We start from the raw sequence: 57671 nt of genomic DNA on the forward strand, positions 1-57671 counted from the left end.
GGCTTTTTGTTAGTACCCAGTTAAAGTTCATTAGATTGTCTAAGTAATTAGATGACCACTTTGTCGGGGTAACCGTCCATGCGCCTTCTAAGCCGCTGGTAATGGTATCTGCGCCAACACCGGTACCGCATTTGTTTTTCCAGCCTAGGCCTTGGTTTTCAATACTTGCCGCCGCTGGCTCTGCGCCAACACATTTGTTAGGTTTTTTCGCGCCATGAGCTTTACCTAAAGTATGGCCACCGGCAAGTAATGCCACTATTTCTTCATCATTCATTGCCATACGGCCAAATGACATTCTGATATCTTTAGCAGCTAACAGCGGATCAGGGTTACCGTGTGGACCTTCCGGATTAACATAAATCAAGCCCATTTCTACTGCTGCCAATGGGCCTTTTAGTTTACCCTTTTTATCTCGACGTTCATCAGTAAGCATGGCTGTTTCAGGTCCCCAGTAAACTAAATCAGGTTCCCAGTCATCGGTTCTACCACCAGCAAAACCAAAGGTTTTAAAGCTCATAGATTCAAGGGCAACATTGCCTGAAAGTACCATTAAATCAGCCCAAGAAAGTTGACGGCCGTACTTTTGTTTAACCGGCCATAATAAACGACGGGCTTTGTCTAAATTGGCATTATCTGGCCAGCTGTTCAGCGGGTCGAATCGTTGTTGTCCGCCAGATGCACCACCACGGCCATCATGCACACGATAAACACCAGCACTGTGCCAAGCCATGCGTATCATCAATGGACCATAATGTCCCCAATCGGCTGGCCACCAAGATTTTGAATCGGTAAGTGTGGTTTGAATGTCTTTTTTAAGATGAACTAAATCAAGGCTGGCAAACTCTTTGGCATAATTAAATTGCTCGCCGTAAGGGTTGGATTCAGCGCCATGTTGACGCAGTGGCATTAGGTTTAGTTGTTCAGGCCACCAAAATTGATTGGTTTTTGCTTCGTTGCTTGCTAACACCGTTGCTGGTAATAGCATTGATGAGAGCGCAACAGAAATTGCCGCAGCAATAGGCAGTGTTTTTTTTAACATGGGAGTTCCTCTTTTGCCAAATTAGTGATAATTAATTTAGTGAATAATTACTAATAAAGTAGTGATAAATAAATTTATATAAATCATAGAGAAAGCCGCAGTATTTGAATATTTGATTAACTTGAAGATAAGCTTCTATTTTTCTAATGGTCAAACAGGTGACTAATTTGGTATTTCTGATTAAAATCATCTTCATGTTCTATAAAAGCTGATATTAAATTATCATTAAGTCATCAAAATATGATCTCATTAAAACAACTGCACTATGCATTAGCCATAGAAAAGACCTTACACTTTAAAAAGGCGGCAGAGGCATGCAATGTCTCACAATCGGCTTTAAGTACCGCCATTTCTGAATTTGAGAAACAATTAGGTATTACTGTATTTGAACGCAATAATAAGCAGGTATTAGTCACCAATAAGGGGCAATTGATATTAAATAAAGCTAAAAAGGTGAAGTTGGAATTAGACGAGCTATTACAAATAGCGCAAAGCGATAAACAGCCATTTTCTAGCCCGATGACTTTGGGAGTGATCCCGACCATTGGTCCTTATCTGTTACCTAAAGTTTTACCGGAAGTTAGAAAACAGTATCCGAGTTTTAAATTAAAAATCATTGAAGACCAATCACATGTGTTAGTTGAAAAGGTCAGAACAGGTGAGATTGATGCCGCTATATTGGCTTTGCCTTACCCCATTGATGGTTTAATGAGTTTTGAATTTTGGCAAGAGGATTTTTATTGGGTTTGTCATAAAGATGAATGCCCAGATAAAGTTCAGGAAATTAGCAGTGATGAGCTAGAAATTGATAAGTTGATGTTGTTAAAGGATGGTCATTGTCTAAAAGAACACGCCTTAGCTGCGTGTGACTTGCGAAATAAAAAGCAAGACACCGATTTTGATTCCGCCAGCTTACATACCTTAATTCAAATGGTTGCCGGAAAGCTTGGTACTACACTCGTGCCACAAATGGCCTTAGACCAACTAACCTATAACGAATCAGAAATTAGGGCTATTCACCTAAATGAACCCGGCCCTCATAGAACCATTGCTTTAGTGATTAGGCCCAATTATGTCAGAACCGATGAGTTAACTATGCTGCAAGATATTTTCACTGCGCAATTAACCAATAAATGTAGCTTGGCATAAGTTTGTTTTACTTAGGCTTAGTTCTGCTTAGTTTGGTTTAGCTAGCTCTAGCTTATTTTTTAACTTACTGTGGATTTAGTGATTTAGTGATTTAGTGATTTAGTTTTATAGAAGAATATGTTCGATATTGTTAAATTTACTGAATCACGCTGGTGGTGCACAATAGTTTCATCTTAAATAAACAAGGTGAAGAAAAATGAACAATATAATCAGTAATTTAATAAACTCAGTAATTAACCCGGTAATTAATACTTTAAAAGTAATGTTCAAGTTAACTAGTGCTAAAAAAGCAGAACTTAGTTGTAACTACTCAAATAACTATTATGGCGATCAATATTGCCAGACAAAGTCAATATGAAGATTAGCGGGTCTGCTTTAAGTAACAAAACAGACCGCTAAAACTAGCTTTAAGCGTCAATCAGCAAGCAGAAAATAGCAAACACCTAGCCACATCGTTAATCAATTCCCCTTGATAGATATTTCTTCGGTGAACAGCCCAGTTGTTTCTTAAACCCTGTGATAAAAGCAGAGGTTGATTCATAACCCAATTCAAAAGCAATATTGGTAAGCTGAGTACCGGTATTCAGCATTTCTAATGATTTCAATATTTTTAGTTTTTGCTTCCAGCGACTAAAACCCATACCGTAATACTTGTTAAATAATCGGTTTAAGGTCCGGCTTGATGCGCCCACTTTAGCCGCCCATTGCTCAATGGTTAATTTGTTGGCTGGATCATGGTTGAGCTCATCTATGATGGGCAGCAACCTTTTGTCCTTGATGGTTGGCATAAATAATTCATTACTCGGCGCTATGGCTAATCTATCGATTAATACCCGCGTCAATCGACTAGTTTGCTCGGTTTCTTGGTAATGTTCAGGCCAGCTTGCCACTTCTAATAACAGTGATTTTAATAGCGGATCTACCGTTAAGGTTCGTACTGAATTACCTAGCTCTTCACTCCAAGCAGGGTCTATATACAAGCTACGGTTACTGACACTGTTTTTACAAAAATGTTGATGCTGGGTTTTAGCCGGTAACCACAAAGCTTGCTCTGGTGGGATGACAAAGACACCGGTACTGGTTTCAATATGCATCACACCTCGACAAGAATAAGACAACTGTGACCATGGGTGAGAATGGCTGACTATTTGTGTCATGGCCTTAAATTCACCAGAGGTTGATACTATTGGTCGAGGCAGTGCTGGATATAGTCTACTTGGGCTTTCCAGATGCCACTTTGATTTTGTCTGTTTAGATAAACTTAATGTCATAATTAACCTATGTGGTCACTTGAACTTGATCATATACTGGCCATTCTAGATAAACAAGTTATGTATTTAGCTCATCAGCTATTTAGGCTTTAATAAATTTTCGGGAATAGTATGGATACCAAGGCAACGGAAAATAAACTTAATTCGACAGGGAATAGTGAGACTAAAGGTTGGCAAACACCTTTTGTTTTTCTTGTGGTTGCCAGCATAGTTATGTCAGTAACCTTTGCCGCATGGTTGGCAATGCTCAATAATTTTGCCATTGAGCAAGCCGCATTCACTGGTGCTGAAATAGGCGTTTTACAATCACTAAGAGAAATCCCCGGGTTTTTGGCTTTTACTGCGGTATTTGTTTTATTGGTCTTAGCTGAGCAAACTTTTGCCTTGGTTTCACTGTGTATTTTATCAATAGGTGTTGCTATAACGGGATTTTTTCCCAGTATTTACGGGCTTTATGCTACGACAGTATTGATGTCTATCGGTTTTCATTATTATGAAACTGTAAATACTTCATTAAGTTTACAATGGTTTGATAAAGAAGAAACAGCCGTAAAATTAGGCCAACTGATGTCGATTAAATCGGCGTCCTCATTAGTTTGTTATGCCTTAATTTGGCTAGGTTTTAGCTTTTTTTCGACTAGTTATCAATTGCTGTATCTGTTTTTTGGCTTAACAGGTTTAATACTGACCCTGTGGCTGGCTTATGTTATGCCAAAATTTACCATAGCCCACAGTCAGCATAAAAAAATAATCTTACGAAAGCGTTACAGTTTATATTATTTACTGACCTTTTTAGCGGGCGCGCGTCGACAAATATTTGTCGTTTTTGCCGGTTTCTTGATGGTAGAAAAATTTGGTTACAGCGTTCAGCAAATCACCTTGCTCTATATGATTAATCATGTGATTAACTTTTTCTTAGCGCCTAAAATTGGTGCTTGGATAGCCAAAGTAGGCGAGAAAAGGGCACTAACTCTAGAATATATTGGCTTAGTTATTGTATTTATTGGTTATGCGTTAGTGGAGTCGGCAGATATTGCCGCAGTGCTTTATGTTATTGACCATTTGTTTTTTGCTATGGCGATAGCCTTAAAGACCTATTTTCAAAAAATAGCAGACCCTAAAGATATTGCTTCAAATTCAGCGGTAAGTTTTAGCATTAATCATATTGCCGCAGTGGTAATTCCTGCCAGTTTTGGTTTGATATGGCTGTATGATCATTCACTTGTTTTTTATGCAGGTGCAGCCATTGCTCTGGCTTCCTTGGTTGCTAGTCAATTTATTAACCTAGAGCATAATAAAAATCAGCGTGTTGTGGCTTAGCTCGTTTACATGACAGAGCTAGTTTGCATGGCACAGCAGCATAAGCAGGTTTTGTTGAGAATTTTTTGCAACGAATACTGCCTACTTTTAAGGGCGTACCATTAATAAAAGCAGGCGCCTTGATCATTAATAGCTCAGGTGTCCTGATTCACGTATCTTCACGTTTCTTTAAATAACTTGGGTATAAACATGATTAGAAATTTTATAACCTGTGAAAAAATAACCGATAAAAATAGCCATGGTGGCGAAGGTGTCATCGAAATTCAAAAAATGTTCAAGCGTGAAGATTTTAGCGGCGCTTGGGATTTTGCCTTGCGGGTAATCATGCCGCCCAACTCATCAATGGGACTGCATCAACATGGTGACGATGAAGAGATGTATATCATCCTTAGTGGCGAAGGGCTTATGACCATTGAAGGCAAAGAGCAGAGGGTGGCAAAAGGCGATATGATTTTAAATCAGCCCTTTGGTAACCATGGCTTATTAAATGATAGTAATAAAAATATTGAATTACTCATTATACAAGCGAGTAACAAAGGCTAAACAAGCATTAGCTAATAGCCGAGTATGGCTATGATTGGCTATGATTTGAGTGTCGATATTCTAACTTTCCGATAGGAAGCATGCATAAGTAAGAGTGAAATTTTCGATAAAAGGTCATACCAGTAAAGTGGTTTAGGGTATAATCTTTATACTTAAAGCCAGCGAAGCTATTCGCTGGTATAATTGATAAATAAACAACTCATTTTAGGTTAGTAGATAAGTAGTAGCTATGGCTGAAGTACGTACAAGAATTTCATTAAAAGTTGGCTCTAACAGTGACATTCCAGCAGAAATGCTGTCATTTAATGGCTTAATTACTGATAAAGAGCATGTTGCCTTGATTTTTGCTCAGGCCGATAAGTCACAAAAAGTGCCTCTGGTTAGAATTCACTCTGAATGTTTAACTGGCGATGTCTTCCATTCTTCTCGCTGTGATTGTGGTGAGCAACTTGATGAAGCTATTGAACTGATGGCAACAGAAGGTGGTGTAATACTTTATCTACGCCAAGAAGGACGTGGTATTGGTTTGTATAATAAGATTGATGCCTATAAGCTGCAATCTGAAGGAATGAATACTTACCAAGCGAATAACCATTTAGGTTTTGGTGATGATCTCAGAGATTTTACTGAAGCTGGGCAGATGCTTGAAGCGTTAAATATCAACACGCTAAAGTTAATGACCAATAACCCGATAAAAGCAAAAGCATTGATTGATTATGGCCTGACGGTTGAAAAGGAAGTCAACACCTCTACACATCTTAAAGACGGTAATGAAGATTACCTTAAAGCTAAAGTAGACAAAGCAGGTCATAAGCTTACCTTTGATTAAAACTAGTTAATTAACAATGTTCAATTAACAATGTTCAATTAACAATGTTCAATTAACAATGTTCAATTAACAATGTTCAATTAACAATGTTTAGTTAATTATCTTAAGTGCCGTTAGCCAACAAATCATTTGCTAACGGCACTCTGGTTTACACTTTCATCGTTTACTTGTGCCACTTGTTTTACTTAGCAATAATGTTTTTTACAAGCCTCGTTGCCATTCCTGCCTTAAATTAGCATCACTGGGTTGCTTTAACGCTTGCCTTACTTGGCTCAGCAGTGCTGCTTTATCATTACCTAATACGCCTTTGAGCACTAAGTAATTTGACGCATGGTCAGATCTGAAAATAGTTTTTTCTAACTCAAGCTCTGATAACAGTATTTCCATTTCAGAAAATAACTCTTGCTGGGTTAATTGCCGATAAGGTTTTAATGATGCTTGGGTAAACCTCTCAGCAAAGCGTTGTTCACCTAACGGAAAAGACACCACCAGTGTCGATAAATAATTAGGTTGTGCTTCATTCATCAATTTAGCTGAATTAATAGCATGTTGACGAGACAATTCAGGGCCGCCAAGACCATTTAAAATCATCACTGAGCTTTTCATGCCCGCTTGTTTTATTTTAGTCAGTGCTATTAATGAACTCTGGTAGGTTTCGCCTTTTTCAATTAACGCCAGTACCTCATCGTCACCACTTTCACAACCAATATACATAAGCTTAAGGCCCAGACTTTGTAACTCGGCCAGCTGCTCTACCGTCTTATTGGTCAAATTCCTCGGCAAGCAATAACTAGAAACTCTACCTACTTGTGGTAAATGCAACTTTATTAACTCGAGAATTTCTTTTAAGCGCTTAAATGGCAACATCATGGCGTCACCATCAGCAAGAAATACTCGTCTGGTGGTTATGCCTGACTTGGCAACCTGAATAATTTCTGCTTCAATTTGCTCAATTTTCTTTGGTTTGAATTTTTTATTTTCGCTGGTATACATATCGCAGAAGGTGCATTTATTATATGAGCAACCATTAGTGACTTGCAATATCAGGCTTTTCCATTCACTCGGTGGACGAAAAACGGGTTCAACATAATTAAGAGGGTACATAATATTTTCTATTTAACTAGGACCTCGTCAGTTTATACCAAGTAGATTTAAACTGTCGCGTTAAAATGAAGCCGCTTTAATTAGCACTAGATTCACTATTGGCAAGCTGGATTATAACTTGCCAATGATCCACGAGTAGCTACTTTTAAAAGTAGCTACTCGTGTCTGGGTTAGTGTAAATCTTAGCATCCTGGGTGGAAAACCGATCTTTGTCAGAGCCGTTCTCCCTGTCGCTAAATAGGCGGTTAACTTTGTAATCGCAATTGCATGGAATATTTCCTTTTAACTGTTTTCATACCGCAGAGCAGGCGTAGAATATTTACCCGTCGAATCACTTCATAACCAATCAAACACCCCATAATTGTCATTGAAAGCAACAATATTGCTTCTAATAGTGGATTTAACAGCAAGGGTTTTAACCACCAGGCGAAAACAATGATTAAGGTCTGGTGCAAAATGTACCAGGGTAAAATGGCGTTAGTTGCATAACTTAGCTTTGGACTTGGGCGGTTAAGGTAGAAACCGGCGAAGCCGACCACACAAAATAGCCATGCCCAATGGTTTATTGATAAAATTATGCCATAGAATAGTTTAACTAGTAGGTTAGTCTCGAACTGACTAGCTAGAGCCGTAAAGCTATCATGTCGGTCTGTAATGATAAAACCGTAAGCTAAAATCGCTACTACCAGTAAAGTTAGTCGCTTCTCAATGACAAATCTCCACCAATGTTTCTGTAAGACAAAGAAATAACCTAGGGTGAAAACTAACAAGTATTTTCCGTGATTATACCAATCGTTAATTAATGCATTGGTGGGTGGGTAGTCTTGTCGAAGCATTAACCAAACAAAAGTTAAGGCTAAAACAGCCATCGATAAAGCTAATGTTGCTGGTATCTTCTTAAGTAATTTACTATTAGCCAAGCTGTTAAGTGGTGCTTTTAATAGGATAAAGATAAGGCTATATACCCATAAATAAGGTAAAAACCATAAGTGATTCCAAGTGAGTAAACCTATTATGGTGTGGTGATCGCGCAGTAACTCGGTATTGGGATTAATATAGCTAGACCAAAAGTTTAAATAGCCTGGCTTTATTAAGCTTTGACTCAGTGCTTCGTAGTAAATTTGGGGCACAACAATAACAAACATACCAAATAATAACGGGATTAATAACCGTGTCGTTCGTGATTTAGCCAAGTGCCAAGAGGAATATCGAGGTGGTACTAACGCCAAGGCAATGCCGCCAATAAAAAATAGCAGCGACATACGCCACGGATTAGTTAATATCATAATATCTTGTAATATGGTTGATGTTTCTTCGCTTTTTATATGCCAGCCCCAGTCGGTTACATAGTACATGCCAACGTGGTATAAAATTAAAACACCAAATGCCAACGTTCTCAACCAGTCAATATCATAGTGTCGTTCATTATTATTGTAAGTCATGTCTTTATCCATTAAGATTTTACCAAACAGTTTGACAAATACCTTCTTGTTGAAAAACACCTAAGTGCTTATGATGACTGGCTTTAGGGATAAACGGTGGAATAGTGGGATAAATGAATAGCGCTCAATTTAAACAAATCGAAAAAAATAAAACCCTCTACGGCTATCTTGCTGTCAGTGTCTATTTTTTTATCAATAGTATTATTAACGCTTCTACTGTTTGGATGGAACACAGTCGCCATGGTGAGTCGAGTATTTCGTTATGGGAACCCTTTACTTGGGAGTTCAGTAGTGCATTAGCTACCTTGTGCATATTTCCGGCAATAGTTTGGCTTTTTAAACGTTATCCTCCACGCCTTATAGAGATAAAAAAGCAACTGCTGATTCATTTAATTGGCTCAATACTCTTCTCCTTAGCGCACGTTTTTATCATGGTTGCCATTCGTGAGGGCGTGTATTTTATCAATAGTGGCAACTATGATTTCGGCTCGATATCTAGAGAGCTTTGGTATGAATATCGAAAAGATGCCAGGGCTTATCTGTTATTTTTCTTTATCTTTCATATGGTGCAGTACATCTATAGTCGTCTTAAAGGTGAAGCAAGTCCTATTGCTGAAGATGAAGAGCAAGCTGATAAAAATGAAGAAAATAAAATCCCCAAACATTTTTTGGTGAAAAAATTGGATAAAGAATTCTTAGTTAAAGTTTCAGATATTGAGTGGCTTGAGTCCTGTGGTAACTATGTGAATTTGCACAGTAAGGGGCGAATATACCCATTGAGGTCGACCTTGGCTAACATAGTAACTCGAATAGAAAGCTTGGGGTTTAGCCGTATTCATCGAAGTCATGCTATTAATCATAATGAGATTGAAAGTATCAGCTACCTGCCAAGCGGTGATGGTGAGATTTCTTTTAAATCAGGCACTAAGTTAAAGTTATCACGTAGTTATAAAGAGGCGTTTAAAAAGGTATTCAGTTAGCATTAACTGAAGCGACCTTTAGCAGTGTCGCTCTAGATAGTCGCAAAGAGGTTAAGATAGGAATCACCTGCTAAATATGTGTTAGCAGGCACTTAAATAAAATAATATTCAATTTTAAGAATCATTGACGAAATGAATAGATGGCAACTTTTCCTTTAGCTCCAGCGGCTAAAAATAAGCCTTGGTTACTTGCTAAAGTATAAAAGCCTTGGTCATTTTTTTCTGCCGAAGTATTAGCTAATATGCGCCAATTTTTCCCCCCATCAAAGGAAATATCATTACTGCTTTTTCCGGTAGCAATGCATATTAATTCTTCACATTGCATCGCCGTTCTTAAGCCGTGTTGGCCGGTATCAACAGTACGCCATTGTTCTTGGTCAAAAGTGGCCATGTTGGCGTACTTGCTCGATCTCTGTTTATAATCACCGCCGATAATAAAAACCTGCTGTAAATGATTAGTCGCTAAGCTATATCCGCCCGCGGTTGACGTTTCGTTATATAAGGGCACACTGTGTCGTTGCCATGTTTCACCAAAGTCATTACTGGTATAAATAGAGGCAGATTCACCACCGGTGGCAAACCATGCCTTACCTTGCTCACCAACAATGATGCTATTACCACTTGCGGCAAATGCTGATTCATTAACAAGTATTTTTGGAATGTTTTGTGCTTGAATACGTCGCCAGGTTTTACCGCCGTCAGTGGTTTTTTTAATAACGTAATAACCATCAACAGGGTCGCCCATAAGCAAGCCGTTATTTTTATCCCAAAAAGCGATGGAATCAAAAAAACCTAGTTCATCTTGGTTTTCATATAAAAGCGACCAACTATCGCCACCATTAATCGTTTTATAAAGTACTGAGTCTTTGCCACTGCCAATGCCCATTACAATAGCCGTATTAGCATCAAATAATTCAATATCTCGAAAGTCAGTGGCGAGCTCAATGGCTAATGATTTATCCTGCCATGTTTTACCGCCGTTCTGACTGACAAACACCGCATTATTACTGCCGGTGACCCAAAGAGAGTTACCAATGACTGCACTACCTCGTAATGAAGGCGTAGTGGGTAAAGTGGTATATTGCCACTGTGGTAATTTGTTTATGTTTTCAGCAAAACTTACAGGTGCGGTGAGTATTATTGTGCAGGTAAATGCGAATACCAAGCACCTTAGTGGTAGTAACAATAACTTATTTATTTTGTTGAACATAGTTAAGTCCATTTTTTATATCTTGGTGATTTTTGGTTGTTTTGTTACGCGCTCTTTGGTGACTTGGTCGAGTTTAATCATATAGGAGTTTCGACCTATGCCATTAAATTCTTCATCGGCAAAAATGATGGTGTTTTCGTCAAAAAAAGTCACTGCTTCTTTTTGGGTAACTATACCTAAATCAATTTTATAGGCATCACCAGAGAAAAAGTCATCGCCTTGCCAATTTTCAAATAACCATAAGCGCTCTGAGTCTAATAACACTAACTTAGTTCTATTTGGGCTTAATGCGGCGGAGGTTATCCAACAGAGTTTTTCATAGGTGGTACAGGTATTAAAGTTACTAACAAAGTCGGCTTGATAATTATCGGCATGATCGCCAATTTTATATAGGTTAGTATCACCATCAAAAGGCTCAGTACGATTTTTCGAAAACAGATATAAATGTTTTTTGTAAAAAACAAAGGCTTCTAAATCAAAGTTTTTCTCTGAGGCTTTTGGTGGGTAATTTAACTGCTTAGGGAAAGTGAATTTAATTATTTCAGCTTGAGTTTCGGTACCTTTTATATCGATGGGGTTTTCAATTTTATAAATGGTTAACCATTTACGAATATTGTCATTATTACCAAAATCACCAATGAAAAAGTGGCCAAAATCATCTTGGGTCATATCCTCCCAGTCCAGGTTTCTTGCATTGGTTATGGTGATTGTCTTAACTACTTTACCATCGCTTTGTATTTGATGGACCTGTGCTGAATTACCGCCATCATTAATGGCCCAAAAATTACCGGCCTTATCAACTTCAATGCCAGAGATCTCTTTAAGTTTACTATCTAAAGTGACTAATTTACTGCTGTAAAGCTGATGAGTTGCCATTAGGGTAAGGGCTAACACGAGTAAAACACTGATAAGAGCTATTGCGTAAACCGATTTTTTAATCATTAATTGTCCAAGTAGGGTAAACACTATTGCCAAGGTTATTGAATACCAGCAATACATTGGCATCAATTTTTAGTTAAATTCACCCTATCTATTTACTTTGCCGATTTAGATTTGCGATTTAATTTCCCGATAAAATAGCACAGATAGTCTAATTTACGTGCAATTATTTTATGTTTGCTATTGGATAGGCTGTAGATATAGCTATAACGGACCTGGTATTTATTAACTACCAGGTCCGTTGAACTGTATTTATGTACTCGAAGTAATACCCGGTGTTACAGGCAAAGTTATTTTGAACACTCAATCATTTTTTTTGTTGAACTGCTCTATTAACTTTATTCTTTTTTCTGTTTTAGGATGTGTTGAGAAAAAGTCATTTATCGCACTTTCTCTGCTGCCTGCACTTTGTTTAAGGTAATACTGTTCTAAATTTCTCATGGCATCAATAAAGCTTTGTAAAGGTATATTATGATTGCTTAACTGGGTTAGCGCATAGCTATCTGCTTCTATTTCAAATTCGCGAGAGTAAGCCAAATCTAGCAGTAAAGTAGGAAGTCCTGTTAGTAGGTCAAACGTTTCCACGTCACCCGTGATAAATACCACCATGATAGTCAACATAGCATCTTGAATCATGCGCTGAGTCATATGTTTGTGTGATAAGTGACCTAACTCATGAAACAGTACTGCAAGTAGTTCATCATCAGATTGGGTTAAATTGACAAAGTCATCAGTAAAAACAATAACACCATTAGGGAGGGCTAAAGCATTCGCTTTCATGCCGGCTCTAAATACTAACTTAGGTTGTAAGCTTTTATAGCTTAATAAGTAAGGTGCCACTAAAGCTGTTATTTCTTGTTGCCTTTGAGCAGATAACTCAGAGGCATCAAAAACAGTTCTATCTAAAATATCTAAACTTGAGATGAGTTGCTGTGAGGTAAATTGTGGCGCATGGTGAGCCATGACTTTTGCTGTGCTGGGTATGCCATAGATAATCAAACCATATAAAAAAATGATGGTGGCAATTGTTGATAGGCAGATTAGTTTTAAATTATTCTCTAATCGGTATAACCAAGTATTTTGCTTAGATGAGTATTTTTTTTGCCAGCTGATTATTTTGTCTATTTCATCGTGGTTATCACAGACAAAAAGCTGCGCATCATCAAATGAAATTTCTCTTGGCGTATTACCTAAACGAGTTTCCACTTTATAATGTTGCTGTTCAAATGATAATATCTCTCGCTGTGTGGCTAAGTGAATACGAGTGATTTTATGGTCGCTGTTAACCTCTAAACGCGCGATGTGGCGTTTAGAGGTTTTACCATCTAGGTAGATTCCGTCTATAAACATTAATACCAAATCCATTAAGTTAGTTCCCACTCAGAGCTTGCCAGCGTTTTGAGAACAAATAGAATTTTTTTGCATATAGTCACCCTATATGAAAGAAATTCTTTGCGGTTATCGAATCGTTGGAAAGCTCCCAAAGGGCGAGTTTAAAAGGCTTACATGCTACGTTATTGATTTTGATAAGGGAGTAACCATTATCTACAATGAATGCCTTGCCTCTAAGCCTTTTAACTCTCGCTGAGTGTGAAGAAACTTATTGGAATTGGTATAAGTATTGTCTTTAGGCAAAATCAAATACTTGGCCAAACTCTTCGCCTAAGGCGCTGATATTTTCTTTTTCAGCGGCAATAAAGTTATCTAAGTCGCCATTTGCGTGCATTGTTAAGCAAGAACAAATGTACTTTGTCATACGAACTTTTGCTGCTGGCAGGTATAAACCAAGCGTAATAATGGTTAAAAACAAGTTGATTAGAATCACTTTTGTTTGGCCTGTTATGGTTAATTTGGCTTCAAATTTGTGTTCCACTAAGTTTAAACTTGCATAAAATAGATTGGTAAATGATACCAGTGCATAAACAATTAAAGCGAAATACATGATGCCGAACAGCACTGGAGATATTATGGCAAAAACAGGTACAAAATAAGTAATTAATGCAATTGGTACACCGACAACTACGGCAATGCCTAATGCGGTTAAAAATATCATGCCGTAATCTTTATATGTAGCGTTAAAGTCAAAGTTACTGGTGCCGTAAGCGCTATTGCGAACAAAATATTCGTTGGCTTTTAGTATGGCAAGTGGGTACAAAATACCTAAGGTAAGAATACCCAATATTGGCCAAATATAGATGACCATAAAGGCTTGTCCATATGAGCCTTTAAAGCGAAATTGAATGTTTTTGTATGAGGACATTCTATTGTTAAAGGCGACAGATTGATTAATGAAATATGGAATAGCAATAAGAAGGGCGATAGCAAGAATGCCGGAAATTATTGGCAAGAATATTGATGCGACGTAGTAGGCAATAAACGCAGCTAAAGCAATAAGTCGGCCTTTTAATATAGTAAGTGGGTCAGCTAGATAACGAAAATTATCATTGTCTAAGTATAAGTTTGAATAAAAATAGCGATTATTTCTTACCGTAGCCCATGCAGAATAAATGCCTAAGGTAACAATGGTTAATAGAATATTTACAATCCAAATTTTAAAGTACTCAATACCGTCACCACGAAATTCAAAACCAATTTTTCTGTGAGACTGCGTGGGGGTGTTGGTATTACTTACAGGAGGGGTATCTGCGCTATGCGTCATTATATTATCCTTAATTAATGATTATTATTATGTCAACAGACATCCATGATGTGGAATGTTACTGTCTGTTTTTTCTGCTGTTTATTAACAGTGATGAATGATAAACAAGTTTCAACTTTGATACAAGCAAGATGTTAATGGGGAAAATTAATAGAGGTAAATGGTTAGAGGGGAGACTTCTTGTTAGTCGAGTTATTCAATGAAGTAGTGAAACTATTTAGCGTTATAATTATTTGAAAAATACTTACCAGCAAACTTAATTTTCGCTTAGCATTGAACATAAGCTTAAAATTAAATTCGCTGGTAATAAAAGTATGAGCTACTTGACTCTATTACTATTGGTGGAAATATGTAGTTACTTCGCTAACTCAATCAGCACAGCAGTATACATTTTTAGGTTTAAGACAAATTGCTCCATGGTAATAAACTCATGCTCTGAATGGCCGGTGTACTCTGTTCCTGGCATTGAAGGACCAAAGCTGACCGCATTAGGGAAAAGTCTTGAATTAGTACCGCCACCAATAGAGACAGGTTTAGCATCAGCTATGCCAGTGTAAAATGAAAACACCTCAAGTAGCGTGTCAATTTGCGGCGCATGGTTTTGTACAAATGGCTCGTTAATTTCACTGCTTACGTCGAGCAGAGTTACTTGATTTTTTTGTTGCCACTGCAGTAACGCTACCTTGATTTCATGCTCTAGTTGCTTGGTCGTTTTACCGTTAGGTCTGCGGATGTTGATATTTAACGCCAACCCTTTTACTGTTTCTTTAAGTACCGTAGCTTGTACCGTCATTGGTCCCATAAAATCATCGCTAAAGGCGATATTACCAAATTTATTACCGTACAAACCTGTGCCTAGTTGGTCATTAATAAAATTAACCAAGGCGCCACTGGTATTGTTTGGCCAGTGATTTACGGCTAATAAATTAGCTAGGTGAGTAATGGCATTTACGCCATCTTTAGGTTTAGAAGAATGGGCTGATTTACCTAAGGCAGTTATGCTTAATTGTTTACCTTGCCATTGGTAGCTATAGCTCATGCCTGTGTGGGAATTAGCGACTTGCTTTATTTGCTCTAAAAGTTTTAGATTTGCATTCTCTATTGTTACATGAGCATCTTCAGGAATTTGGCTACCAAAGAAACCACCGGTAAATTCACTGATATAGGTCTTATCTGATAAAGCCTTTGATGAAAATTTCGAGTTAGGGTTTTCTGTAGGAAATGTCAGGCTTATGGTGCCATAGCCTTTTTCGGCGGTTACTACTGGGTATTCAGCATCAAGGGTGATGTTAACTTGTGGTAGTGAGTGCTGCTTGATATGTTGGCGTAAAGGTTCCCAATCAGACTCTTCAGCCATGTAAACATATAATTCGATACGTTTATTAAGCTTGATTTTCAAATCTTTGATGGACTTCATCGCATAAAGGGCATTACTAATTGGGCCCTTATCATCTTCTGTGCCTCTACCGATAAGTTTCCCTGGCTCCGATTTTTGATCAAGTAGCAACGGTGATTGTGCCCATTTACTGGCGTTAAAGGGTTGGATATCACCATGAGTGATCATACCGACACGTTGCTCGCTATCACCTAAACCAATAACCACCACATAGCCATAATCGGTATAGTCTAAACCTAGTTGATTAGCTTGTTTGGCAAGCTCGGCTTTAAATTTTTGGTGAACGGGGTTTTCAGTTGAAGCTAAACCCTCGATAGCTACGGTATTAAATGTCATTAATTGACGTAAACTTTCGGTCATTTCATCTTGGTAAGTTGCTTCAGCATATTGTGCCGCCTTATTAGCGATATCACTGACACTAGCAAGCACTTGCAAGGGCAGTAATAAAGCACAAGAGAACAGTAGAGAGGTTAAGGGTTTTGATTTTTGCACGAGCATACTCCTGTCGTTTGGCTTAGTTATTTTTTTAAAATTTTTCATTGTTAGCAGAAAACCTTACTGGAAATAGATATTATGATTATTTTTGGTAAATGGCTTTTGATAACCCTAGCTTATTTGAAATATTAGCAAGTAGTTGATTGAAAGTACTAACAGAGTTAGATATATTTTCGTAATGGTTTTCTGTTGTTACTGTTATTTTTACTACTTCGGTCGATTTTTTATTGGATTTTACGGTTGTTGGTACGTTCATTTTACTATCTCCTTATATTGCTTAAAGGTATTGTGCCTATAATAAGTTAGCTGAACCAACAATAAAAAGTTAACCAGACAATAAGCTGAGCTTATGGGTGTGCTTGGGGTTTATTGCTAATGTTACTCATTAAGCTATTACGGTCATTACTATATTTATTACTAACAGGGGAGTTAAGATGGATAAAAGGTTAAAACAGCTAAATAACTTACGAAGTTTTGAAAGTGCCGCTCGTCATCAAAGTTATAGTAAAGCAGCAAAGGAGTTATTCGTTACCCAAGCTGCTGTCAGCCAGCAAATGAGACAGTTAGAAGCCGCTATGGGCAGTCGGTTATTTGTCCGCAATGGCAGAAAGATGCTGTTAACGGAAAGTGGTGAAAAGCTTTATACAGCCACTCATAAGGCATTTGATACCTTGTTAAAAGGCTTTAATAGCATTCAAACAGAAGAGGTTGCTGGCACCTTAACCATCACATCTACGCAAGCCTTTACCTCTTTATGGCTTATGCCTAGGCTGTATAAATTTTCTATTAAACATCCTGAAATCAAAATAAAAGTTGTTGCCTCAAACAGTATCGAAGATCTCCGTCAAGGCCATATAGACCTAGCAATCCGTTTTTTAACCACAAGTGAAGTTGATACTAGTGATGATATGGTTTATGAATTTATCGCAGAAGATCATGTCTATCCGGCTTGTTCACCCCAATTAGTAACTGAGTATGGCTTCAAAGAGCCAAAAGATATTTTAAACTGTTGGTTGGTAAGTTTGGAGAATCAGGGGAGTATAAACTGGCCCACTTGGTTTAAAAAAGCGGGCGTTGAAAATTATCAATGCCATAAAAAATGGACCGAAGTTAGTACTGGAGATATGGCGTTAAGTGCAGTATTGAGCGGACATGGTTTTACTTTGGCGTCACAAGCGCTATTTTCTCAATACGTTAATACCGGTCAGTTGGTTATTCCGTTTAATATCAAACACCCAATATCATTCAAACGCTATTTTGTTTTTGATCCTAACTCGGCTAAAAAATCCCGTCTTGGAGTCTTTATCGCTTGGCTAAAAGAAGAAACTCAACTTGATGAGAAAAGTACCTTAGACGCTATAGGTCATGCGAGTTTATAGTTGATATATGTATAAAGGTTATAACTCCCAGCTATTAAATAAGGCGCTATGAAAGCGCCTTATTTAATACATCAGTTACAGTAATTATTACAGTAACTATTTCTATAATCATTTTTGTAAAAATGACTTTAATTATTTATACGACTATCTAGCCGGGAAATATGTTGCCGCGCCAGGGCCAACTGGCATACCTAAGACAAATACCCAGACAAAAAACAATATAGTCCAACCAAGTAGGAATACCATGGAATATGGCAGCATAGTCGCAATAAGTGTGCCTATACCTAAGTCCTTTTTGTACTTCACTGCTACTGCGAGAATTAAGCCAAAGTAACTCATCATCGGGGTAATAAGGTTAGTGACTGAATCTCCGATACGATAAGCCGTTTGGATAACTTCTGGCGAATATCCCATCAACATTATCATAGGCACAAAAATAGGTGCTGTTACTGCCCATTGCGCAGAAGCACTGCCTAGCATTAAATTAATAAAGCCACACATTAAAATAAATAGGATAAATAATTCCGGGCCAGTTAAACCTAAAGATTGCAATAGAGTGGCACCTTTTACCGCCATTACCGTGCCTAAGTTAGTCCACTTAAAGAAGGCGACAAACTGAGCGGCAAAGAAAACTAAAACAATATACATACCCATGGTATTCATACTGGCAGACATGGCGTTGATGACATCACGATCTGTTTTCATGGTACCGGCAACACGTCCATAGACATAGCCAGGAATAGCAAAAGTAATAAAGATGAAAGCCACTATGCCTTTAAGAAAAGGCGAGCCTTTTATTTCACCGGTTACAGGATGTAATAAAATCCCGCCAAATGCTGGAATGACTGTTAATGCTAATACGCAACAAACTAGCGCAAAAGTAATACCAGCAGCCTTAAGTGCTTTTATTTCTAGTGGTGTAATTTTTTCTATTTTTTGTGCGGCAAGATCAATAGACGCTTCGTTGGCATCATATTTCCCCAACCTAGGCTCGACAATTTTTTCAGTGACTATGGCACCTAATATGGCAATTAAAAAGGTGCTGACAAACATAAAGTAATAGTTAGCTTCAGGACCAACAACATAAGTAGGATCAATCATTTGTGCTGCTGGCGTGGTAATACCTGCGAGTAAGGGATCGATAGTGCCCAATAATAAATTGGCACTGTAGCCACCAGAAACACCGGCAAAAGCCGCGGCAAGACCTGCCAGAGGATGACGACCTAAAGAATGAAATATCATAGCGGCGAGTGGGATTAACACCACATATCCTAACTCTGATGCAGTATTAGATATTATACCAGCAAATACTACTGTCACTGTTACCATACGCGGCGAAGCATCCATTACCAAGGCGCGCATCGCCGTTGATAATAAACCGGAACGCTCTGCAACTGCTACGCCTAATAGCGCGACTAATACTGTGCCCAGCGGGGCAAAGCCAGTAAAGTTAGTAACTAAACCGCCAACAATGCGTTGTAAGCCTTCAGCGTTAACTAAAGACACCACCTCAATTATGCCATCAACCTCTCTACCTGGCGCACCAATAGGGCGAGGGTCGGCGACACTCAATTCAAAAAAGCCAGCAATGCCGCTAATAGCAATAACCGCTAAACAAAAGCCGGCAAACAAAGTGATAGGGTGAGGTAATAAATTACCTAACCATTCAACTCCGGCCAAAAATCGATTGAACAGGCCAGATTTCTCAGGTTCCTGCGAATATGAAGCAAGGTTTTCAGTTGACATATAACTTCCCAGTGAGTGTGCTTTAATCAAAAAATTATCAGAGTCTAACTTTATAGAGGTAATTAAACTGTGTCTTTTGGTAACCGAAAGGGGCTATGGGCGAGTAAAAGGTATCGATTAAAAAAGCATCGCTTTAGTGTGGGGCTATATTATGTTCGTCGATCTCTTATTTAAAGGCCTACTGTTCTCTCTAAAAAGACATTAAGATTTTTAATTCTTTAGTTCCGAAAAGTGGACTTAGTGAACTAAAAACTGTGTAGTAGCTTTACCCTAACAACTAAACATTATCGGTATACGATAAGCCCATAATAAGATTACGGGACAATCCCCAAATCCCGACATCACAAATGAGTTCGTTATTTGTACAATTAATCTAATTATCAATATCATTAAACCGCCAACTCAGCTATAATGCGCGACTTGAAAAATCCATGAAACATATTTAGTCCGGAGTATAGGCTTATCATCACTACAAGTAATATCACCATGCAATTTGGCGCAGAGCCGTTGTTTGAAAACATCTCGGCTAAATTTGGCAACGGTCACCGTTATGGTTTGATTGGCGCAAATGGCTGTGGCAAGTCTACATTTATGAAGATACTTAGTGGTGAGCTAACACCAAGCTCAGGCAATGTCTCGGTTAGTACTGGTAACAAAGTAAGTACTTTGGGCCAAGATCAATTCGCCTTTGAAGCGTTCAATGTTATTGATACTGTGATCATGGGTGATATGCCGTTATGGAAAGTTAAGCAAGAACGTGACGCTATTTACGCCCAAGAAGAAATGAGCGAAGCCGATGGCATGCGCGCGGGTGAATTAGAAAGTGAATTTGCTGAAATGGACGGTTACACCGCAGAAAGTCGCGCCGGTGAAATCTTATTAGAAGCTGGCATTGAAGAGTCTTTTCATTTCGGTACTATGCAGCAAGTTGCACCAGGTTGGAAGTTACGTGTATTACTAGCACAAGCGCTTTTTGCTAACCCTGATATTTTGTTACTTGATGAGCCTACCAACAACTTGGATATTCATACCATCAGTTGGTTAGAAGCTGAGTTAAACAAACGTAAATGCACCATGATCATCATTTCTCATGATAGACATTTCCTTAATTCAGTTTGTACTCATATGGCTGATATTGATTACGGTGAATTACGCATTTATCCGGGTAACTATGAATTCTTCCTAGAGCAATCGGGTTTATTACGTGAACAGTTATTATCAGGTAATGTTAAAAAAGCGGAAGAAATTGCCGAACTACAAGATTTTGTTAACCGTTTTGGTGCAAATGCCTCGAAGGCAAAACAAGCGAGTTCTCGCGCTAAGAAAATGGATAAAATTAAACTTGATGATGTTAAGTCGTCGAGTCGTATCACGCCTAAAATTGCTTTTGCACCGGGTAAAAAAATGCACCGTCAAGCATTAGAGCTTGAAAACCTAGGTCACGGTTTTGATGGCGAAATGTTATTTGAAAAAGGTGATTTATTACTTAAAGCGGGCGATAAATTAGCGATTATCGGCGAAAACGGCGTGGGTAAAACCACTTTGTTACGCTGTTTAATGAGTGAATTAGAGCAAACTGAAGGTGTGGTTAAGTGGTCTGAAAATGCAGCTGTGGGTTATTGCCCACAAGATAGCGGCTCATTTTTTGATAATGATTTAACATTAATGGATTGGATGTCACAATGGCGTAGACCTTGTCACAACGATTTAAGTGTTCGTGGCATGTTAGGTCGTATGTTATTTACCGACGATGATGCTAACAAAAAAGCGCGTAACTGTTCAGGTGGTGAAAAGAACCGCTTGTTATTTGGTCGCTTAATGATGGCTGATATCAACGTATTGATCATGGATGAGCCGACTAACCACATGGATATCGAAGCGATTGATGCCTTAAACAATGCCCTTAAAGAGTTTGAAGGCACACTAATTTTTGTTAGTCATGACCGTGAGTTTGTTTCAAGCTTAGCAACACGTATTATCGATATTAAAGATAAAACGCTAGTTAACTTCCAAGGTTCATTAGATGAATACCTTGCTAGTCAGTTAGAAGCAAAAAAAGTCGCATAACGCTTTTAAATGCTTGTCAGTTATCAAAATTAATTGATAAAGACAAAAAACCACTCAGATGAGTGGTTTTTTTATGATGGTTACTTATTAATACATTACGTAACACTATGTGTATATAGAAAGTATACATAGGTATATATCATGGACTATGAATTATGCTAATGCTATTTAGTTTTTAGCAATAAAGTGATAGCTGAAAAGAATAAAACTACCTGCTTTTAAGTTATCCGTCCATAAAAGGCAAAGCAGTGTAGAGCAGAAATAGTTATATGGGGTAACGCTATAAATGGCGCCGTGGTAAGTGCTGTAACACCTACCAAGGCTAAGCAGTCAATCGGTAATCGAATGAGGCTTATCAGTATGATAACCTCTTATTAACAAAATAGGAATATGCATGTTAATTCTCACAAGAAGAATAAATGAAACATTAATCATCGGTGATGATGTCAAGATAACTGTACTTAATATACAAGGTAATCAAGTACGTATAGGTATTGATGCACCTAAAAGCGTATCAGTACACAGAGAAGAAATATACAACAAGATTCAAGAAGAAAAGGGTGTTGTTGCTGATGTTACACCTGCTGTTGCTCCTAATGTTGCTCCTAATGTTGCGTGGATAGAGCCAGAGCAAGAAATAACATCAAACAGTAAGCCGGTAACAATAGTGATTAAGAAGTCTCGAAAGGTAGCTTAAGTAGCTGGATATTATTGGTCTTGGCTGCACAGTATCTTAAATTATCAAAAACATCAGCGGAGTAACCCTAATTAATAAGAAAGCAATTGAACTCTTTCTCGCAGATGGAAAGAATAAACGCACCGTAACCATCATTGAATCATTACTTAACGGTGAATCTGTGATTGATATAAGTAAGCGTCATAGCATCACGCGTAAGCCGGTTTATGACATCAGAGATAAGTATATTGGCGAGCTGAAGTAGTGAGTTGTCGAGGTACTTTTGGTCATGGCTTTAAGAGGCATTAACCTGAGTTAATGCCTTTTTTGATAGTACCTTCTGATAAAGCCTTTAATAAGCGCTAATAATTTTTTCCAAGCCCCCCGATTGAAGTAATTTATCTAGCTCACTTTCAAGATGCTGCTGTAGTTCTTTATTGAATTTAGGTGACATGGCTAAATGCAGATCATAATTTTCGATGACTTTAGAAAAGTTATGTAAATTATAATCTTTAGTGGCTAAGTCTTCTTTTTTTAGGTTGTACTTAATCCGAACATCCATTTCGACAAAACCCGCTTTATTTTTTAACCGATTAACTACTTTAAACGCTGATTTATAGTTTTTTACATTGATTGCTTTAATACGTTTTTCAGCGATATGTTCCTCTAAACCGGGGTAATTAAAACCATGTAATAAAATCACAGTTTTGCCAAACAAATCTTCGGCTGAATTAATATCAAAGTTTTGCTGTGTCGACGTTAGCAATGAATGTTGTACATTAAATACCGGTAGTTTTGATAGGTTAACCGACTGTACTCCGGGCCAGTTTGGTGAACCAAAGGTAATCCAGTTTTTAATATCGCCTTTCTCAAGCATGCTGATCATTCGATTAAAAGGTAAGGTGTGTATTTTCACCTCGTACTCAGGACCAGAAAATATTTCTTTAACAATGTCAGTAATAATACCCGTGTGGTGTTTTTTGTTTTGGTGATTTTGAAATGGCTGAGCTTGGTCTTGAATTACCATGTAATTTATTTCAGTGATGGCCTTGCTACTTGTAGATATTAGGATTAATAAAAATAACGCTATTTTGAGTGTATGCATTTCACAGCCCTGTGGTAAATTTTTAAGTCTTTTTAAACTTAGTTAGTGATTGACAAATTTGCAAAAAAACATCTTGTTAACTAGCCTAATATTATTCATATAAGTATTAAATTAGCTTTTAAGTAAAGGATGACAAGCTAACATGAAGTTTAAAAACTCAATCGCTAAGCAGCTACTGATCTGGATCATGCTATCCAGCTCAGTATTGACCCTTATTATCACTTCAATTCATTTACTTGTAGACTATAACAATGACATATCGGCGCTTGATGAACGTTTAATCCAAATAGAAACTAGCTATTTACCTGCAATTTCCAATGCACTCTGGGTAGAAGATGATGATCAAATAAGCGTACAAATAAAAGGCATTAAGAATTTACCGGATATAGTGTTAGTGCAATTAATTCGTGATGGTGACATTGTTATTGAGCAAGGCAAAGATAATACCGATTATTCTCGAATGGGGCGATGGCCGATAAGTTATTTGTATGAGGGAGAGCAAACTGTTTTAGGAGAGTTGCATGTAGTCAGTGATTTGTATCCTGTTTATCGTCGCTTAGCCGACAAAGTATTATTAACCTTAGTCACCCAAGGCACAAAAACCTTTATTATTTCTTTTGTTATTTTATCCATTGTTTATTTAATTATCGGTCGTCATCTAACTTTTTTGGCTAAGTCAATGGCCAAGAGTGCTAACTCAGTTAAAGATCATAAAAATATCAAGTTAAAAGGTCGGGGCGAAAAAATAGATGATGAGCTTAATTACCTCGTTAATTCATACAACGATATGTGTAATATATTAGATAGCTCTTTTCAAAAGCTAGAGATTGAAAAAGAAAAAGCCGAAGAAGCTAACCGCCTTAAAGGTGAGTTTTTAGCAAATATCAGTCATGAGGTTAAAACGCCGATGAATGGGGTCTATGGTATGACCATGCTATTGTTGAGAACCCCGCTTGACAAGAAACAATATGAATTTGCTAAAACAATTCAAAGAAGTGCTAATCATATGCTGGATTTGCTCAACAGTATTTTAGACTTCTCTAAAATAGAAGCAGGTAAACTAGATAAAGATGAGCACAACTTTGATTTAGAAGAATTTTTAAATGACATAATTACTTTATTTAAGCCCTTAGCTCAGGAAAAAAAACTAGACCTTGAACTAGTTATCGATACTAAGATAAATCACTACGTTATTGCGGACTCTACCAAGCTGAAACAGGTTTTAACAAACCTTATTAGTAATGCCATTAAGTTTACGCAAGCCGGGGTGGTAACCCTTAAGATTACTATAGAAAACTCAACCGAGAAGTTTTACCAAGTAGAGTTTTCGGTAAATGATACGGGCATGGGCATTAAGCAGGATAAACTGGATACAATTTTTGAGAAGTTTAGCCAAGCTGATAACTCTACCACGCGAGTTTATGGCGGTACCGGATTAGGGCTAGCGATTTCTAACCGTTTGGTCGATTTCATGGGCGGAAACCTACAGGTGAAAAGTCAAGCTATGCTAGGCAGCTGTTTTCATTTCTCATTGAAATTAATAAAAACCGAATCTACTGCTGAAGTTTCCGAATTTGATATGAGCTGCTTGTGTCATAAACGTGTATTGGTGATTGATGATCAACCCTTTAATACCAGACTGCTGTCAGAGCTATTAACATCATGGCAGATGAAGGTGGCGGTATTACACGACCCTCTGCTAGCACTGACTACCTTAAGAGAGTTCGATAAGAAAAATGAACATGTTGACTTGGTTTTTTTAGATAAGAATATGCCAGGGTTAAGCGGTTATGGGGTATTTAAATTAATTAAACAAGAATCGCTCAATAAAAACTTTAAAGTGATCATGACTTCTGCTTATGCCGATGAAGCCGATTTTAAGCAGTGTCATGAGCTGGGTATAGAAGCCTTGTTAGAAATACCTGTATCCCCTGAAAAAATCTATCAAACGGTTTTAAAAGTGATGCTTAGTAAAGAGCTACAAGAGCAGAGTAATAATTTAATAGCAATAGATGATCTGCTTAAAAAACAACAATTAGCCATATTGGTTGTTGATGATTCACAAATAAACCGTAAGGTGTGTTCAAATATGATGGCAAGCATTGCCACGAGCATATCAACCGCTATTGATGGTAAACAAGCTGTTGAACTTTGGCAACAAGAGCATTTTGATGTGGTTTTGATGGATTGTCATATGCCGGTAATGGATGGTATCTCGGCAACTAAAGAAATACGTCGGTTAGAAAAAGATAGCCAAAAGCATACGATTATTATTGCCATTACTGCAAGTGATGCCGAGTTAGAGCGCAGAAAATGTTTTGCTGCCGGCATGGATGGCTTTATTACGAAACCTTATGACCCCGAAGGTTTATGGCAAGCTATACATGAGTGTTTGCTTGATCAAGCAGAAGGTGAAGATAAAAAAACAGTTACGCATTAATATTAACTTATCTTTAGTGTTAGCCACTAACTTATGCAGCTGGCTAATTTATTTTGAATGCATGCTATAGATAATGCTAATTTTCTAAACACTGCTGAGTGTTTAGATTACTGATGCTTCAGAACTATTGCTTTAACTTTTCCTTGGGTAACTAAACGCTCAAAGCCAGCAGAAATTCTCTGCTTAAATTCCACACTTATGGACTTTTTGCTTAAGGCAAAATAGACAGGGTTTTTATGAAATATCAAAGCTGGAAACCAAACACCCGCAAATATTTCATCATTATTAATACCATGAATAACATTGCGCTTTGCTTCTAAAAAGCCACTTATCCTACCGCGTTTTAGCAACTTTAATTTGATCTCATTACTGGGAACATGAACAAATAATTCTTTGTATTTTTCATTATTAATAATGCGCTGTAATGCTTCGCCATAATAGGCATTGCGCTGTATGGCTATAGGTTTGTCTAGCCCTAGGATGTCATCAATTTTAGTTAAGTTATAATTTAAGCTTTTATAAGTAGCAAAGACGATTTCTTCATTACGAATGGGTCCGATAAAATAATAAAGCTGCTCTCTTTCATGAGTTTTAGATACGTTAATTAAGATATCGATTTCACCAGTAGCAAGCATCAATAAAGCTCTTGCCCAAGGAATTTCTAATATATTAAAATTACATTGCACTTCATTTAATAGTGCTTCAGTTAAGTCTATATCGATACCGAACCAGTCATTACTTGTGCTTTTAGTAGATTCAGGTGAGTAGTGCTGTAAGCGTATATCAAGCTGGCAGCTGTAAGCGCTAAATGTTATTAATGAAAGCAATATTAGTAACAACTTTGCCATGAGATTACTCACTTTGACCGCCTTTTTTGAGTATAGGTAGTTAAGGCGAAATGTTCTAACAAAGTGCATGCTCAAGCTTGTATTGAGATTGTTCTCTAGGGGGATAAGCGTTCAAATTAGGGGGATGTTCTCACTGCGAAGGGGTTGGTGTTTTTGCTTTTATTAGTAGATTATTTGCTGCCTAAGCCTAAGCCTAAGCCTAAGCCTAAGCCTAAACTTGATATTGCTTTAGTAGCCTAGCGACACTATTTTTAAATAAAGTATCAGAAGCCTTCATTGGCGCCGTATGTTGAGTAATTGCATGGCCTAAATATAAGCTATAAAGTTCATAAGCAATGGCCACGCTTTCAATTTCTGTGGTTAATTTGTTTTGTTCCGCACAACGCTGAACTCTATGGGTAAGGTAGCTGATCAATCTGTTTTGTTGTTCAATAGTAAAGGTTCTGACTTTTGATGCGGGTCTATTTTGAAATTCAACTACCGCCTTGATAAAAGGGCAGCTTACTTGGTGCTCTTTAAACATTTCACTGGTCCAGTCGGCCCAGTTTTCTATTAGGGTAACTAAATGTTCTAATGGATCTTCACGCCACGCAGGTTTGATCACTCGCTCTTTAAATAATGCTTCACCATATTGTAAAATGGCGATTTGCATATCTTCTTTATTTTCAAAGTGTGAAATAACACCTGTTCTTGATAAGTCACATAACTTAGAAACCGTACCTATAGTGATATCGGCAAGGCCATACTGGCTGCTATATATTATGCTTTGTTTGAGTATTGCTAAACGGGTACGTTCGCCTTTGTTCATTAAGAAGACAACATTTGAGTAATATTATTAATAACGTTAGTATCGCTTAAAATTCTTCTATGACCAAGACCTTCTGTTTCAATTAAGGTGTTTTTTTCTTGTTGCAAGAAAAGACTAACATCGGCAAAAGGCGCATACCTATCTTGACGATCATGAATAAAAGTAATGTCTAATGTTAATTTATCTCTGTTACTTTCTGTGGTTAATTGCTGCCATGTTTTTCCATGTTTATAACTGATAGTTTCGAGAACTCGCGACAATAGCTTTCTTGAAATACCCGCTTGCTCTACTTTCTCAAACATTAATTCAAAGAAATTTATCGGTGAAGAAATTAAGATGATTTTTTTATTCTCCAGTAAATAACTTGGCAGGTTTAATGTTGCAATGGCTCCCATAGAATGACCAATAATAGCGTCAACTGCGACACGCTCTTCATTAAAGTGCTCTACAAGTAACTCAAGGCTTTCGATAAAACTAAGTAAGTGTGATTTGCTGCCAGATGATCTGCCATGACCAATATGATCAATGGCGGCAACAATATAACCTTGCAGCGTTAGTGAAACGATCATTTCTTGAAAGCTTTTACTGGTATCGCCCCAGCCATGGCTGACGATAATTACCCGGCTACCTGAGCCAAAGAGGTTAATGTGCGCAATACCCATTGATGTTTGCAAGTTGAGCTCTTTGTCTGGCTTGATTTGTTCAAAGTTATATTTACGTCGACTATAAGGCTTCATCAATATATTTTCGCCGACAAAGGAGCTAAAACTAGGGGCAAGTGTGCTTATTGTTGCGGTGATGCCTCGTGCTATGGAAGTTAAAGCAAATTTTGAACCGGTATTGTTAAAGTAACTAAACTTCATATCAAGTATCCATATTAGAGCTAAAAACAAAATAGTACGACTGTGTTTTTATAATAGTTCGACTGTACTATTTTGTAAAGGACTTTATTAATAACGTATTTTACTTTTATGAAAGAAAGGGGAATAAAGCTCGTTAATGGAGGTGGTTTCCATGAAATGACTTCCATTGAAAGTACCACAAAAGAAAGTGCCAGCATCAAAACCATAAGCAGTGACGGCTTTGTTATGCTGAAAATCTATTTAGCAGGAGCTAGTTATTAAGGGAGGGTAATAAAAGCTGACTCGCAGGAGGTAGTGGCAGTGTTCTTAGCTTGCAGTAATAAAGGTTCCCGGGCTTCAGTTTTTTTAGTAACCATAATGTATGAATTATGGTTACTTTGACCATTTACAGAGCAACTTAGCGGCTCTAGCGAGCCGGTAGCTTTACTTTCTTCAAGGCTATGGTAACTATCCTTTAATAAGTTAGTGGCTTATAAACTTTCATTTGCTAAATTATCGCGTGATAATTCGTCTTTCGGTAGACGCTTTTTGAACTCTCGCTTTAAAAAGTAAAAACTAACCGATGCTTGAATACATACCGTCGTTACAGAGACATACCAAAGTTGTTCAATTTGAAAATCATCTTGCTGTGATAACCACAGGGCAGGGATAATAAAAGAGATTAAACGAGTAGCTGTGCTAAACAATGCGGGCATAGTATTACCTAAGGATTGAAACATGCCAGAGCAGGTAAATACTATTCCAGATGGAACAAAATTCCAGCAGATAATTTGCAAAAAAACCACACTAACTAACAGTACTTTTGGTTCATCAGAAAAGCCTTGCACCAGCAATTCTGCTTGGCTTAAACACACTAAAGTGAGTATTGCCATCAGTGAGCAAGTCATGATGGCCGACCAGGTAAAGGTTTCTCTCACTCGCTGATAATTTTGGGCGCCAAAGTTTTGCCCTGCAATGGCAGGCGCGGCAAAAGCAATAGCCATGGCCGGTAAAAATAGCGATTGCATTATCCGTGAGCCTAGGCCAAATCCTGCTTGTGCATCGGCGCCGAAAGGTTGAATTAACCAATAAATGCTGCCCATGTAAACAAACATTAAAAAGAATTCGCCACCTGCGGGTAACCCAATAGCCAGTAACTTTTTTATGCGTGGTACATCAATAGACCAAAGGGCGAAATCAACGCTGACGTACTTTTCTGTTGTTTTAAAGTAATAACATAAAAGAATAACCGCAAAGATAACCGATATCGAGCTAGCAAAACCAGCACCGGCAATACCCATGGCATAGCCAGAGCCCCAGCCAGCAATCAATATCGGCGACAGGATTATATTAACTAAAATAGAAAGCGTTTGAATTACCATCGTTGGCTTAACAATACCGGTACCACGTAATGCTGAGCTAATAGAGACCATAACAAACTGCAATGCCATACATGGAATAAACCAATGCAGATAAGCTAAACCCATGCTTACAGTATCTAGGTCTTGTGATATTAAGTTAAGGTACGCCTCTGCCCCTAAATAGCCAATAATACAAACCACTACGCCAGTGACGGTAGATAACATCATGGATTGATTGAACGTTAAGTTAGCATCTTCTTTATTTTTTGCGCCTACGGCATGAGCTATAAGTGCCGCGGTGCTGACATTGAGTATTTGGGTGAGCGCGAAGATTAAAAACATGGCATTACCCGCCAAACTCAATCCCGCTAAGGCCGCCGCGCCTAACTTACCAACGAAATATAAATCAACGATGAAATATAGCGTCTGAATAAACATACCTATCATCATGGGCAACGCCATGTTAATTAGATGTTTAGGGATTGAGCCTTGAGTAAGATCTTTCATGTTCGGTAAAATCCATATTTTCTTGAATTAGGTGAATGATTAGCTGGAGGAAGACTGTTTAAAACTTGTAATTTTTTCTAATGAGATAACATAGCGCATCTCGATATTTAAATAAATGCTACCTGTAGCTTTATACCAAGAATACTAAATTACCTACTTGCTAATAGCTAAATTTTCGCTTAGCGATGCTTATTTAAAAACTGTAATTACTGGGAAGCGATTACAGTATTTAAATAAGGCAATAATATGTTCGTTGAACAGTGCTCAATTCAAACTATAACTTTACATAGGTTAACTTTTCTGTACGATTAGCCGTTGATTTTTATTGTATTATTGTTAAGGAAAACAAATGAAGTTACCGTTATGGATTTTAGCTGTTTTAGCGCTACTGATAAATTTTTCGGTTAGCGCGGCTAAATTAACTTACGCAGACTATGCCAAGCTTCCTGAAAAAAGCATGGTAGTCATATCACCGTCGGCAACTAAGTTAGCTTATCGCCTGACACAAAAGGGTCATGATATGTTAGTGGTGATCGACCTTGTTAAAGGTGACATCCTCAGAGCAGTAATCATTGATGAAATTGACCCTGATAATGTTTACTTTATTGATGATAATCGCTTGATTTTAGTCGCTTCAAAAAATTCTCGTTTATTTGGTTATCGAGGACGTCATGATATTAGCGTCGCTTTTTCATTTAACCTTGATACGGGCAATATTCACCAATTGATGACTGCGGGTTATGGTATTTATGAAGGACAAACTTCCTTAGGTGGTGTTGTTGGTGTCTCGGCCGATGGTCAGTATGCTTATATGCCTGCTTGGCAAACTGAGTCTCGCTATAATTTGCTTAAAGTAGATCTGACTAAAAAGAAAAAACCTCGCAGGCATAAAAGAGGAACTTCCGATACCATTGATTATTTTGTTAATGACAGTGGCGAACTTCTTGCGCGTGAACGCTTTAATAATGATAAAAACCTGCATAGCCTTGAAGCCTGGCTTGATGATAGCTGGGTAAAAATATTTAAAGAAGAAACGGACATTCGCCATGTTTCTTTTGTTGGTGTCACTCCAGACAGGAAAAGCTTAGTGATGATAAGGCAAGATGACTCACATGGTCGCTGGGCTTATCATACTATTTTTCTGAAAGACGGTACCATTTCAAAACCGCTATTTAGCCACAAAGACCGTGATGTGGAAACCGTATTAACCGATATTAATCGCGTGGTTTATGGTGTTCGCTATTCTGGCTTTAAGCCCACTTATGAATTTTTTGATGACAAACTAAATAAGCGTATGCGCGGTATGGCAGCAGCGTTACCTGGTAATGCTTTGACCATAAATGATTATACTCCCGATTGGTCGACAATTATCTTTCATATGACAGGAAAGGGTAGTTCTGGTCAATTCATTCGTTACCAAAATGGTGAATTGGATCTACTGACTAATGCTCGTCCTAAAATTACAGCTGAGTATGTTAATGATGTACAAGCGACATCTTTTCAAGCACGTGATGGCTTAACTATTCCTACCTTATTAACCTTACCTAAAGGTAAGGCTGTAGAAAACCTTCCTGCCATTATGCTACCCCATGGCGGCCCGGAATCTTACGATAAAATACAGTTTGATTGGTTGGCGCAATACTTTGCTAATCAAGGTTACCTGGTTATTCAGCCACAGTTTAGGGGGTCATCAGGTTTTGGCTCAAATCACTTACAGAAAGGGCGAGGAGAGTGGGGCCGTAAAATGCAAGATGATTTAACGGATACTATTAAGGCACTAGCAAAACAAGGCAAGATAGACGCAGAGCGTGTTTGTATCGTTGGCGCAAGCTACGGAGGTTATGCTGCGTTAGCGGGAGCTGCTTTTACGCCGGAACTTTATAAGTGCGTGGTCTCTATTAATGGTGTTGCAGATATCCCAAGCATGCTTAGCGCTGATCGACGCAAACATGGTAGTAATCATTGGGTGGTTTCTTATTGGGATAAGGTTATCTCTAATGGTAATTTAGAAGAAGATCACCTCGAAAAAATATCACCGATAAATGCTATTAACAATATTACCGCGCCAGTGCTATTAATACATGGCGAGCACGATATAGTGGTGCCATTTTATCAATCGGAAGATATGTTTGATGAAATGAAAGATGCTGGTAAGCAGGTGACTTTTATTGAATTAGAGGATGGTAATCATTACTTAACGGATGCTAATAATCGCGCTATAGCACTAGAGGAAATTGATAAGTTTGTTAAGAAGCATATATAAGATACAGGCTATCTACCATGGAAGCCTTACTTGAAATTGACGTTTTTTAGCCGCTTTATGCCGGAAGTTGAGATTTTTCCGGCTTTTATATAACTCTTTAGATAAATTAAAAATTTCAGGTCAATATCTAGGTCTAGTATTTTGACTGTTCGCCCTGCTAATACCGAAGTTCCTGTTCAATTTCCCAAGCAATCGTCTTAGCATTAATGTCAGAAGTACTAATAAGCTAACCATGCCACCACTACCACCATAAATATGTGTTTCTTCATAATACTCAATATACTCGATATCAAAATCACTACTCTCTAAGGGTAAGGCATATAAGCTATTACTGTCATCACTGCTGTAAGAAGCGACAATGTTTGGGTAGCCAACTTCATAAAGATCGATCAACACATCGTAATGATTAGGGTTAAAGCCCTGAGCTAAGGTGCTATAAACTTCAAAGCTATCATCAGAGCTTTCACCATGAATAACAAAACTGTCGGTAGTGTAATAATGCTGCCAAGGACCGCCGTTTTCACTTAAATATAACTCCGCATAAACCGCCGCTTCATCATAAGGGTTATACGTGATTAAATCGGCATCAAAGGTAACGCTAAAGGTTTGATAATAACCGTCGCTATCATAATCTTCTATCAACTGCGAGTAGCCTTCATAAATAACAAAACTGCCGTCACTGAAACTTTTGCTGGTGTTAACTATTGGTATTTCAGCCATTTTCTTAAATAAACGGGCTGAATTTTTTTTGCGAGCTTGTTGGTGTTTTTGATTAATAATTTCATTACGTGTGCTGACCAAGGCTTTATTTTGTGCTTGGTCGCTACCGCTCAGTAGTATTCTTTGTTTTATAGCTTGCTTCATCTGCTCTGTTGATGCCTTGTTAGTGATGTTTGCTGATTGCCCGATAGAGTAGCTTTGCATTGCAGTTTTTGTTTCGGAGATATTTATATCGTCAGCTTGTTCAGCAAAACTTGGTAGTGTCATTAACATCAAAGTTAACATTAAGCTTAACTGTAGGCTGGTTGATACGATAGGTGATAACTCAGCTGTTGCTGCTGATAAGTATCTTGAAGTTTTTTTTAATGTCTCTCTTGATATAACTTTTGCTGTAGTTCTTGTTGCAACTCTGCAAGATAACTGTTTGATAAAATTGTTCATCATTAAATCCTTCTGTGTAGATTTAACCCTATTAAAGCGCAAGTAAAATGAACTCAAGCTGAACAGCTTTAAACATTCATAACAGCTACTATCAAGGTGTTCATGCTTTGTTCAGTTAGTAATTTGTATCATTAAGGGAAACTTGGTTTATTTGCGAGCAGCATTCTTTTACACTGAGTGTTATATAGGTTTATCTGCATTAGGATTTGAGATGAAATTAAGAGTTTTTTTATTAACGTTGTTTATGAGTGTGCTGACACTGAGTGCCAGCGATGCCTGGTCGGCAGAGAAGCAGGCTAACAAACAAGGGAATAAAAAGGTCACTAGCTCAAAGCAGGCGGCGAAATTAGTACAAAATAAGTATGGCGGTAAGGTGTTAAAAGTTAATAAACAAAAAAACAATGCTGGCTATAGAGTCAAAATTGTTAAACCTAATGGCCAAGTGGTCTCAAAAAAGGTCAACGCTAAAACCGGTAAGATAGAAAAAAATTAGCTCGAAATAAGTAACCAGAAAAGAGCAAATGATTAAGAACTAGCTAGAAGGGAAAAATTGCTATGCGTTTACTTTTAGTTGAAGACGATAAAGCCTTGCAGCAAGAGCTTCAACAACAATTAATTTTGCAAAACTACTCGGTCGATGTCGCGGCTGATGGTGAAATTGCTTTATTTCAAGGGTTGGAATATGACTATGATATTGCTGTTATTGATTTAGGTTTACCTAAAATAGATGGTACTACTGTGGTTAAAACTTTAAGAGAAAAAGGTCGAAACTTTCCCATTTTAATTCTTACTGCCCGTGATCGCTGGCAAGATAAAGTTGCTGGCTTAGACGCTGGCGCAGATGATTACCTCACTAAACCCTTTCATGTTGAAGAGCTCAGTTCACGTTTAAATGCGTTAATCAGACGCAGTGCTGGTAAAGCGAGTTCGATCATTAACAATGGCCCATTTACTTTAGATACTACTACCTCGCAGGTACTGGTTGAACAGGTAAGTATTAGTTTAAGTGCCCATGAATTTAAAGTGTTTAAATATCTGATGCTGCATGTCGGGGAAGTGGTCTCTAAAACCACCTTAACTGAGCATATTTACGATCAAGACTTTGATTTAGACTCTAATGTCATCGAAGTATTTATCAGGCGTTTACGGAAGAAACTTGACCCTGACGGTAAACATAACTTCATTGAAACTAAACGTGGCCAAGGCTATCGTTTAATTAACTTTACTGTCTAGGTATTTTCTTGCTGCGATTCATTACATTTTTTGCTAAAAGTTCTTTAAGCGCTTTCTTAAGCTCTTTCTTTAATTCGCTTAAAGTACGTTTGATGGTGAGCTTATTGGCGATGGTTATTGTTATATTGCCAGCCGTTGCTTTTATCATCATGAAGTCATTTGAAAAACACATGGTACTTAGCATCGAAAATGAATTAAGTGCCTACAGCTATTCCATTTTGGCGGTGGCCGAAGTCGAACAAGCTCAGCTGATCATGCCAGAAGTATTAATCGAAAATCAGTTTAATGTCAGTGACTCAGGCTTATATGCTTTTATCTCGCAGCAAAAGAATAATCAAGCAGAAAAAACAAATAGCACTCGAAAGGATGAAAGCGTCACCTTATGGCGTTCTAAATCACTGCTAACGCTGACTTTACCCAAAAAATTACCAGAGCAATTAGCAATGCTGACAACGGGGGATAAGCTCTTTACCAGTATTGAACTCAATGGCTTATCTTTGTTTATTTATAGCTATGCGGTAAGCTTTACTGAGGGTGGACACAGCTTCCCAATGACGGTTCATATCATTAAAGATAAGCAAACCTTTTTACTGTTTATTAGCGACTTTAAACAGCAACTTTGGTTTGGTTTAGCAATTTTAATGGTCATTATATTGTTGCTGCAACTTGTCTGGCTGATGTGGACCTTAAAGCCCTTATCTACCCTAGAAAATGAAATAAAAGCGGTTGAACAGGGCAAAGCAGAAAAGCTAACCAGCATATATCCTAAAGAGTTAGCTAAGCTAACCACGCAATTAAATCAATTATTAGCCACAGAGCAAAAACAAAGACAACGTTATCGCAACGCTTTATCAGACCTTGCTCACAGTTTGAAAACACCATTGGCAGTTTTACAAGCACAAAGGGACATTTCTGCCGTGAACCAAGAGCAAATAAGTCGGATAAATTCGACCATTGACCATCAATTAAAGCGCGCGCAAAGTGCCGGACATTCTTCTTGGTTGCTGGGCATTGCAATCAAACCCGTGCTAGATAAGTTACTCAACACCTTAGCTAAAATTTATCATGATGCAGATAAAAAAGTAATAGTTAAGCTAACGGGAAAACTCACCTTTAAAGGTGATGAAGCTGATTTATTAGAGCTGTTAGGTAATCTGCTTGATAATGCTTATAAAGCAGCGAAAACTTCTATTATGCTAACGGTTAACCAACAAGGTGATGCCCTAGTTATTTGCATTGAAGATGATGGTGTCGGTATAAAAGCACAACAAATCAGCCAAATATTAGAGCGCGGTGTCCGTGCTGATACCTACCAAGATGGCCATGGTGTTGGTTTGGCGATAGTGCGTGATTTAGTGGCAAGTTATCAAGGCGACTTACATATCAGTCGTTCGGACAAACTAGGTGGCGCGAAATTTAAAATTACCTTTACTAGAGAATAAAATTTAACTGACACACTATTTTTCCATCGCTTATCTGTTACTTCTAGCAACATCTTTCGCGTAAATAATATCGGCTCGTTTCTCAAACAAATCAGTAGAAAAAGGGATGACACATGAGCGGCCATTTTGTTTAGCATAATACAGCGCTTTATCTGCATTATTAAGTAATACGTCAAGAGTCATGCCATCGATTCCATATTCAGCCACCCCGGCACTAAAAGATATATTGGCTTTATTTTCAGTGGGTGATTTTAATTGCATACCCTTTATTGACTCTAAAATACTTTGGATTTTATTAGTACTATCTTCTTTATCACTTTGTTCTTGAATGAGACAAAACTCCTCGCCACCGATACGAGCAAAGAATGATCTTGGGCTTATCAGTTTCTGTATATGTTGACAAAAAACTTCTAAAACATAATCACCAAACTCATGACCATAGCTATCATTAAATTTTTTGAAGTAGTCAATATCAAGTATGCTTATTGAACATTCTAACCTAGTGTTAGCATTTTTTAATTCGTCAAATTTGGCAAATAATGCGCGTCGGTTAGCCGCTTTTGTGAGTGGGTCCGTGTGGGCTAACATAAACATTTCATTACTATATTTTTCGAGCATAGAATTTGAACTGTTTAATAGGTACTGAGTTTTTTTAAGTTCGGTAACATCATTTACTTGAACGACAATAAAGTTTTTATTTTTATAGGAATTATGTTCATAGATGTATTTTTTTCGGTTACTTTCTACTTCTATATTGAATAAATGAGACTCAGTGATGCCTTGATAGATGCAATCTAATTCATCTAATAGTTTCCTTTCTAGCGCTTTGTTGCAGCCTGCTGATGTAGCTAAGCCACTTGTCTTATAAAGATTATCGAAGCTTTCATTTTTGAAAATCAGCTCTTTTTTAATTCCGGAAAATAAAGCGATTGGCTGCTTTAATAAGTTGAACGAGGCAAACTCACTCTGATTAGCCATTATGATTGACTGCATCAAAACATTCCTTTTTTCGCCGAAAGTTTATTTAGGATCACCTCTAAATCAACTCTTTCCATTTCGAATTCTACTAAAGCCAGCTCTAATAAAGTAATAACTTCATGCCACACATCTTCCTTTATATTTAAATGGCAGTGCACAGCTTGTAGATGCTCATCAGTATAGGATATTGGGCCACCCAATAATGATGATATGAAGTGACTTTGGTGCTCGATCAGTGTTGCCATATTACTGTTCTCAAAATATGAGCCGACGACTTTTGAATCGAGCAGCTTTTCATAAAAATTCTCAATCAAGTTATGAATCGAGCTAAAACCACCGTATTTTATAAATAGAGATGAGTGCACTAGTTATTCCTTATAGACTTCTAATCATAAGTGAGAAAGCCCTTTGGGTAATAATACCCATTCCATTTAAAGGAGCTAAACAGCACTAATTGTAGACCATAAATTAAGGAAATCATTTTAATTCCAGATAGTTGGATGAATGAACAAACTAATAAAAAAGCTTCGACAATAGCAATGAAGCGGTCAGTTTTGATCAAGTTCTTCCATACACCTTTTGATATTTGTTCAGCATTGGTTCAGCTAAGGAGGTTTATTCTATGCAATAAGATTAACAATGAATAAAGGTAAGCTTATGCACATTCATCAATCCCAACGGCTAACTGAGTTAAAACAAAGTAAGTTAAAGCAAGGAGCGTTAACACCTGGCGTTATAGTGTTTTTGTTGCTGGTAACTACGGTATGCTCAACTCTAATGTTTTCTACTGCAGTTTTAGCTCAAGAAGCTCAAGAACAGCAAGAATTGCTACTTTCTGAAGCAGAGCTTGCGCAAACGCTAGCACCTATTGCCTTATACCCAGATACCTTACTCACTCATATTCTTATTGCCTCGACTTATCCCATAGAAGTGATTGAGGCTGAGCGTTGGCTCAATAAACATTCGACCTTAACGATAGAGCAAGTACATAATAATTCAGCAACTAAAGATTGGGATGCCAGTATTAAGGCACTATTAGCCTTTCCGCAAGTCATGGCTAAATTGAGTGAAGATCTCACTTGGATGCAAAAGCTCGGTGATGCTTTTTTACAAGATGAAGCCAGAGTAATGGCCAGTATTCAAACCTTACGACAGCAGGCTGAGCAAGCCGGTAGCTTGGCTAATATGGATAACGTTAGGGTAATAAAAGAACAGCAAGTTATTATCATTGAGCCAGCACAGCCCGAAATTATTTATGTACCTTATTATGATACTCGCGTGGTTTATGGCCGTTGGCATTGGTCACACTATCCGCCGGTCTATTGGCATAACCCGCATTATTATACTGCGCATCATGGTCATTTTTATTGGGGCACGGGCATTCATATCAGCAGTCATTTTTTCTTTAGTGCCTTTCATTGGCATAACCGCCATGTAGTGGTTAATCACTATAATCGCCATGGTTATCACCCAAGAAATAAAATAGTTATTAGTCATCATGCAAAACGTTGGAGCCATCAACCTCAACATAGACGTGGTGTTGCTTACAGTAGTGGACGATTAAAACAAAAGTATTACGACACGCGCCCTAGTATTCATCACAATAAAGTCGTCCGTAGTAGCGATGTTCACCGTAATAAAGTGGTTCACAGTACTAATGTTAGAAGTACTAATGTTAGAAGTGGTAATGTGAAAGGTACTAATGTTCGAAGTAATAATGTTAAAAGTACTAATACCCACGTTACTCATACCAAAAGTAATAAGGTTCACAGTAAAAAACAGGTTAAAAAAACGGTACATCATTCGAATAACAAACATTACGTGGCGCATAAACAGCCACATCTTAACTCAGCAGTGAATAGCCAAGCGGTACATCACCAAGCCAAGCAAAGTAAGTCGTATCAATCGAAGTCAGTTTATAAACACCCGGTGTCAAAGTCCTTACCGAAGCAATCATCGAAGCAACCGTCAAAAAAAGCAACAAGGCACTCAACCAGACAAGCACCTACACATACGGTGAGGGCGACTAAACAGCATAAAACTAAGCATCATTAAGGAGCGTTTTTCTGGGGTAAAGGAGGAGGGAATTAGTCTTTACTTTAAAAAGAACTATAAGCAGAGCTTATAGTTCTGGTCGGATTTTATCGTTGGTTAATAGGGATAACAAGCCGCACAATTGCTTTAACAAATAGCGGCGGCCTAGTTAAAGCGTCTTACTTATTACAACTGATTTATTGCAATTAATTTATTGTAATAAACGATAGAGATAAAATTATGAACGACACAATATTCACCTCACTACATCAACAAGCGACACCACTACTACTTTGCAATGTTTGGGATGTTGCAAGTGCAAAAACCGCGGGAAAACTTGGCTTTAGTGCTATTGGCACCTCAAGTGCAGCAATAGCGAGTATGCTTGGTTATGCAGATGGTCAGCATATGGCCTTTGAAGAATTACTGTTTATCGTTAAGCGCATTGTTGCTTGCAGTGAATTACCTCTTAGTGTTGATATTGAAGCGGGTTTTAGTGACAACCCGCAAATAACCGCGGGTTATATTAAAGCACTGGCAGAAGTAGGTGTTGTTGGTATTAATATCGAAGACAGTAAAGTAAGTAAAACCAATGAAGAGCGAACATTAATTAATGAAAATAACTTTGCCACGTATCTTGCTGCGATAACTAGCCAGTTACTAAAAGACAATATTGCCATCTTTATCAATGTCAGAACCGATACTTTTTTACTTGGCGTAGCGAATCCGGTTGAAGCAACACAAAAGCGTGCTAAGTTATATCAAGCTGCCGGCGCTGATGGTTTATTTGTGCCTTGTATTGTGCAAACTGAGGCGATTAAAGCTGTGGTCAATAGCACTACTTTGCCGGTGAACGTTATGTGCATGCCTGATTTAGCTGACTTTGCTACTTTACAATCACTGGGTGTTAAGCGCATTAGCATGGGCAACTTCATTTTTGATGCTTTGCAAGATGACTTAACTACAAGGTTGAGCAATATTGTGCAAGCTAACTCATTCGAACCAGTGTTTAAAGCCATAGCTTAATCAGTATTTAAACCAGTGCTCAAATCATTGCTTAAATAAGTGTTCTAGCAAGTGCTTTAGTCAGGGGTCTATAAGTACCTTAACCTTTAGCCTTACTCATTACCCATTGTTAATGTCAGGTTAAAGTGGTCGACTAAAAAGTTAATTTATAACAGTTTCATTAAGTTTGTGATCTTGTTGTGCATAGGGAAAATAAATCATGGCAAGGCGCTCGATTGAGCAATAGCTCGCTATTGGGATTGAGAGTAACGTAGAGATGGCTTATTTTAACCAGCACAAGTGAGCAATAATTTAATTAAATTGGTATTAGTTATTGTAGTCAATAGCTTATCGCATTATCTTAACCGGAGTGGATAGTTTAAAAATTCAAGTACAAATTCAAATGAAAATTACAGGATGTAATAATGAATGAAGAAGTTAAAGCGTTAAGATCAGAGTTAGCGCTTGTTAAACTTCAATTTAGTCAACGACTTGATGCGGTTGAAAATCGCTTGAATAACTTGCTGGCTCAAGATGAACGGCAAGCAGAGCAACACCATCAAGAAGTTACTCAAGTTGAAGGTAGTAATGCAGGAGCTGAGACGGATGTGTTTACTCAGCCTACTTCCTCTAGGGAGGCTGCCGCTAAAGCCGATGCTCTTAAGGCCGCTTTTTCTGAAACGAATATTGCAGAGGAATACAGCCGGTTAGACAAACAAGCTAAAGCATCGCTCTTCAACATACCTTCATTTTTCACGTTATTTTTTCAAACTATATTATCTTCTTTGTTCGACTGGCTCTCACCGGTTACTCAAGTTTATCAGTCCTATAAAGATCGAGGCATGTTAGGAATATTTATCCTCACTATGGTCGGCATCGGCTTAATACTTGCGGGCTTTGGTTATTTAATGCAGCTGCTTATTGATCAGTTAGGGGCGGGCTATAAATCGCTACTAATGTGCATTGCCGCAATATTGGTGATGGGGTTAGGCATAGGCCTAAAAATAAAGACACGTTTTAGTGAGTTTGCCACAGCCATTGTTACCTTAGGCATATTACTTTCTTATAGTACCGTTTATTTTTCCGGTAGTGTTTACGGACTAATACCCAATGTCGCCGTGTTGATTTTATACCTAGCAATCGCCTTGCTTTGTCACACACTGGCATTGTGGCTAGATACCAAGGTTGTCGCTGCTTTGGGTGTAATAGGTATTGCGACTATGCCGATGCTGTCAAATGTCGTTAATATTGAACCATTTTACTATTTATTATCTCTCGCCTTTGTTGTTGGTAGCAGTTTAATTCTATCTTATAAACACGTTGGACCTTGGCTTGCCCACTTAAGTTTAGCTTTTACTCTTGTCTCTATTGAGTGGCTTCTGGAAGTCGATAGTATTCATATTTCATCTTGGCTGATTAATCTATTTTATCTGCTGTTTTTTGCTTATGCCTCCGTTTCCTTGCTTAAAGAAAGCACATCAAGCCGTCAAAGCTTAATTTTCCTAGCAGCGACAGTTGGCACTACTACATTAATATTTCTGCAAGCATCAGAGCTATTTACTAGGCAAATAAGCGTTAATTTTGCGGTTAATACTTTGATTGCGATAATGGCAAGTTTAATGTTTTATAAAATAAAACGTGAGTTAACACATTTTTTCATCTTGCTTGCTGCTTTATGGAGTGTGCTTACTGTAGTAAGTGCTATTAGTGATGCCTATTGGGGGATAGCTTGGGCCGTAGAAGGAATATTATTGCTGGCAATTGGCCGTCGATATAACTTTTCAATGTCCTTAAATCAAGGGCAAATATTAACGGCAGTAGCACTTTTATATTCATTGTCTGCGTTAGCAATATATTTCCCACTACCGGCACTTAAATCGGTAGATGGCTGGGTGTTATCACTGATGATTGTCGCAATTATTGCTATATGGCAAAGATTGATCAACAACAGCGCAGTATTTGATTGGCTGACGAAAAATAAAGTGAAGCCTTTTTTACAATTGCTAGAAGCGGTTTTCTTAACTACTTTGCTTATTGTCAGTGCTGATATCTGGTTAGGAAACTGGACAGGAGCCATAGTCATTTTTGTGCAGCTGGCATTATTATTTAGAGCGAGAAGCTGCCAGCAAGTAGCAATAGAAATATTTGCGGCAATACTTATTATAGTGCCACTATTTTATGTCTATGAAGGGGCATTGATGGTTGATAGCTATCGCTTTATCATGCTGCCACTCTTTGCAAAAGGAGCCTTAGTTTCGGCCTTTATTCAACTTTGGTTATGGTCCGCTTTCTATAGAAAATATCAAGCAGATAGCGCAATGATAAAGCTTGCCGAGGGCATAAGAGTTCTGTTCTATATGTTCATTCCTATTTGTTGGCTTGGCTCGGTTATTCGCCGCTTTGAAGAAGAGTCATTGATGTTTTTATGGCTTTCACCATTAATCGCTTTATTGTTAGCCCGCAAGGTAAATCACCCCTTACTAGTTAAAGAGACCCAAGTATTAACTGGCCTGGCAAGTGTGGCTTTTGTCATTGCTATTGGCGAGTTATCACTAATAAATAGTATTGTTGTACTAGTTGGTTTTTCGAGTTATTACGCTTTGGCCTATTTATTAAACCGAAAAGACTCTGTTCATATATACCAATTCATTTGTAGTTGGGGAATAGTAACCCTTGGTTTTGCTATCCCTAACCTTGTTGGCTCGCAAGCCGATAGCCTTTTTTATGGGGTAATTATTGCGGCAATGTATTGGGGCGTTACGTTTAATAGCTTAAACCTATCTGAACATTTAAAAAGAAATGAAACGTTCGTCATAACAGTTAATTTACTCTTGGTTATTGGCGCTTGGCTGCTCATTTTACCCCAGGCAAGTTATGTAATAGTGCCGGTAATATTTATCATGGCCTGCTTGTATCAAAAAGACTACAAATTTAGCCACAATAAACTGGGCAAAAAGTTACAACTCAATGGTGATTTGTTTTTACACTCTATCGCCGCTATTACCTATGTAATCTTGTTATATTCCTTTGAAATATATCGGATTGAGTTATTAATTGCTCCGGCATTAGCGGTTCATGGCGCTATGATTTTATTCCTAAAAGATAGACGTATAACCACGGTGAAATATAGTTTCGCTTTGATATTATTAGGCATAGTTAAACTGGCGATGATTGACGCTGCCAATGCCTTGCTATGGCAAAAAGTTATCTTATTTATGGGTATTGGTATATTTATTTTGTTGGCATCATTTTGGTATCAAAAGTTGGCCAATAGAGTCGAGCCATCAACAAGTTAGTTGTGATTTACCGTTAAAATACAACGGTTAAAGTTTAGACTCTTTATAGCAAAAACTGCCGTTAACGGTATTTAAAAAAATGTGGCTATATGGCATTTCAAATTTGTCTAATAACGCGAACACTTAGTATTAATTATCTACTTTGTCTATGTTATAAATGACTATTCAATTTCATCTGGCGAAAAATTAACAAGAGGTTATAAAGGAATATGAGACGAACTTCATCAATCTTAAAAAAACATAGGTACGGGGAACGTGTTTATTTACCTAGTGATGCACGTGATAATCAGTATATTTTAGCTGAAATACCCTTAACGGATAATTTAATTAATCTAGTGTGTGGTGCTATCGATGAAACGTCAGTTAAGCCATATCAAAAGTTCTATCAAAGCTTGTCACACAAAATATTTGAGATCGTTGAAGAACATGGTCTATCGCATGTTAATTTTGTTGCCAATAACCGTTTAGTTAGGGTGCGCTATAGTGGCGAACAGCAAGTGTTACACACAGAACAGCAATCTTTTTTCTTCTACTGTCCTGAGCACAATAGTACTTTTAAAGGCTATTTTGATGGCGCAATTAGAGCCAGAAAAATTAAAATATTGTTTTTAGCTACCGGGCAAGAGCTTAGAGTTAATTCAGGTAAATTCCATAGTAAGGTTTACCAAGCGATTAAAGATATTTCAAAGTCTATTGGTTTAGCTGAGAATGAGATTAAATTGCGCGATCATCAACATTTAACCTTTGATGTTTTTGCCAAAGAAAAAGGTGCAACTAACACCATTAGCCATACCTTTAGAGAAATTGCCGATCGTTATGAAAGTCAGGGTCAGAGTCTTAGCAATGAGCATACCTCGGTTACTTACATAGTCGCCAGTATTCCAATGGCACGCCGTTTATTAAAAGGTGCGGAAATTGATTATTTATCGGATGAGCCATTTACTAAACTTTATAAAAAAATAGAAAATGCTTTTAACAAGTCTTGCCAGGCCAATAAAATTGACCAAGCTGCATTACTTGCCAATGGTGTATCGCCATTTGTTCGTTATGATGAAAATGAAGTAGCAAATGTGGCTGGTGAGTTAATCTATATCGGTGTCAATCCAAATAACGCTGAGACACGTTTTTGCGTGCATTGGGAAGCCGATACATTAGTTGATACGCTACGCTTTGTATTTTTTGCTGATAAGAGTGATGAAACACACCACAACTATGGCAAGTTTGTTAATCAAGCCATTGCGGCGGTGAGAGCATTTTCTGATGAAGTGGATTGGAAAAAAGAAAGTGATGACATTATTGTTCGTGTACACCAACATATTATGTTGAATGTGTAAGCGCTAATCAGTTTAGTTTATTTTAAAATCCTGCAATATCATGCAGGATTTTTTTTGTTATAAAATAATACTGAGTAGGCTAGTTATGTGTTTTATCAGTCAACTTGCTCATGCCTTTTGGCTTTTTTCGACGAATATAAAGAGTACGATTTAGTTTGGCCACTATATCTCCTTGTTCATCTTTTACATATACGGGAATTTGAGGTAAGTATTTTTCACCATTAGCCGTGTTAGCAATAATATCGTCAATGAGTTGTTGATTAATGGCAAAGTCGGCAATGACTTTACCTTTCCCGGGCTTGATAAAATCAATGTCAGCTGACTTATCCCATACCAGGTATTGATCTCCTAGCTGTGCCATGATCATTAACATATAAAAAGGGTCGGTCATTGCGAATAAAGAACCACCAAAATGGCTTCCTACAGCATTTTTATTCCACGGGCGTAAGGTTAATTCTACACGTGCCGTTTTAAAGTCAGTTGATATATGTTTTATGCGAATACCGGCAAAAAATAACGGCGGCCAAGCATTCATAATACGGCGAAATAGCCAAGATTTTTTAAACAATATATTCATTTAGAGTCACTTTATAAAATTCTATTAGGCTGAATCGAGGGATAACACTCAACTCATTGTACCAGTTGGCAGGCAGTAATATAAACCTTATAACTTTCAAAATCTAGCTAGTGCGTTGATAGTTAGATATCTAACCGGTTTACCTTGGTTTTGTTATAGTGATAACTTTAGCTATTTTCTTTATAGCTTATGGAACAAATAGGATGCTAATATCTTAGCTATTAATAAGTCGTTTCTGCATTCTTGTAGACTAATATTAATAGAGTCGTCATTAAGGAAAGGCTGGAATTCAGCAAAGTAGTCTGTTCAGTAATACTGCTGTCTGCCTGGCAATGCATTGAAAACCTTAAGCGTAATCGCTTATCTGTACTTCCACACGGGGAAGTACAATAAGTTAATTTTCCTTACCTTAAGCAACTCTTGCAACATACCGAGCGGTTGGTTATGATTTAATAGAATGAATAAATTGAGAAGTAACCATGAGTGATGCAGAGCAAACCCGCCAAAATATATTAACCGTGGCCGCCGATGAAATTCATCAGCATGGTTTTAAAGCGACTAGCTTGTCGGTTATTCTCAATCGCTGCGAAATATCAAAAGGCGCGCTATATCACCACTTCACCAGTAAAATTGAGCTGGGTTACGCGGTATTCGAAGAAATTTATACACCAATGTTTTTAGATCTCTGGCAGTCAGCTTTGGCTGTTGAAGACCCTGTTGAAGGTTTATGTACTTTTTTTACCTCAATGACAGAGCAAATGTCTTGTAGTGAAGTTGTTTGTGGCTGTCCGCTCAACAACCTCTGTGAAGAAATGGCCAATGTTGATGAGGGCTTCCGATTACGTATTTTGTCTATGCAAGAACAGTTGAATCAGTCGATTGTTGATGCTCTTGAGAAAATCAATGATGATTTACGCGACGGTTTAGCGCTGAGCCAGGTGAGTTACTTTATTGTCGCGACCCTAAATGGTGCGACCACCTTAAGTAAAAGCTCACGCAATAAAGAGTTGTTCAAGCAAGTAATTGCTGAGTTATGCCTTTATATTCGAGCGTTGAAAAAATAGCTCCGCTTATTGCGATGTTATTACTAACCCCTGTTAACTTATCTTTCTTTTATAGCGCTTAGCTGAAGATGTAGCTACTAATACCAATTTAATTAAATTATTGCCCACTTGTGCTGGTTAAAATACTCCAAGGCGGTGTTGCTCTCAATCCCAATAGCCAGCTATTGCTCAATCAAGCGCCTTGCCCTGATTTATTTTCCCTACTCACATCAAGATCACAAACTTAATGAAAATGGTATAAGTTAACAGCCGCTTAATAGCTCTGACATTGTTTTCGCTTATTCCTATTTACACTTTCGTAAACATTTTTATTCTTTAGATTATCTTTCACAAACCGCTCGGTCGGTGCTATTATCTCGCCATAAATAAAACATACCGCTCGGTCGGTATGTTTTGACCTATTCCGTAGTACACATTTTATATTCAAGGATTTCTTACCATGAGAACATTGATAGCAAAAAGCCTTTTAGCCTTTTTTTTATCTTCGACTATTGCTACAGCGGTAATGGCGGCATCAGCTAACTCAGTACCTTTAGCAACAGTACCTTCAGCACTCTCTTATCTAGATAGTGCTTCCCCTTACGTAGTATTAAAAACAGCGGGTACTAACTTATTTTCACGAATATCGGCTAATCAACAAGCCATTGCTAAATTTCCACATTTAATGCGCGACATTGTTGAAGAAGAGCTAATGCCCGCAATAGATTATCGCTATGCTTCCTATCGTATTTTGGGTAAACACTTGAAAAAAATATCAAAACAGCAGCGTGCTGATTTTGTTGAAGCCATGCGTCATTACTTGGTAAGAACCTACTCTATTGCTTTAGCTAAGTATAAAAACCAGCAAGTGATTTTTGAGCCGGAAAAACCGACTAAAGGTAAAAGGATCATTGGCATTAAAACTCAAATTATTGAGCAAGGTGCACCAACCATTAATATCGTTTTTCAAATGCGACAAAATAAAAAAACCAAGCAATGGAAAGCGTTTGATATCACGATAGAAGGCATTTCATTATTAAGCACAAAACAAGCAGAGCTTAATAAAAAAATAGCTAAGCAGGGCATAGATCACGTTACTTTAGAATTAGCGGCCTTAGCCAAATAATTTTAATTCACTTAATATAATTTAACCTTTTTACGAATGGAGTTTGTTTTGTTGCAAATATTTAAAATGTTGGTATTACCTTTTATCATTATTTCACTGCTATCGGCAGGTGTTATTACCACCATTAATATCGATTATTTTGTCTTAGAAAATAATTTGTCTGAACGTTCACTGACTGAGCTATTTCAGCAACTGTTATTGCTAGCGAGTGTAGGCATCTTTATTTGGTCAGCAACTAAAGTAGCGGAATCACGGACATTGTTTATTTTAGTGGCTGGATTTTTTGGCTGTATGTTTTTACGCGAACTCGATTTTTACTTTGACATGATAGTGCACGGCTTTTGGTTGTACCCAACTCTCTTGTTAGCTAGCTCGGTGATCATTTATAGCGTGAGGCATAGTGACTATCTAGTTAGCTCTGTTCGTTCATTTAGTCAAACTAATGCCTATTTCAATATTTTAGTTGGTCTAGTTATTATCATGATTTTTAGCCGGTTATTTGGTTCAGGTACGCTTTGGAAGGAAGTGATGAATGATGATTACCATCATATTTATAAAACTATCATTCAAGAAGGTTTAGAGCTATTCGGTTATCTATTTTTATTTATTGGTTCATTTCACCAACTAAGAGCAGTGCAGAGCAAGCGATATGACGATAACGCTTTACCATTAGCAGTAAGTTAACTTAGCCTGATTCAAAAATACCAAAATCATCGAAAATTCCCTCTATTAGGGCATAACGACATCTTAAAGCGCTAGGTACTTTACCAAGTGTCTAAACTTTTTTAAGTTGTCATTATGCCTTCATATCTTTTATTTCTCCTGATAACTTCCTTTCTATCAAGCATGCTTACACTTCTAGGTGTAATAGAACAATTTATTGTAAATATTATGTAAAAGCTTTAGTCTTTTACTTAAGTAAAATAAGTGACCACAATGAATGAAATTAATAATCAGTATATTGTCTTTTATCACACTGTTAGGTTGTTCAGGTGAAAGTACTTCACAAGATAGAATAGTTGAGCAGAGTAAATCAAAAGAAGTAGCAAACAAGGAATCAAGCATGTTAGGGATATTTGGAAAGGACGGTAAGGAAAAGTATGTTATTTCTTCACCACTTAAAGGGATCTTAATGAAGGGGGGGACCCCTTTAGCTAACACCAATATTACTCGTTATGTAGAGTGGACTAGTTTTGAAGGTGAAAAAATTGATGGATTTGTTACTGATGATAAAGGTAACTTTAGCATCCCAGCCTATGAGGAAATATTAAACTTAGGAAAGTTAGCTCAATTTGTTGGGAAAATCTTACTGATTGTTGAGTTAGATGGTGAGGAGATTGCTATTTGGGTCGTTGCTAAGTTTGATGGAGAAACCTATTCCGATTTAGCAGGCCCTTTAGATGAATTAGTTTGTGATTTAGATTCTGAAAGGTTAAGCCTAGACATGCCCCGCTCAATGATTTCAACTCGATGCCGTTGGCAGGGCATGCCAGAATTTAAATAATATATGTAACATTATTAAATATAAGGATATATAAATGCAATGGAATTACGACCTCAAGAAGCTGCTGGCTTTGCAGATAAAGTTTATGCTATTAATGCAACTCAAACCAGAGCAGGAGCATTACTTTTAAAGGATCTTTTAAAAGATAAGATATTTTCTCAAAAAAATACTGCATCCTCATTAACCGCAACCGTTGGTGGTAATCTTTTACTTTCAGCTATGGATGGTTTTGGACTCTGTACTATGGGCGGAAAAGGTTATGAAGGCGATTTGTTTCTCATCTTTCGTGGTACCACTACCGCAAATAATAAAGCTGACTTTGTCACAGATGGTAATATAGGACTAACTAGCTCAAGTACTGGCCAAATGGTTCATGTGGGATTTAATAATACTTTTACCAGTATGTTGCCACAAATAAGAACCTTTTTAGCCAAGAATAAAGTTACCGGCACCGTACATTGTATAGGTCATAGCCTTGGTGGTGCCGTTGCCTCACTGGCTGCCGATTGGCTTAAGAAAAAAGCCGGTAAAAGTGTCAAGCTTTATACCTTTGGCGCGCCAAGAGTTGGTACCTATTTTTTTGCTAAAAGTACTACCGATAATCTTAAAGTAGAAAATATACACAGGGTTTATCACAAAACCGATCCTGTACCAATGGTGGCCTTATTTCCCTTTATGCAAGCCCCCTATAATTCTAATGGACATTTTATCGAGTCATCAGAATTAGTTTTTAGTGGCGCGGCCCACAAAATGGGTAAATATGTCGAATCGGTTAGAAGTAAAAGTTGGACTGCGTTAAATAGCGTGCCAGATGAACCGTATAATGTTGAGTGGGCTATTGAGCAGTGGCTAAATTCTAAAAGATATACCAGTGCTGATTCGCATACTTTTTTACGTTGGGCTGAGTCCGCTCTGATTTACGTGCTAAAGAAAATAGGCATTAGTGTTGTCGCAGCCTTACAAGGTGCGGTTATGGGAGTAGCTACTCTGGCGGATAAACTCGCTTACATTCTATCTAAAGGTATTGATCTGGCAGATAATATTAGTTATTGGGTAGTGAGGTTTATGCGTCGTATTATGCAAGCACTTGGCATGAAAGTAGCGGCTTCAAAAGAGGAGCTAACACGAGGTGTTATTCGAACGGCGCTGCTGCGTTTAACGAGAAAAAACTATGATAATGCCCAAAGAGCAATTAGAAAGTTATAGCTTTAATCGCTTACCACAGTATACAGCTGGTTGGAGGTGTGAATGATAATTCTTAAATTGTTTGCCTCTTTTATGCTGTTTTGTTGTTTTCTTGTCGGCATTAGAAAAGCTGATAAAAAATCCCATAATCCAAATTACCATGCGCTAGCAGAGTACATGACAGGTTTTATATTTGTCTTTGGCGCTTTTTGGGCTTTCTATAAACTCTGGTGGTAGGTTATTGTGCTTATAGCCTTAAGCACTCTTCAATTAAAAAAATACACTAATCCGATGACTGTAAAACTATTATTTCTAACCGAAGCCGTTAATACTCTACTCAGCAAAAGTGATTTGCCGGCAACACTCACCATTGAGCAGTGTGCAACAGCACTCGCGATGAGCATGACGTCTTTTCGGCGTAAACTTGCCCTAGAAGAAACTACTTTTAAACTCATTCAGCATAAATTTTTGAATGAGCTGTGTGTGCATGCCTTATTAACTCAAACGGTTAGTGTTAGCGAGTTAGTTGTAAAATTGGGTTATTCGGAACGTGCCACCTTTGAGCGCGCTTTTCGCAGTAAGTTTGGTCTAAGCCCTGTGCAGTTTCGTGAACTATCCCTTCTCGGCGATGATAAAGATAATCAGCAGAACTTAAGCTCTATCGCGAAAAATATGCCGCCATTGCCAGATAGCTGTCAGCTGTTACTAAAGGCAAAAGATAAAGACAATTTTGACTTACAACGCGTGATAGATATTGTTGCGAACGATGCTATTTTCACCGGACGTTTAATGGGACTTGCCAGTAAAGCTATTTACGGTAAGACGCCTAACAATATCCAAGAAGCAATTAGTCGTAATTTAGGCATAAATGCTGTGGTTAATTTAGCGGTTATCTATTCAGTTAAAGATGCGCTAGCTGTACATGTCGATCAAAAGCTTATTAACCAATGTACTCATGCTTTTGTGACTGCGCCTAAATTTTTTCAATTAATGCGTAAATCAGCGGGTATTGACGTTAAGTTTGATATTGCCTTTATTGAACAAGTACTGGTATTTTCCTTACTCGGCATACTATTACTGTGCCATAAGGAGGCGGTTAAGCACCAACTTATGTTGCATTCATTGCAGGGAATTGATGATTTACCTTCGTTAAATCATCACATTCATCAGGCTATGGGGATTAGTATTTATGGCGCATCAAGCTTAATGTTATCTTTATGGCATATCGATGCCAGTGTGATTAAACAACTTAATCATTTAGATAAAGTAGGTAAGCAAGAAGCAAAATCGAGCAGGCAAGATGAATTGCTACTGTTTATGTTGTCATGTTTATACGCGCTAGCAACCGGGCGTAAAGATCTCAGTGAATTAGAGCAAAAAGCGGAACTGTTAAATCTAGACGGTTTTGCTGAGGTTAAGGCGCAACTATTCAGCAATCTGTGTTAATAAAAAAGGGAACTTCCTCAGCCACTCTTATAAAAGAGGGGGGCTGACCGAGAAAGTTATAAAGGGCGAACATTCATTTTACTTACCAACTAATGGCTTACTAAGAAGCGACTAATTAACCACATATTAACTAGGTAATATATTCGAAAGCTTAGCCATTGCTTAGGTATCGATTAGCTTGTGCTATTTTGATTTATTATGTTGACGGCGCACTAATAATGCCAAGCCAAACATTGATAGCGCGAACACTGAAGGCTCGGGGATGTTTGTTGTTGGGCCGTTACTTACTTGCACTAAAGAAACATTATCAAGTAAGCCACCTAGGCCATTTTGCTTTCCAAAGGCGCCAAAGCTTAAATCCATTGTTTCAGACTCAGCTGTTAATAATATTGATTGTACTGTCCAGTCTTTGTTCTTTTTACTTATGCCATTAATGGCAAAGTCAGCAGTCATCGCTAAGTTAAAGTCTATTGCTGCGTCATACCAAAAGACATTGATACCGTTATCGTTATGATTATTTGTCCTAGGTTTGTAAGAGAACTCTAATAAATACTCCGCGCCTACGGTGAGTGAAGCAAGTGTCTGTGTCATCACTGAGTTTGATGCCCCTCTGGAGTGAGAGTCTAGCTCTATATGGTTACTACCGTCTTGAGATTTAGTGACAATATTTTTCTGTAATTCTATGCCATTACCCGCTGTGGTCACCCAACCTGGAAGGGTGTAAAAAACATCCCAGCCACTTTTTTTGTTAGCAAAGTTTTGTAAATCAGTTTGATGAACTAGGCCTTGAGATTTGGTATTTTCGGAAAATAATAATTCTTCAAAACTGCCATTGGTGATCAAAGATGCACTCACTATTGAGCTAGCAAGCAGCAGAGAAATAGATAAAATGGTCTTACTCAGAGTTTTTAGCATTTGAAAGTCATTTAAATAGCATTAAGTTGCCGCTAGTATAGAGAATAAGCGGTTTTCAACATATGGCTAAAGTGTCCAACTTTATCCTGTAGAGCTGAATCCTCGCTGTTTATAACGAGTTATTTGTTTTTATTTAGCACATGTTTTCAAATGGTTTTAATCGCAGTTAAGTAGTAGTTAAGCAGTCAGGCAGTTTTTAACCTTTAATCTAATTAACACCTCATTATAAAGGCGCTATATGAGCATAAAATTATACTATCTCCATGATCCAATGTGCAGTTGGTGTTGGGGCTATCGTCCTGTTTGGGATGTTTTACAACAAAATTTACCTGCTGCTATCAAAGTGGAATACGTTGCTGGCGGCTTAGCACCGGACAGCAACATTTCAATGCCCATAGCACAGCAACAGATGATCCAAAATCATTGGCGCACTATTGAAAATAAGCTAGGCACAACGTTTAATCATGCTTTTTGGACGGAAAATACACCAAGGCGCTCAACCTATAATGCTTGTCGAGCTGCAATTTCCGCCCATAAGCAAGCGGTTCAAAAACCTATGATTGATGCTATTTAGCAAGGCTATTATTTAAGGGCTTTAAACCCTTCAAATGTTGATGTCTTAATTGGCTTGGCAAGAGAGTTGTCTCAACAGCAATCACTCGAGCTAGATATAGATCAATTTATCAATGATCTTAGCTCGGCGGAAACTGAGCAAGAATTAGCACGACAGATTAGTTTAGCGAGACAGTTAAGCCAACAGGGCTTTCCTTCTTTAGTGCTTGAGCACGATGGCATACGACACCAAATCCCTGTGGATTACAGTGACCACTGGCTAACCTTGGCTGATATTATTGATAAGTTAAATTAGTGCTTTAATCGTTATAGTGATTGCTAGGATAGTGATAATTCGGCAAGAAAAAAGCGATGTTGAACATCGCTTTTTTCTTATGCTTTTTCTGTCACTTATTCAGCTGAGGCAAAGCTACATCTGCCAAGCATAGCTAAATTTGGTAAAGACAGAGCGTTCATCTCGGGTCAATTGAGCTAAGCTATCATCTTGATAACCACCATCGGAGTAGCCCAGGAAGAATAACGTTTGCGGGTTGATTTTATATGAGTAAATTAACTGGCTCGAGAAAAACCTATCTTGTGCGTCGGGCAAGTCCTCAGGGTCTTCTTCAGTATATAAAGCCACATCTCGGGCAATATCTGTGTATTGCACCACAAGTTTAAGTTTACTGCGCATACTAAACTGATAACTGAGCCTTATGTCGGATTGGTGCGCGGTAAATAAGCGGCCATCATCAACATCTAGGTGCGAGTAGTTATAGTTAATACTGGCGTTAATATGTCGATTAACATCCCATTGGGTAAAAGCTTCGATGTAAACCACATCACCTAATTGCGCATTGGCAAAATCAATTTGTGTACCAAACTTGAAAAAGGTGCCGATACTGATGTTTGCTACTGGCCTCATTTCAACAAAGGTTTTAAATTGTGTTTCTTTAAAGTATTGCTCTTCATACAATCTTTCCCTGTGCACTACGCCAAAGTTAGTATAAAACTGTTTTTGACCTTGTAAGTTGCCATGAATTTCATACTCTTCTTCGAGTACTTTACCGTCTTGGTCGTAGGTTTTATCCCAATCGCCAAAATAGCCCCATTGCGTTAAGATATCATCACTTTCACCGTAATAAGTACGGCGACCACCTAAAACGACGCGCTCGATATTACTGCGTGATTGAAAACCTAAATCGGCACGGAAATCTTCACTAATATTGGTGTAGCCGGCTTTTAAATTATAATCACGGGTACCACGAGAATAATTCACCCTAAAAGCTGTGCCGGTTTGTTTTTCACTGACATCAAACTCTTCCATCACGTCAGTGGTGTTTTTAGTATCAGATTGGGCAACTTGGTACTGAATATTATCATTTTGACTGAGCCAGTAGGTGCCATCAAATGATGCTAGCGTATTGTGATAATTGTCAGATTGTCTATGAGTCATTAAGACACCAACATTGTTACGCTCACCAACATCCATTTTATAACGTGCTATGGCAACATTAGATTTTTCATCTAAAGTAGCAATATCAGAGCCTTGATTGCCGGGCATTAAAAAGGAAGTATTACTGTCATCAGCTAGCATTAAACCATAACTGTGCTCACCTGTTTTACCTGTTAACTTTAAACCCACATCAGGATCGGCAATATTACGTGTGTGGACAAAATTAAAGCTAGTAGTATCAAAATATGAGGCGCCATCTAAGAAGAAAGGCCTTTTTTCTGGGTAAAATAAAGAGTAAGTATTGTTAACATCTAACTGACCGGCATCGGCTTCTACTTGGGAGAAATCAGGGTTTAACGTGGCATTTAGTACTATGTCTTGTGTTAACCCCCAGCGAACATCTAAGCCAGGCTCTACCTCAACATCACCGTTTTGCCACTCGCCAGGTAAATCAGGTTTTTCATCGGCACGTGACACTGTAAGTGTTGGTGTTAATTGAAAGTTTTTACCTGGTTTGATTTCTTCAAAACCAACCAGCTGATTAAACTGACAAAGATTACATTTGATATCACGATCAAATATATTGGTGGCCATTTGTATCTTGACATCACGAGGATAATTTCGCCAACCGGTAATGTTCCATACCAGTTTTTCATCCGAGTCGGGAAAACGCAGTGCACTAAAAGGAATGCTCATTTCAACCACATAACCAAAGTCAGTAATTTGTCCTGCACTGTCCCAAATTGCATCCCATGAACTATCTTCGTCCCAACCATCAGTGTCGTCCATTCTAACATCAGCTTGTGCGCCTAGAGGGTTAACAAAAAATTCATAACCGCTGCGTTCATCGTTAAAGGTATCGACGATAATGGCGACGTTATCATCAGCCCATAAACTATCTCTGTCTCTTAAAGACGCTCTGATTTTTTCTGGGTTTGGATCATAGGCGATAAAGGCAACGTTAAAAGAGCTGCCGTTTTCATAGAAGAATACCTCTGTTTTCACTGGCGATGGCGTACCATCACCTGGGCTCTTTTCATATTTTAATTCCATTTTCGTAGCGGTCTGCCATACGGCTTCATCCATGCGACCATCAACCTTGATAACGGCTTTATTGTGGGTTAATTGAAAACGTTTTCGCTCTCCTTGCTTGGCCGCAAGGTTCAAGGGCAGGGTGGCAATAACAAGAAGGAATAGAGTGTAAGTAAGTTTTTGGCTGTTTTTTATCAAGGACATAGAGACTTATTAATAACTTATAAATTATTTTTATTATTGTAATTGTCGCTCGAAAGTTCGAAAAGGTTTGTTAATAGATGTAACAAAAGATGACTGAGGTAGGCTTGTTTTGGTAGGTGTTTCCTGTATATACAACAAGGCTACGACTTGTGTCGTAGCCTTGTTGTATTATTTATTTTTTGTAATAGCTATTTTGTACAAAATTTTCTGCTAAACAGGCCGGTTTATTATCTTTTAAAAGGCAGATGTTAACAGAGTGAGTCGTTATTTTACTATTCTGTATAATAACTTAGTGTACTTGGCTTGTTTAAGTGCTGTTTAAATGATTTTTTGAGTAAATGATCAAATAGTTATTGAACCTAACTTTTAGTGCGCTTGGTTAAAGGCCTACTAAATAAACCTTCTACTTGTGACCAAAACTGGCTTGATACTTTACTGATGACGTTTGACTCAGCATTGATGAGTATGGCAAAGCCTAAGTCTAGATCAGGTGAGTAACCTATTTCAGCACGAAACCCTGCGACCCAACCTGAATGATAAATTATTTTTCGGTTTTTAAATTGGTAAATTCGCCAGCCATAACCGTAATGCGCATCGGTTAAATATTTACGCCAATAGCGTCGGCGTAGATCTTTTTGAGTTCTTATCCTCGGCGTGGTTACTTCTGTTAACAGTGCAGGAGTTAATACCTCAGGCTTATGCCCTAAATTGGCAATTAACCATTTCGCTAAGTCGCTAATACTGGCATTAACACCAGCGGCAGGGGCTACCTTATAATAATCATCTTCAACTTTTACCGTGCGCCAGACATATTTTCTAATGTCGCGACCTTGTGAATCCTTTTTTCCGGTCTTGACTCTTTTTCGCAGAATATGCGGCTTGGCAGTGTTTACCTGCTCTTTATAGACATCAATACCAACCGAGGCGTTGGTCATATTAAGTGGGGTAAATACCTTGTCTTGTAATAAAGTGGCATAGCTTTTATCTTGGCTAGCTTCAATGGCAGGTTGTAACATACCGTAGGCTATATTTTGGTAACCATAGCATTTCTGTGGCTGACAAATTGGCGTTATGCGGTCAAATCTGCCGATAATTTTGTCCATATCCCAGTTTTCATGCAGCAGATTATCAAAGGCGTTTGGCATTAAGCCAGTTGAATGACTTAACAGGTGTTTGAGTTGTATTTTTTGTGCTGCGCCATCAGTGGCTAAAACAAAGTTAGGTACATATTTGGTAATAGGGTCTGAGAGGCTTAATTTTTTTTCCTGCGCAAGCATAGTGGTAATGGTTGCCGCGAAGGTTTTAGATACCGAGGCTAAACGAAAAACAGTGTTGTTATCAACAGGGTGAGATTTAGCTTTATCGGTATAACCAAAGTTTTCTAGGGCAACAATTTTATTGTTTTGCACAATGGCATAAGCGCCACCGGGAATACTATAGTGCTTTAATTGCTTAGCGAAAATATCGGAAAATTGCTTGTTAAACTGACTAATATTATTGGCGGATGTCAGCGAAGAGAAAAAAACTGCCAATAAGATGCTGATTACTCGAGAAAACATAACAGGGTCTCAGTTTGAAATGGTCGCTAATTCTATAGATTAAATGAGTAAATAAAAAGCCTTTAATTTTATCACTAAGCTTAGTGAGGTCAGCACAATAACATGACCAATGACGGCAACTCCGTTATAATCAGCGTATTCAGATAATTACCAGTAATGAGCTTATGAGCG

49 protein-coding genes and 1 pseudogene (2 of these 50 only partly in view) are annotated in these 57671 nt (G+C 37.9%); 27 read left to right on the forward strand and 23 right to left on the reverse strand.

Annotated features, from left to right (window positions below):
* A protein-coding gene (gene katG, locus HRT55_RS10175) for a catalase/peroxidase HPI (protein WP_291620940.1) crosses the window boundary here: on the reverse strand, positions 1–1039 show its 5' portion. The gene continues 1184 nt to the left of window position 1, outside the view; only the first 1039 of its 2223 coding nucleotides appear in the window; its start codon is at positions 1037–1039; the stop codon falls past the left edge of the window.
* A 240-nt stretch (positions 1040–1279) separates the two neighbouring features.
* Here katG and HRT55_RS10180 point away from each other — a divergent pair, with 240 nt between their 5' ends.
* The gene (locus tag HRT55_RS10180; RefSeq protein ID WP_291620942.1) at positions 1280–2188 is read left to right on the forward strand and encodes a hydrogen peroxide-inducible genes activator; all 909 of its coding nucleotides are present in this window, start codon (positions 1280–1282) and stop codon (positions 2186–2188) included.
* Between the two features lie 455 nt (positions 2189–2643).
* Here the strand turns inward: HRT55_RS10180 and HRT55_RS10185 are convergent, their stop codons facing one another.
* Positions 2644–3459: a helix-turn-helix domain-containing protein gene (locus HRT55_RS10185; protein ID WP_291620944.1), complete on the reverse strand. Its 816-nt coding sequence runs from the start codon at positions 3457–3459 to the stop codon at positions 2644–2646.
* Between the two features lie 213 nt (positions 3460–3672).
* Here HRT55_RS10185 and HRT55_RS10190 point away from each other — a divergent pair, with 213 nt between their 5' ends.
* From HRT55_RS10190 to ribA, 3 genes are all read left to right on the forward strand, one after another.
* Positions 3673–4779, forward strand: a complete 1107-nt coding sequence (locus HRT55_RS10190; protein WP_291621318.1) for an MFS transporter — start codon at positions 3673–3675, stop codon at positions 4777–4779.
* A gap of 189 nt (positions 4780–4968) precedes the next feature.
* A complete protein-coding gene (locus tag HRT55_RS10195) occupies positions 4969–5322 on the forward strand; it encodes a cupin domain-containing protein (RefSeq protein WP_291620946.1) in 354 nt (117 codons plus the stop codon).
* 229 nt (positions 5323–5551) lie between these two features.
* The gene (ribA, locus tag HRT55_RS10200; protein ID WP_291620948.1) at positions 5552–6151 is read left to right on the forward strand and encodes a GTP cyclohydrolase II; all 600 of its coding nucleotides are present in this window, start codon (positions 5552–5554) and stop codon (positions 6149–6151) included.
* A 201-nt stretch (positions 6152–6352) separates the two neighbouring features.
* Here the strand turns inward: ribA and HRT55_RS10205 are convergent, their stop codons facing one another.
* Together HRT55_RS10205 and HRT55_RS10210 are read right to left on the reverse strand one after the other, a co-directional pair.
* Entirely contained in the window at positions 6353–7255 is a 903-nt protein-coding gene (locus HRT55_RS10205) for a radical SAM protein (RefSeq protein ID WP_291620950.1), read from the reverse strand.
* A 245-nt stretch (positions 7256–7500) separates the two neighbouring features.
* Positions 7501–8697 (reverse strand): acyltransferase family protein, encoded by a 1197-nt coding sequence (locus HRT55_RS10210; RefSeq protein WP_291620952.1) that lies wholly within the window; start codon positions 8695–8697, stop codon positions 7501–7503.
* Between the two features lie 113 nt (positions 8698–8810).
* On the opposite strand from HRT55_RS10210, the gene HRT55_RS10215 reads away from it, so the two are divergent.
* Positions 8811–9677, forward strand: coding sequence for a LytTR family DNA-binding domain-containing protein (locus tag HRT55_RS10215; protein ID WP_291620955.1), 867 nt, complete (start codon positions 8811–8813; stop codon positions 9675–9677).
* A 121-nt stretch (positions 9678–9798) separates the two neighbouring features.
* On the opposite strand, the gene HRT55_RS10220 is transcribed toward HRT55_RS10215, so the two are convergent.
* From HRT55_RS10220 to HRT55_RS10245, 6 genes are all read right to left on the reverse strand, one after another.
* Complete coding sequence (locus HRT55_RS10220) at positions 9799–10887, reverse strand: oxidoreductase (RefSeq protein WP_291620956.1); 1089 nt, start codon at positions 10885–10887, stop codon at positions 9799–9801.
* A 15-nt stretch (positions 10888–10902) separates the two neighbouring features.
* Entirely contained in the window at positions 10903–11829 is a 927-nt protein-coding gene (locus tag HRT55_RS10225; RefSeq protein WP_291620958.1) for a hypothetical protein, read from the reverse strand.
* Positions 11830–12129: 300 nt separating this feature from the next.
* Positions 12130–13191 (reverse strand): M48 family metallopeptidase, encoded by a 1062-nt coding sequence (locus HRT55_RS10230; protein ID WP_291620961.1) that lies wholly within the window; start codon positions 13189–13191, stop codon positions 12130–12132.
* Between the two features lie 262 nt (positions 13192–13453).
* The gene (locus HRT55_RS10235) at positions 13454–14485 is read right to left on the reverse strand and encodes a YjgN family protein (protein ID WP_291620963.1); all 1032 of its coding nucleotides are present in this window, start codon (positions 14483–14485) and stop codon (positions 13454–13456) included.
* A gap of 355 nt (positions 14486–14840) precedes the next feature.
* Positions 14841–16379: a dipeptidase gene (locus HRT55_RS10240; RefSeq protein ID WP_291621320.1), complete on the reverse strand. Its 1539-nt coding sequence runs from the start codon at positions 16377–16379 to the stop codon at positions 14841–14843.
* A 79-nt stretch (positions 16380–16458) separates the two neighbouring features.
* On the reverse strand, positions 16459–16632 hold the full coding sequence (locus HRT55_RS10245) for a hypothetical protein (RefSeq protein ID WP_291620965.1): 174 nt from the start codon (positions 16630–16632) through the stop codon (positions 16459–16461).
* A gap of 178 nt (positions 16633–16810) precedes the next feature.
* On the opposite strand from HRT55_RS10245, the gene HRT55_RS10250 reads away from it, so the two are divergent.
* Positions 16811–17755 (forward strand): LysR substrate-binding domain-containing protein, encoded by a 945-nt coding sequence (locus HRT55_RS10250; protein ID WP_291620966.1) that lies wholly within the window; start codon positions 16811–16813, stop codon positions 17753–17755.
* 144 nt (positions 17756–17899) lie between these two features.
* On the opposite strand, the gene HRT55_RS10255 is transcribed toward HRT55_RS10250, so the two are convergent.
* A complete protein-coding gene (locus tag HRT55_RS10255) occupies positions 17900–19501 on the reverse strand; it encodes an AbgT family transporter (RefSeq protein ID WP_291620968.1) in 1602 nt (533 codons plus the stop codon).
* A gap of 462 nt (positions 19502–19963) precedes the next feature.
* On the opposite strand from HRT55_RS10255, the gene HRT55_RS10260 reads away from it, so the two are divergent.
* Both HRT55_RS10260 and csrA read left to right on the forward strand, forming a co-directional pair.
* On the forward strand, positions 19964–21568 hold the full coding sequence (locus HRT55_RS10260) for an ABC-F family ATPase (protein ID WP_291621322.1): 1605 nt from the start codon (positions 19964–19966) through the stop codon (positions 21566–21568).
* 394 nt (positions 21569–21962) lie between these two features.
* Positions 21963–22130 (forward strand): annotated as a pseudogene (gene csrA / locus HRT55_RS10265) (carbon storage regulator CsrA); the annotation flags it as partial.
* Positions 22131–22596: 466 nt separating this feature from the next.
* On the opposite strand, the gene HRT55_RS10270 reads toward csrA, so the two are convergent.
* Positions 22597–23349, reverse strand: coding sequence for an ABC transporter substrate-binding protein (locus tag HRT55_RS10270; protein ID WP_291620970.1), 753 nt, complete (start codon positions 23347–23349; stop codon positions 22597–22599).
* Between the two features lie 142 nt (positions 23350–23491).
* On the opposite strand from HRT55_RS10270, the gene HRT55_RS10275 reads away from it, so the two are divergent.
* Entirely contained in the window at positions 23492–25789 is a 2298-nt protein-coding gene (locus HRT55_RS10275) for a response regulator (RefSeq protein WP_291620972.1), read from the forward strand.
* Between the two features lie 107 nt (positions 25790–25896).
* Here the strand turns inward: HRT55_RS10275 and HRT55_RS10280 are convergent, their stop codons facing one another.
* The 4 genes from HRT55_RS10280 to HRT55_RS10295 all read right to left on the reverse strand — a co-directional run bounded on the left by HRT55_RS10280 (position 25897) and on the right by HRT55_RS10295 (position 30155).
* Complete coding sequence (locus tag HRT55_RS10280) at positions 25897–26649, reverse strand: ABC transporter substrate-binding protein (RefSeq protein WP_291620974.1); 753 nt, start codon at positions 26647–26649, stop codon at positions 25897–25899.
* A 199-nt stretch (positions 26650–26848) separates the two neighbouring features.
* A complete protein-coding gene (locus HRT55_RS10285) occupies positions 26849–27445 on the reverse strand; it encodes a TetR/AcrR family transcriptional regulator (RefSeq protein WP_291620976.1) in 597 nt (198 codons plus the stop codon).
* Complete coding sequence (locus HRT55_RS10290; protein ID WP_291620978.1) at positions 27445–28308, reverse strand: alpha/beta fold hydrolase; 864 nt, start codon at positions 28306–28308, stop codon at positions 27445–27447. The genes HRT55_RS10285 and HRT55_RS10290 overlap by 1 nt, the downstream gene beginning before the upstream one ends.
* A 470-nt stretch (positions 28309–28778) precedes the next feature.
* Positions 28779–30155, reverse strand: a complete 1377-nt coding sequence (locus HRT55_RS10295; protein ID WP_291620980.1) for an MATE family efflux transporter — start codon at positions 30153–30155, stop codon at positions 28779–28781.
* A 349-nt stretch (positions 30156–30504) separates the two neighbouring features.
* Here HRT55_RS10295 and HRT55_RS10300 point away from each other — a divergent pair, with 349 nt between their 5' ends.
* Positions 30505–32418 (forward strand): alpha/beta fold hydrolase, encoded by a 1914-nt coding sequence (locus tag HRT55_RS10300; RefSeq protein WP_291620981.1) that lies wholly within the window; start codon positions 30505–30507, stop codon positions 32416–32418.
* A 120-nt stretch (positions 32419–32538) separates the two neighbouring features.
* Here HRT55_RS10300 and HRT55_RS10305 read toward each other — a convergent pair whose 3' ends face one another.
* Complete coding sequence (locus HRT55_RS10305; RefSeq protein WP_291620983.1) at positions 32539–33582, reverse strand: choice-of-anchor H family protein; 1044 nt, start codon at positions 33580–33582, stop codon at positions 32539–32541.
* A 208-nt stretch (positions 33583–33790) separates the two neighbouring features.
* Here HRT55_RS10305 and HRT55_RS10310 point away from each other — a divergent pair, with 208 nt between their 5' ends.
* The 3 genes from HRT55_RS10310 (at position 33791) to HRT55_RS10320 (ending at position 36254) form a co-directional block, all read left to right on the forward strand.
* Positions 33791–34072, forward strand: coding sequence for a PepSY domain-containing protein (locus HRT55_RS10310; protein WP_291620985.1), 282 nt, complete (start codon positions 33791–33793; stop codon positions 34070–34072).
* Between the two features lie 62 nt (positions 34073–34134).
* Positions 34135–34812, forward strand: coding sequence for a response regulator transcription factor (locus tag HRT55_RS10315; protein WP_291620987.1), 678 nt, complete (start codon positions 34135–34137; stop codon positions 34810–34812).
* A 92-nt stretch (positions 34813–34904) separates the two neighbouring features.
* The gene (locus HRT55_RS10320; protein WP_291620990.1) at positions 34905–36254 is read left to right on the forward strand and encodes an ATP-binding protein; all 1350 of its coding nucleotides are present in this window, start codon (positions 34905–34907) and stop codon (positions 36252–36254) included.
* A gap of 30 nt (positions 36255–36284) precedes the next feature.
* On the opposite strand, the gene HRT55_RS10325 is transcribed toward HRT55_RS10320, so the two are convergent.
* A complete protein-coding gene (locus HRT55_RS10325) occupies positions 36285–37247 on the reverse strand; it encodes a GGDEF domain-containing protein (RefSeq protein ID WP_291620992.1) in 963 nt (320 codons plus the stop codon).
* On the reverse strand, positions 37247–37597 hold the full coding sequence (locus HRT55_RS10330) for a group 1 truncated hemoglobin (RefSeq protein ID WP_291620993.1): 351 nt from the start codon (positions 37595–37597) through the stop codon (positions 37247–37249). Before HRT55_RS10330 ends, HRT55_RS10325 begins: the two co-directional genes overlap by 1 nt.
* Before the next feature lie 274 nt (positions 37598–37871).
* Between HRT55_RS10330 and HRT55_RS10335 the strand changes: the two genes are divergently transcribed.
* The 4 genes from HRT55_RS10335 (at position 37872) to HRT55_RS10350 (ending at position 44901) form a co-directional block, all read left to right on the forward strand.
* The gene (locus HRT55_RS10335) at positions 37872–39287 is read left to right on the forward strand and encodes a DUF3300 domain-containing protein (RefSeq protein ID WP_291620995.1); all 1416 of its coding nucleotides are present in this window, start codon (positions 37872–37874) and stop codon (positions 39285–39287) included.
* A gap of 219 nt (positions 39288–39506) precedes the next feature.
* Entirely contained in the window at positions 39507–40292 is a 786-nt protein-coding gene (locus HRT55_RS10340; RefSeq protein WP_291620997.1) for an isocitrate lyase/phosphoenolpyruvate mutase family protein, read from the forward strand.
* A gap of 404 nt (positions 40293–40696) precedes the next feature.
* Positions 40697–43567: a DUF2339 domain-containing protein gene (locus HRT55_RS10345; protein WP_291620999.1), complete on the forward strand. Its 2871-nt coding sequence runs from the start codon at positions 40697–40699 to the stop codon at positions 43565–43567.
* A gap of 209 nt (positions 43568–43776) precedes the next feature.
* Positions 43777–44901, forward strand: coding sequence for a DUF3083 family protein (locus HRT55_RS10350; RefSeq protein WP_291621001.1), 1125 nt, complete (start codon positions 43777–43779; stop codon positions 44899–44901).
* A gap of 79 nt (positions 44902–44980) precedes the next feature.
* Here the strand turns inward: HRT55_RS10350 and HRT55_RS10355 are convergent, their stop codons facing one another.
* Positions 44981–45478, reverse strand: a complete 498-nt coding sequence (locus tag HRT55_RS10355) for a DUF4442 domain-containing protein (protein WP_291621003.1) — start codon at positions 45476–45478, stop codon at positions 44981–44983.
* 479 nt (positions 45479–45957) lie between these two features.
* Between HRT55_RS10355 and HRT55_RS10360 the strand changes: the two genes are divergently transcribed.
* The 7 genes from HRT55_RS10360 (at position 45958) to HRT55_RS10390 (ending at position 51782) form a co-directional block, all read left to right on the forward strand.
* Positions 45958–46542 carry a TetR/AcrR family transcriptional regulator gene (locus tag HRT55_RS10360; RefSeq protein ID WP_291621004.1) on the forward strand — a complete coding sequence of 195 codons (585 nt, stop codon included), beginning with the start codon at positions 45958–45960 and terminating at the stop codon, positions 46540–46542.
* 439 nt (positions 46543–46981) lie between these two features.
* The gene (locus tag HRT55_RS10365) at positions 46982–47647 is read left to right on the forward strand and encodes a phospholipid-binding protein MlaC (protein ID WP_291621005.1); all 666 of its coding nucleotides are present in this window, start codon (positions 46982–46984) and stop codon (positions 47645–47647) included.
* A 48-nt stretch (positions 47648–47695) separates the two neighbouring features.
* The gene (locus tag HRT55_RS10370; RefSeq protein WP_291621006.1) at positions 47696–48331 is read left to right on the forward strand and encodes a hypothetical protein; all 636 of its coding nucleotides are present in this window, start codon (positions 47696–47698) and stop codon (positions 48329–48331) included.
* 256 nt (positions 48332–48587) lie between these two features.
* Positions 48588–49151, forward strand: a complete 564-nt coding sequence (locus HRT55_RS10375) for a DUF6795 domain-containing protein (protein WP_291621007.1) — start codon at positions 48588–48590, stop codon at positions 49149–49151.
* Positions 49152–49190: 39 nt separating this feature from the next.
* A complete protein-coding gene (locus HRT55_RS10380; protein WP_291621008.1) occupies positions 49191–50357 on the forward strand; it encodes a lipase family protein in 1167 nt (388 codons plus the stop codon).
* 42 nt (positions 50358–50399) lie between these two features.
* Positions 50400–50573: a hypothetical protein gene (locus HRT55_RS10385; RefSeq protein WP_291621009.1), complete on the forward strand. Its 174-nt coding sequence runs from the start codon at positions 50400–50402 to the stop codon at positions 50571–50573.
* Between the two features lie 54 nt (positions 50574–50627).
* Positions 50628–51782, forward strand: coding sequence for an HDOD domain-containing protein (locus HRT55_RS10390; protein WP_291621010.1), 1155 nt, complete (start codon positions 50628–50630; stop codon positions 51780–51782).
* 183 nt (positions 51783–51965) lie between these two features.
* Here the strand turns inward: HRT55_RS10390 and HRT55_RS10395 are convergent, their stop codons facing one another.
* Positions 51966–52697, reverse strand: coding sequence for a hypothetical protein (locus HRT55_RS10395; protein WP_291621011.1), 732 nt, complete (start codon positions 52695–52697; stop codon positions 51966–51968).
* A gap of 238 nt (positions 52698–52935) precedes the next feature.
* Here HRT55_RS10395 and HRT55_RS10400 point away from each other — a divergent pair, with 238 nt between their 5' ends.
* Both HRT55_RS10400 and HRT55_RS10405 read left to right on the forward strand, forming a co-directional pair.
* Positions 52936–53271: a DsbA family protein gene (locus HRT55_RS10400; protein ID WP_291621012.1), complete on the forward strand. Its 336-nt coding sequence runs from the start codon at positions 52936–52938 to the stop codon at positions 53269–53271.
* Between the two features lie 66 nt (positions 53272–53337).
* Positions 53338–53565 (forward strand): hypothetical protein, encoded by a 228-nt coding sequence (locus tag HRT55_RS10405; protein WP_291621014.1) that lies wholly within the window; start codon positions 53338–53340, stop codon positions 53563–53565.
* Positions 53566–53679: 114 nt separating this feature from the next.
* Here HRT55_RS10405 and HRT55_RS10410 read toward each other — a convergent pair whose 3' ends face one another.
* Together HRT55_RS10410 and HRT55_RS10415 are read right to left on the reverse strand one after the other, a co-directional pair.
* Positions 53680–55941, reverse strand: a complete 2262-nt coding sequence (locus tag HRT55_RS10410; protein WP_291621016.1) for a DUF5916 domain-containing protein — start codon at positions 55939–55941, stop codon at positions 53680–53682.
* A 359-nt stretch (positions 55942–56300) separates the two neighbouring features.
* Positions 56301–57500: a serine hydrolase gene (locus HRT55_RS10415; protein WP_291621017.1), complete on the reverse strand. Its 1200-nt coding sequence runs from the start codon at positions 57498–57500 to the stop codon at positions 56301–56303.
* A gap of 164 nt (positions 57501–57664) precedes the next feature.
* On the opposite strand from HRT55_RS10415, the gene HRT55_RS10420 reads away from it, so the two are divergent.
* Positions 57665–57671: the 5' end (the start) of a DUF2750 domain-containing protein gene (locus HRT55_RS10420; protein WP_291621019.1), read on the forward strand. It continues 356 nt past the right edge of the window; 7 of the gene's 363 nt are visible here — the first part of the coding sequence; the start codon lies at positions 57665–57667; its stop codon lies beyond the right edge, outside the window.

It is taken from the genome of Colwellia sp., from assembly GCF_013214175.1.
GTDB lineage: Bacteria > Pseudomonadota > Gammaproteobacteria > Enterobacterales > Alteromonadaceae > Colwellia.

Excerpts from the sequence above, each read along its gene's own strand:
- HRT55_RS10205 (WP_291620950.1), bottom strand. The coding sequence starts at position 7,255 with ATGTACCCTCTTAATTATGTTGAACCCGTTTTTCGTCCACCGAGTGAA.
- HRT55_RS10390 (WP_291621010.1), top strand. The coding sequence starts at position 50,628 with ATGACTGTAAAACTATTATTTCTAACCGAAGCCGTTAATACTCTACTC.
- HRT55_RS10250 (WP_291620966.1), top strand. The coding sequence starts at position 16,811 with ATGGATAAAAGGTTAAAACAGCTAAATAACTTACGAAGTTTTGAAAGT.
- HRT55_RS10365 (WP_291621005.1), top strand. The coding sequence starts at position 46,982 with ATGAGAACATTGATAGCAAAAAGCCTTTTAGCCTTTTTTTTATCTTCG.
- HRT55_RS10315 (WP_291620987.1), top strand. The coding sequence starts at position 34,135 with ATGCGTTTACTTTTAGTTGAAGACGATAAAGCCTTGCAGCAAGAGCTT.
- HRT55_RS10285 (WP_291620976.1), bottom strand. The coding sequence starts at position 27,445 with ATGAACAAAGGCGAACGTACCCGTTTAGCAATACTCAAACAAAGCATA.
- HRT55_RS10350 (WP_291621001.1), top strand. The coding sequence starts at position 43,777 with ATGAGACGAACTTCATCAATCTTAAAAAAACATAGGTACGGGGAACGT.
- HRT55_RS10305 (WP_291620983.1), bottom strand. The coding sequence starts at position 33,582 with ATGATGAACAATTTTATCAAACAGTTATCTTGCAGAGTTGCAACAAGA.
- HRT55_RS10275 (WP_291620972.1), top strand. The coding sequence starts at position 23,492 with ATGAAGTTTAAAAACTCAATCGCTAAGCAGCTACTGATCTGGATCATG.
- HRT55_RS10325 (WP_291620992.1), bottom strand. The coding sequence starts at position 37,247 with ATGCAGTCAATCATAATGGCTAATCAGAGTGAGTTTGCCTCGTTCAAC.
- HRT55_RS10300 (WP_291620981.1), top strand. The coding sequence starts at position 30,505 with ATGAAGTTACCGTTATGGATTTTAGCTGTTTTAGCGCTACTGATAAAT.
- HRT55_RS10225 (WP_291620958.1), bottom strand. The coding sequence starts at position 11,829 with ATGATTAAAAAATCGGTTTACGCAATAGCTCTTATCAGTGTTTTACTC.
- HRT55_RS10290 (WP_291620978.1), bottom strand. The coding sequence starts at position 28,308 with ATGAAGTTTAGTTACTTTAACAATACCGGTTCAAAATTTGCTTTAACT.
- HRT55_RS10215 (WP_291620955.1), top strand. The coding sequence starts at position 8,811 with ATGAATAGCGCTCAATTTAAACAAATCGAAAAAAATAAAACCCTCTAC.
- HRT55_RS10210 (WP_291620952.1), bottom strand. The coding sequence starts at position 8,697 with ATGACTTACAATAATAATGAACGACACTATGATATTGACTGGTTGAGA.
- HRT55_RS10235 (WP_291620963.1), bottom strand. The coding sequence starts at position 14,485 with ATGACGCATAGCGCAGATACCCCTCCTGTAAGTAATACCAACACCCCC.
- HRT55_RS10340 (WP_291620997.1), top strand. The coding sequence starts at position 39,507 with ATGAACGACACAATATTCACCTCACTACATCAACAAGCGACACCACTA.
- HRT55_RS10375 (WP_291621007.1), top strand. The coding sequence starts at position 48,588 with ATGAAATTAATAATCAGTATATTGTCTTTTATCACACTGTTAGGTTGT.
- HRT55_RS10380 (WP_291621008.1), top strand. The coding sequence starts at position 49,191 with ATGGAATTACGACCTCAAGAAGCTGCTGGCTTTGCAGATAAAGTTTAT.
- HRT55_RS10360 (WP_291621004.1), top strand. The coding sequence starts at position 45,958 with ATGAGTGATGCAGAGCAAACCCGCCAAAATATATTAACCGTGGCCGCC.
- HRT55_RS10240 (WP_291621320.1), bottom strand. The coding sequence starts at position 16,379 with ATGCTCGTGCAAAAATCAAAACCCTTAACCTCTCTACTGTTCTCTTGT.
- HRT55_RS10190 (WP_291621318.1), top strand. The coding sequence starts at position 3,673 with ATGTCAGTAACCTTTGCCGCATGGTTGGCAATGCTCAATAATTTTGCC.
- HRT55_RS10220 (WP_291620956.1), bottom strand. The coding sequence starts at position 10,887 with ATGTTCAACAAAATAAATAAGTTATTGTTACTACCACTAAGGTGCTTG.
- HRT55_RS10195 (WP_291620946.1), top strand. The coding sequence starts at position 4,969 with ATGATTAGAAATTTTATAACCTGTGAAAAAATAACCGATAAAAATAGC.
- HRT55_RS10400 (WP_291621012.1), top strand. The coding sequence starts at position 52,936 with ATGAGCATAAAATTATACTATCTCCATGATCCAATGTGCAGTTGGTGT.
- HRT55_RS10335 (WP_291620995.1), top strand. The coding sequence starts at position 37,872 with ATGAATAAAGGTAAGCTTATGCACATTCATCAATCCCAACGGCTAACT.
- HRT55_RS10345 (WP_291620999.1), top strand. The coding sequence starts at position 40,697 with ATGAATGAAGAAGTTAAAGCGTTAAGATCAGAGTTAGCGCTTGTTAAA.
- HRT55_RS10395 (WP_291621011.1), bottom strand. The coding sequence starts at position 52,697 with ATGCTAAAAACTCTGAGTAAGACCATTTTATCTATTTCTCTGCTGCTT.
- HRT55_RS10180 (WP_291620942.1), top strand. The coding sequence starts at position 1,280 with ATGATCTCATTAAAACAACTGCACTATGCATTAGCCATAGAAAAGACC.
- HRT55_RS10255 (WP_291620968.1), bottom strand. The coding sequence starts at position 19,501 with ATGTCAACTGAAAACCTTGCTTCATATTCGCAGGAACCTGAGAAATCT.
- HRT55_RS10270 (WP_291620970.1), bottom strand. The coding sequence starts at position 23,349 with ATGCATACACTCAAAATAGCGTTATTTTTATTAATCCTAATATCTACA.
- HRT55_RS10415 (WP_291621017.1), bottom strand. The coding sequence starts at position 57,500 with ATGTTTTCTCGAGTAATCAGCATCTTATTGGCAGTTTTTTTCTCTTCG.
- HRT55_RS10310 (WP_291620985.1), top strand. The coding sequence starts at position 33,791 with ATGAAATTAAGAGTTTTTTTATTAACGTTGTTTATGAGTGTGCTGACA.
- HRT55_RS10410 (WP_291621016.1), bottom strand. The coding sequence starts at position 55,941 with ATGTCCTTGATAAAAAACAGCCAAAAACTTACTTACACTCTATTCCTT.
- HRT55_RS10230 (WP_291620961.1), bottom strand. The coding sequence starts at position 13,191 with ATGGATTTGGTATTAATGTTTATAGACGGAATCTACCTAGATGGTAAA.
- HRT55_RS10385 (WP_291621009.1), top strand. The coding sequence starts at position 50,400 with ATGATAATTCTTAAATTGTTTGCCTCTTTTATGCTGTTTTGTTGTTTT.
- HRT55_RS10320 (WP_291620990.1), top strand. The coding sequence starts at position 34,905 with ATGGTGAGCTTATTGGCGATGGTTATTGTTATATTGCCAGCCGTTGCT.
- ribA (WP_291620948.1), top strand. The coding sequence starts at position 5,552 with ATGGCTGAAGTACGTACAAGAATTTCATTAAAAGTTGGCTCTAACAGT.
- HRT55_RS10355 (WP_291621003.1), bottom strand. The coding sequence starts at position 45,478 with ATGAATATATTGTTTAAAAAATCTTGGCTATTTCGCCGTATTATGAAT.
- HRT55_RS10245 (WP_291620965.1), bottom strand. The coding sequence starts at position 16,632 with ATGAACGTACCAACAACCGTAAAATCCAATAAAAAATCGACCGAAGTA.
- HRT55_RS10185 (WP_291620944.1), bottom strand. The coding sequence starts at position 3,459 with ATGACATTAAGTTTATCTAAACAGACAAAATCAAAGTGGCATCTGGAA.
- HRT55_RS10295 (WP_291620980.1), bottom strand. The coding sequence starts at position 30,155 with ATGAAAGATCTTACTCAAGGCTCAATCCCTAAACATCTAATTAACATG.